Here is a 57,671-nt window from a genome sequence, read left to right on the forward strand (position 1 = left end):
TGGAGACACGCCTTGCCCGCACTGACGCGCTTTCTCGGCGACACGCCGCTCCGGGTGCTCCTGAAGCTGCTGGTGCTGTCGTTCCTCGTCGGCCTTGTCATGAACGCTTTCGGCTGGTCGCCGATGGATGTGCTCTACGGCATCCGCAATGTCTTCGTCGATCTCTGGAACCTGGGCTTCCGCGCTATTGACCGTTTCCTCGGCTACATCCTGCTGGGTGCGGCGATCGTCATTCCAGCCTTCATCCTGCTCAGGATCGCCAACTACCGGAAATAGAGCAGACGCCGAACCGAAGGCCGTCAGGCGAAGCCTGAGGCCGTTTCGAACAGGATGGCGTGGCGCGCGGCCAGAGCCGCCACGTCAGTCGAATAGCCGCCGCCGATAACGCCGCAGACCGGGATGCCGAGCGCGCGGAAATGACGGATCACCATGTCGTCGCGCGCACGCAGCCCGTCGTTCGACAGCGACAACCTGCCGAGCCGGTCCTCGGCATGAACGTCGACCCCGGCATTGTAGAAAACAATGTCCCAGCGCGCCCTGGCGGTGAGTTCCGGCAGGATGCCGCCCAGCCTTTCGAGATAGGCCGCATCGCCGATGCCGTCGGGCAGAGCGATATCGAGGTCGGAAGCGATCTTGCGCGTCGGATAGTTACGATCGCCATGCATGGAAAAGGTGAAAACGCGCCGTTCAGCGCCCAAAATGTCGGCCGTGCCGTCACCCTGATGCACGTCGAGATCGACGATCAGGATATTGCCGGCGACGGCTTCGGCAAGCAGCACCAGTGAAGCCACCGCAACATCGTTGAAGGTGCAGAAGCCGGCGCCTTGCGCGCGCCGCGCATGATGGCTGCCGCCGGCGGTATTGCAGGCGATACCGTTCAGCAACGCCAGCCGCGCCGCCAGCACTGTGCCACCCGTTGCGAGCTGCGCCCTGAGCGAGACGCGTGGGCCTACCGGAAAGCCGATCTCGCGTTCGATTTTTTCTGGCACTTCGCAGGCCAGCACCTGGTCGACATAGCCGGCGGCATGGGCAAGCTCCAGCCATGATGCCGGCGCCGGTTCGGGCACATTGAGCGCGGCGGGGCTGGCCAGTCCGCGCGCGCCCAAGGCTTCCATCAGCAGCTTGTATTTGCTCATCGGGAAGCGATGGTTGACGGCAAAACCGGCGTCGTAGTCGGGATGATGAACGATCTGCAGGGGCATGAGCGGCAGCTGCGCCAGGCGGGTTTCGATTGGCCGTGGTTGGATGAGTGGTGCGAGGCGTCCGGAAACTGGGCCACATCGGCTGTTGGATCAAGCGCAATGGGGGAGCGGATCCTGGATCAGGTGTCGGAACGACCAACGGCAGGTCCTTCGTCGGGTTAGAGCGGCTTGGACGCCCATCGCTCGAGGCAGGTATCGCGCAACTCGCGCAGTGATTTGAGCCGTTGCATGTCCGCGAACCGGGCCATACCGGCAAGAATGCGGCCCGGCAGTGCCGGCCCGGCATAGATCATGCCGGTATAGAGCTGGACGAGATCGGCGCCGGCGCGGATCTTTTCAAGTGCCGTCTCGGCGGAATCGACGCCGCCGACGCCGATGATGGCCGGGTCCGGGCCAAGCAGTTTGCGCATCTTTGCCAGCACGATGGTCGAGCGCTCGAATAGCGGTTTTCCCGAAAGCCCGCCGGTCTCGCCGGCAAGGCCGGCGCTGCGCAGCCGCGGCCGCGCGATGGTGGTGTTGGAGACGATGACGCCGTCTATTGCTTTCTCGGTGACCTCGGCGGCGATGTCCTCCAGCTCGGCCTCGACCAGGTCCGGCGCGATCTTCAGAAAGATGGGCGGCTGCGCGGCCGCTGCCGCACGTGCGGCCATGACGCGCGACAGCAGCTCGCCAAGCTGTTCACGCGCCTGCATGTTGCGCAGGCCCGGCGTGTTCGGCGAGGAGATGTTGACCGTCAGATAGCTGGCGTGTGGCGCAAACCTGGCAACGCCGCGTTCATAGTCACCGACGCGGTCGGTGCTGTCCTTGTTGGCGCCGACATTGACGCCGACGATGCCGGCGCGACCCTTGCGGGCGGCAAGCCGTTGTTCGGCGGCCGCGTGACCCCCGTTGTTGAAGCCCAGCCGGTTGATCACCGCTTCGTCGGATGTCAGCCGGAAAATGCGCGGCTTCGGGTTGCCGGCCTGCGGCAGCGGCGTGATCGTGCCGACCTCGGCAAAGCCGAAGCCAAGGCCAAGCAGCGCATCGGGAACCTCGGCGTTCTTGTCGTAGCCGGCGGCCATGCCGAGCGGATTGGGGAAATCGATGTCGCAGACGCTGACTTTCAGCCTGTCGTCGCGCACGGGTCTCCCGCCTATCGGCAGCCCGCATTTCAGAGCCGCGATCGACAGGCCGTGGGCGGCTTCCGGATCGAATGCGAACAGGAACCTCTGGCCGAGCCGGTCGAGCACGCTCATTCGGCCTCCAGCGTCGGGAATTGGTGCCGGCCATCGGTGCCGAGCGGCAATGGTTGCACCCAGACGACGGCGTTGAGGTCGAGCGGGCCGTAAAGATGCGGGAACAGCGCACCACCGCGCGAGACCTCGTATTTCAGCGCATCACCCAGTCTGGCGCCATCGACGGCGACCAGCAGCAGCCCGGTCTGGCCGGCAAAGTGTTTTGCCGCGGTTTCCTTGGCCTGGCCGGCGGTGGAAAAATGAATGAAGCCGTCGGCGACATCGATCGGCGCGCCGGTGAAGCGGCGATTTCTTTTGGCCTCGCGCCACAGCGGTTCAGGCACTATCTTGTAGATAAGCTGAGACATGGTTGCGCTATAGTCCGAACCAATCGTACGGGGAAGAGGCAAGCAGGTTCCGGAAAAGTGTCACACGGTTTTCCGACAGGAACCTGCGTCAAGGTAAAGGCTAGGGTTCTTCCCCATTTCCGGCGCAAACATGCGATAAGATTGCGCTTACTGGCCTATGGAGGACAAACAATATGCGTCCGCAGCACGTCTTGATCCCTGCAGCCCTCGTCTCGCTCGTCGCGGCATCGGCCTTTTCCGAGGAAGCCGACCGCTACCGGTTGGAAAAGTCGGCTACCGGCTATGTCCGCATGGACACGCAGACCGGTGCGATGTCGATCTGCGAGGAGCGTTCCGGCCAGCTCGTCTGCAAGATGGCGGCCGATGAACGCGCCGCCTTCCAGGACGAGATCGACCGGCTGCAAAATTCGGTGAAGGCGCTCGACCAGCGCGTCGTCAAGCTCGAGAACTCGCTTGCCGCCCGCTTTGAGTCGACATTGCCCAGCGAGGAGGATTTCAACAAGACGATGAGCTACATGGAGCGCTTCCTGCGCGGCTTCATGGGCATCGTCAAGGACATGGAAAAGGACAGCGGCGAGGATGGCGCCAAGCCCAATTCGCAAAAAACCTGAGCACCGTTCACCGGGGAAGGCCCGGCGCACCGGCTTGCCGCTTGAAAACGGCTGATATCGCCGCATAATCGTTCGACTGATCCCGCAAGAAGCAGACAATCATCAATGGGATTCGGGGAGGGCCATGTGCCGTCAGGCTATACTTTCGTCATCGCTGACGATCATCCGCTTTTTCGCGGTGCGCTGAGAGAGGCGCTTGCCGGCATCGGCGACGTCGCCGGCATTCACGAGGCCGGCGATTTCGAAAGCGCCAAGGCGCTGGTCGTGGCCAATGAGGACGTCGATCTGGTGCTGCTCGACCTGTCCATGCCAGGCGCTAGCGGCCTTTCCGGTCTGATCTCGCTGCGCGGCATCCATCCGACGGTGCCGCTGGTAGTGGTGTCGGCACATGACGACCCGGTGACCATCCGGCGCGCGCTCGACCTTGGCGCTTCGGGTTTCATCTCCAAATCGGCCAGCATGGAGGAGATCCGCAGCGCTGTGCAGTCGGTGCTTGCCGGCGACATCGCTGCGCCCACCGGCATCGATCTCGGCGTCGAGCGCGATCCCGAGATATCCGATCTGATCAAGCGGCTGCAGACGCTGACGCCGCAGCAGACGCGCGTGCTCGGCATGCTGGCGGAAGGTCTGCTCAACAAGCAGATCGCCTACGAGCTCGGTGTCTCCGAAGCGACGATCAAGGCGCATGTCTCGGCCATTCTGCAGAAGCTTGGCGTCGACAGCCGCACCCAGGCGGTGATCCTGCTGTCCAAGATCGGCAGCGACCCGCTGGCGGCGGCCGGCTGACCCTCCGGCTTTACTCGGCCGCCGACGCCAGCGGCCTGACCCTCGCCATCATCGAGCGCAGCACCGCTGGTTTGAGCGGCTTGTTGATCACCGGCACGTCGAGCCTGCCGGCGCTGGCGCGCACCTCGCTCGAGCGGTCGGCGGTGACCAGCACCGCCGGCATGTCATGGCCATGGATAGCGCGCAGTTTGGCGATGGCGTCAAGGCCGGTCTCGCCGTCGAGATGATAGTCGGCAAGCACGATGTCGGGCCGACGCATGCCGGACCCCTCGAGATCCCTCGAGCCGGCAAACGTGTCGACGCTGCAGCCCCAGCCTTCGAGCAGCAGCCGCATGCCGTCGAGGATGCGGGCGTCGTTGTCGATGCAGAGCACGCGGAGCCCGGCAAGCGAAGCAGCCGTGCGGACCGGCGCCTTGGCCTCGATCTCGCGCCGCGGCTCCTGCACTGCCGCGACCGGCAGGACGACGGAAAAGCGTGTGCCCTTGCTCGGGCTTGAAAATATCTGGAGTTCGAGGCGCAAGACGCGAGCGATGCGGTCGACGATCGAAAGGCCGAGCCCCAGGCCTTCGGCTTCGCGGGCGCCCTCATCGAGCCGGGTGAATTCGTGAAAGACCGTGTTCAGCTTGTCGGCGGCAATGCCGATGCCGGTGTCGATCACCTGTATCTCGGCCAGTTCGCCGCGCCGCCGCACGCCGACCAGGATGCGGCCATGGCGGGTGTATTTGATGGCATTGGATACGAGGTTCTGGATCAGGCGGCGCAACAGATTGCGGTCAGTCGTCACGCTGAGCGACGATGGCATGATCGTCAGGCTGAGTTTCTTCTCGGCGGCAAGCGGCTGAAAGTCGTTGCCGATCTGGCGCAGCAGTCCGTCCAGGCTGAAGGCCGTGTCGTCCGGTTTCATCGCGCCGGCGTCGAGACGGGAAATGTCGAGGACTGCGCCGAGAATGGTCTCGACCGATTCCAGCGAGGATTCGATGTTGATCGCGGCCTTGCCCGCAGGTCCCTTGCCGGCCTTTTCGATCAGCGACGAGCAATAGAGACGAGCAGCGTTCAGCGGTTGCAGGATGTCATGGCCGGCGGCAGCGAGGAAGCGGGTCTTGCCGAGATTGGCCTCCTCCGCCAGCATCTGCGCCTGTGCCAGCTCCTCGTTGACGCGGGTCAGTTCGACGGTGCGGTTCTTGACGCGCTGTTCGAGCGTTTCATTGGCGCGCTTCAGCGCCAGGTCCTGCTCAACGCGCCCGGAAATGTCGGCATAGGTGGCAACGATGCCGCCATCCGGCATCGGGTTGGAGCGCAATTCCAGGATGCGGCCGCTGGTCTTCAGCTCCATCTGCCAGGGGCTGACGAAGCTGGTGAGGCGGTTGAGCATCGCCACCCGTTGGTCGGCCGGAATGTCGCCGCGCTCGGCAAGGTGGCGCAGGATGCGGTCGAGCGAGACGCCGACCTGGCCCATCTCGTCGGGCAGGTCGAACAGCGCCCGATATTGGCGGTTCCAGCAGATCAGCCGGAAATCCCTGTCGAAGACGGTGATGCCCTGTTCCATCTGGTCGAGCGCGATCTGCAGCAGGTCGCGGTTGTGCTGCAACGCTTCGGTGGCGTCGTCGAGCAGGCGAAAGGCGTCCTTCGCCTCTCGATCATTGCGGCGCAGCAGCAGCGACAGGATGAGCCGCGCCGAAGAGGAGCCGACGGCACTTGCCAGAAGCTGCTCGGAGAAACGGATGACGTCCATGCTGGCCTGCTCGTTGCCGTGCAGCGAAGCGCCGTTGCTCTTTTCGAACGACTGAAACGACCGTTCAGTGCGTTCGACGCCGAGATAGCGCGCGATGGTGTCCTTGAGGTCGTTGACGGTGACGGTGGTGCGGAAGCGGCGCAGGCTCGGCATCGGGCTCGCCTCGCGCGGCACGAAAATCGACGCCTGGATGCGCTCCAGCGGCACCGACGCGCGCGACAGCGAGCCTAGCACGAAGAACAGCGTGTTGACCGACAGGCTCCACAGGACACCGTGGTTCAGCGGCTCGGCGACGGTGCCGAACAGCGCTTGCGGCCGCAACGCTTCGAAACCGAACAGGCCGTGGACGACGATGCCGGTATCGGACGCGGCGAGCGAAGGAAGCAGCAGCGTATAGCTCCAGACGACGATGCCGGCGACCATGCCGAGCGCCGCCCCCCTACCGTTGGCGCCGCGCCAGATCAGCCCGCCGATCAAGGCCGGCGCGAACTGCGCGATCGCGGCGAACGACATCAGGCCGATCGAGGAGAGCCGCGCGCTGTTGGTGCTCTCGCGATAGTAGAGGAAGGCGACGAACAGCATGATGAAGATCGCCGCCCGTCGCACGTTGAGGATGAGCGCTGACCAGTCCTCGTTCTCCGATGTCGTGGTCTTGAGCAGGCGACGCACGAACAGTGGAATGACGAGATCGTTGGAGATCATGATCGACAGCGCGACGCTTTCGACGATCACCATCGCGGTGGCCGCTGACAGGCCGCCGATGAAGGCGGCCATGGCCAACACATCGTGACCGCTGAGCAGCGGCAGCGACAGGACATAGAGGTCGCTGCTGGTCCTGGTGCCGACCAGCGCCAGGCCGGCGAGCGCGATCGGCAGCACGAAAAGGTTGATCGCCACCAGATAGAGCGGAAACACCCATGTCGCGGTGCGCAGTTCGGCCTCGCTGCGGTTCTCGACGATGGTGACATAGAACTGGCGCGGCAGCATGATGATGGCGAAACCGCTCAAACACGTCAGCACCAGCCAGGTTGCGAGCGAGGTGCTGTAGCTCATCGCTTGCTGAACTTGCGAATTCTCGGCGAGCTTGTCGACCATATCGCCCGGGCCGCCGAAGATCAGGAACGTCACCATCAGGCCGATCGCTAGGAAGGCCGCGAGCTTGACGACCGTTTCCACCGCGACGGCCAGCACCAGCCCGTCCTGGTGCTCGGTGGCGTCGGCGTGGCGCGTGCCGAACAGCACCGCAAACAGCGCGAGCAGCATGGCGACGACCAGTGAGATGTCGCTGACGAACGGATCGAACGAAGGCGGCGAGCCGGTATAATGCTCGACCATCAGGCTGACCGAGCCGGAAATCGCCTTTAACTGCAGCGCCATGTAAGGCACCGCGCCGACCGTCGCGATCAGCGTGGCAATCGCTGCTACGGCGAAACTCTTGCCGTAGCGGGCGCCGAGGAAGTCGGCGATCGAGGTGATCTTCTCTGTCTTGGCCAGCCTGACGATGCGCCGAAGCAGCGGAAAGCCGAACACGAACACCAGCACCGGGCCGATATAGATGCCGAGGAATTCAAGGCCGCGCTCGGAGGAAAGGCCGACCGAACCGAAGAACGTCCAGGAGGTGCAGTAGATCGCCAGGCTGAGCGCATAGATGAAGGGCCGGGCCCGGTCAGACCCGGATGTCGTTGAGCGCCGGTCGCCGAGGCTGGCGATGGCGAACAGCAACGTCACATAGGCAATCGCAATGATGACGACGAACCAGCCCTGCACGGCCTGACAATCCTCCCTTGCCGGTTTTGCATCCGGCCTGCTGAGACGCAATCACAGCTTGGCGATCAAGTCCATCGCGGCTTTCGGCGCAGATGGCTGCGGCTTCGGAATCTTGGCCGGCGGAAACGGTCTTTTGTCCATGCTGCAACTGCAGGCTTTTGCTATTGTGCCAGTGAAGCCAACGATCGGGCGAGGGCGGCGGCCTGGCCCGTCAGAACAAGGAGGGTCGAATGCTGAAAGAATTCCAGGAATTCATTTCCCGGGGTAACGTCATGGACCTGGCCGTCGCCGTCATTATCGGCGCTGCCTTCAGCAAGATCGTCGATTCACTGGTCAATGACATCATCATGCCGATAATCGGGGCGATTTTCGGCGGACTCGACTTCAACAATTATTTCCTGCCCTTGTCCTCAGCCGTCAACGCCACATCGCTGGCGGATGCCAAGAAGCAGGGCGCAGTCTTCGCCTATGGCAGTTTCATCACCGCCGCGCTGAATTTCATTATCCTCGCTTTCATCATCTTCCTGATGGTCAAGGCCGTGAACAATCTGCGCAAGCGTCTGGAGCGTGAGAAGCCAGCTGCGCCTGCGGCCGCTCCGCCGGCCGATGTTGCGCTGCTCACTGAAATTCGCGATCTCCTCGCCAGGAAATAGCCCGAAGACAGATTCCCTGGACCAAAACCCCGGCCGTTTGCGGCCGGGGTTTTCTGTTTTCGCCTGTCGCGAAACGCGCTAGCAGTCCAGAAGACGAAAACGGATCTATCCATGACCCTGATCGAGAATTTGCGCGCCGAGGCCCGGGCCGCGCCGGAAAGCGGCATTGTCGCCGTCATGAACCGCGGCCGCGACCGCGATGGCATGATCCCGCTCTGGGCCGGCGAGGGCGACCTGCCGACGCCCGCCTTCATCACCGATGCCGCTGCCCGGGCGGTAGCCGGCGGCGAGACCTTCTATACCTGGCAGAAAGGCATCCCCGAGCTGAGGCAGGCGCTCGCCCGCTATTACGTCAGGCATTTCGGCAAGCGCTTCGCCGAGGAAGAATTTATCGTCACCGGCTCGGGCATGCATGCCATCCAGCTGGCGATCGATGCCGTCGCAGGGAAGGGGGACGAACTCGTCTATCTGTCGCCGGCCTGGCCGAATTTCGCCGCAGCCGCCGGTGTGGCGGGCGCTATTCCGGTCGCTGTCACGCTCGACCAGTCCGGCAATGGCTGGTCCTGCGACGTCGGCAAGATCGAGGCGGCGATCACGCCAAGGACAAAGGCGCTGTTCGTCAACACACCCTCCAACCCGACCGGCTGGACCGCCGACAGGGAGACGCTGCAGGCGATCCTCGATCTTGCCCGTGGAAGGGGCCTGTGGATCATCGCCGACGAGATCTATTCGCTGTTCCACTACGGCGATGGTCGCGCGCCGTCCTTTATCGATATCATGGCCGACGAGGATCGCATCCTGTTCGTCAACAGTTTTTCCAAGAACTGGGCGATGACCGGCTGGCGGGTCGGCTGGATCAAGACCCATCCTTCGCTGCAGCAGGTGTTCGAGAACCTGGTCCAGTATTCGACCTCCGGCGTTGCCCAGTTCATGCAGCGCGGCGCGGTCGTCGCCCTCGATGAGGGCGATGCCTTCATCGTCGAGCAGGTGGAGCGGGCAAGGGCGGCGCGTGACCTGGTCTGCGGCATCCTGGCTGCGACCGGCAGGGCACGCTTCACCGTGCCGCAGGGAGCGTTCTATCTGTTCTTCGCGGTCGACGGCGTTACCGATTCACGCGCCGCCGCCTTCGACATCGTCGACCGCGCCAATGTCGGCCTGGCGCCCGGAACCGCCTTCGGCCCCGGCGGCGAAGCCTTTCTCAGGCTATGCTTCCACCGCCGCCTCGACCAGCTCGAGGAAGCCGCACACCGGCTGGCGAAGTGGATGAAGAGTGTGTGAGAGTCAGATCCGCCCGAGTGTGCGCAAGCGAAGCGACGTCGCGTAGGCCCTAGGAACCATACCGTGACCTTCGAATGCCGCGGCGTGGAAGAACAACGCGGCACCAAGAGCGGAGACCGCCATCATGCCCTCGGCTGAAGATCACCCGCCGGACTTCGGCACCAGCAGCGGAATGACGCGGTCGCTTTCCCTCACGGCCGGCCGGCCCGCAGAACCGTAAGAGATACCCAAAGCATCCCAAGTCTCGACCAGAGCGTCCTGCAGTCCCGCGATCAGTTGATCCGAATGGAACGGCGTCGGCGTGATCCGCAGCCGTTCGGTGCCGCGCGGCACGGTCGGGTAGTTGATCGGCTGGATATAGATACCGTGGACGCCGAGCAGGCGGTCGCTGGCCATCTTGCACAGCTCGGGATCGCCGACGAGCAGCGGCACGATGTGGGTAGCGGACTCCATCACCGGCAGGCCGGCGGCGGTAAGGACCTGCTTGGTCCGCGTCGCCTGGCGCTGCTGCGCGGCTCGTTCGGCCTGTGAGCGCTTGAGATGGCGGATCGACGTGGTCGCCGCGGCGGCAATGGCCGGCGGCAGCGCCGTGGTGAAGATGAAGCCCGGCGCATAGGAGCGCACGGCATCGATCACCGCACTTGTGCCGGTGATATAGCCGCCGAGCGTGCCGAACGCCTTGGCCAGCGTGCCTTCGATGATGTCGATACGGTCGGCCAGCCCTTCGCGCTCGGTGATGCCGCCGCCGCGCGGTCCGTACATGCCGACGGCATGCACCTCGTCGATATAGGTCATGGCGTTGTAGCGCTCGGCAAGTTCGACGATCTGTTTGATCGGCGCGATATCGCCATCCATCGAATAGACGCTCTCGAAGACGATCAACTTGGCGCGCTCGCGGCCCGCCGCCTGTAGCAGGCTTTCGAGATGCGCAACGTCGTTGTGGCGGAAGATCTTCTTCTCGGCGCCCGAACGCCGCACGCCCTCGATCATCGAGGCGTGGTTCAACTCGTCCGAGACGATCAGGCAGTTGGGCAGCAGCCGCGCAATGGTCGAGATCGAAGCTTCGTTGGAGACGAAGCCGGAGGTAAAGACCAGCGCGGCTTCCTTGTCGTGCAGGTCGGCCAGTTCCAGTTCGAGCTCGACCAGCGGATTGCTGGTGCCGGAGATGTTGCGGGTGCCACCGGCGCCAGATCCCATCTTGCCGGCGGCGTTCTGCATCGCGGCGATGACGTCGGGATGCTGGCCCATGCCGAGATAGTCGTTGGAGCACCAGACGGTGATTTCCTGGGCGCGGCCGTTGGCGCGCCAGATGGCGCGTGGGAAGTTCCCCACGATGCGCTCGAGGTCGGCGAAGATGCGATAGCGACGCTCGGCGTGAAGCTGGTCGATCGCGTCTTCGAAGAACCGCTGATAGTTCATTTCGGCTTCCCAATTTTTGCGTGGGATCATAATCATTGCCCTATTCGCCGTCTACTTGGCCTTTTTGGTCAAAATGCCACGCCCCAAGCCTGTTCCTAACGGCCACGGATCATGGCCTATTCCCTTGATGTGGATCAATTTTGTTTCAGGACGATGCCATGCGCCGATGAGACTGGTTACCGCAGGCACTGATGGAAATGGACTAATGGCCCAGTGGCAGGCTTTCCAGTAAGGCGGGTGTGGAGACAGCTTCCGATTAATCTTGAGCAGCGAGGACACGGATGACGGTTTTGGTGACAGGCGGCGCTGGCTATATCGGCAGCCATATGGTCTGGGAACTGCTGGACGCGGCCGAGAGCGTTGTCGTCCTCGACCGGCTTTCGACCGGCTTCGAATGGGCGGTGGCGCCGGAGGCAAAGCTTGTCGTCGGCGATGTCGCCGACAAGGAGCTGGTCGGCGGGGTCATCCGCGACAATCATGTCGATGCGATCATCCATTTTGCCGGCTCCATCGTGGTTCCCGAATCGGTCGCCGACCCGCTCGGCTATTACGAGAACAACACCTGCAAGACGCGCACGCTGATCGAGACCGCGGTGCGCGAAGGCGTGCCCAATTTCATCTTTTCCTCGACCGCCGCCGTCTATGGCGGCGCCGGGCTGGAGCCGGTGCGCGAGGATGCGCGCCTTGCACCGGAATCGCCCTATGGCCTGTCCAAGCTGATGAGCGAATGGATGCTGCGCGACGCCGCAATCGCCCACGGCTTGCGCTATACGGCGTTGCGCTACTTCAACGTCGCCGGCGCCGATCCGAGGGGCCGCACCGGCCAGTCGACGCCGGGCGCCACGCATCTGATCAAGGTCGCCTGCGAGACGGCGCTCGGCAAGCGGCCCTTCATGGAGGTGTTCGGCACCGACTATCCGACGCCCGACGGCACTTGCATGCGCGACTACATCCATGTCAGCGATCTGGCGGCGGCGCATCGGCTGGCGCTGGAACGGCTGCGCGCCGGGGGACCAAGCCTCGTCGCCAATTGCGGCTACAGCCACGGCTATTCGGTGCTCGAAGTTATCGACAGCGTGCGCCGCGTCTTTGGCCATGATTTCGACGTGCGGATCGGCGAGCGCCGTGCGGGCGACGCGGCGGCGGTGGTCGCCAATTCGGAGCTGGCGCGCCGCGAGCTCGGTTGGACCCCGCAACGCGATGACCTCGACCGGATCGTCGCCGACGCGCTGGCTTGGGAGCGTATCCTGACCGGCAAGAATTCGGCGCGGAGCTGAAGTCCCGGTTTTTCCTCCGTGGGCTCGTAGATCGAGCGTGGAAGCGCTATTGAAGGAGCTGCGCGGCTGAAACGTGGAGGCGTTTCGGCCGCGTCTGATCCTTTGGGGGCGGCATGAAGATATTGGTCCTTGGCGCTGGCGTCGTCGGCACGGCGGCGGCCTACTATCTGGCGAGCGACGGCCACGAGGTGACCGTGATCGAACGCCATCCGATGGCGGCGCGAGGCACCAGCCAATCGAATGCGGGCCTGGTGTCGCCCGGCGACGCCACCGCCTGGGCCTCGCCCGCTGCGCTGAGGACGTTTTTGCGCGCGCTCTACAACCACGATCTCGGCATCAAGGTGCGGCTGCGCTTCGATCCTTATTTCTTCGCCTGGAGTCTGCGCTTCCTGCGCCAATGCACGCATGCGCGACTGCGCGCCAACACCGACATCAAGCTGCGCCTGGCGCTTTATTCGCGCGACTGCATCAATGCCATCTCGGCCGACATCGGCATTCACTATGACGAGCGCAAGAAGGGCATTCTCTATTTCTTCCGCTCGCAGCAGAGTTTTGATACCGGCACCGACAATTACCGCTATCTCGCCGAGCACGGTCTGCCGATCGAGATCGTCGGCCGCGACCGGCTGGTCGAGATCGAGCCCGGCCTTGCCGGGGCCAGGGACAGAATAGCCGGCGGCGTCTATTCGCCGATGGACCAGACCGGCGACTCCAGCCAGTTCACCCGAAACCTCGCTGCCTATGCCGCCGAGAGACTCGGCGTCCAATTCCTCTACGCCACGACGGTCGAAGGCCTCGACGTCGAAGGTGATCGGGTGCGCGCGGTGATGACCTCGGCCGGCCCGATAACAGGCGACGCCGTGGTCATCTCGATGGGGCCGGAGAGCGGGCTGCTCGGCCGCCGCTACGGCGTCGACCTGCCGGTGTATCCGGTCAAGGGCTATACCGCGACCGTGCCGCTGGAGGACGAGAGCAAGGGCCCGACCATGGGCGGCGCCGACGAGGATCAGCTTATCGGCTATTCCAGGCTCGGCAACCGGCTGCGGCTTGCTTCGACCGCCGAGTTCACCGGCTTCGACCGCAGCCACAAGCCGAGCGATTTCGCCGCCATGTTCAGGACCGGCAAGGAGCTTTTCCCGGGCGCCTTCGACGAGAACAAGGCCGAGCTCTGGGCCGGTCTGCGGCCGATGATGCCGAACTCGGTCCCGGTCATCGGCCGGGCGCGCTACAGCAATCTCTATCTCGACACCGGCCACGGCCATGTCGGCTGGACCATGGCCTGCGGCTCGGGAAAATTCCTTGCCGATGTGGTCGCGGGCCGCAAGCCGGAGATCGACCCGCAAGGGCTGGTCTATGTCAATTGAGGGAGAATTAATCGTCGTGTCGGCACCGGGAAGATGCGTCTAATACCGTGCACAAATTCTGAGTAGAAAAATGTCGGGACCGCAAGTCGCCATCGATCTTGGCCGCATCGAGCGCAACGCGCGCAACATAGTCGACCGCTGCGCCCTGTCCGGCATCAAGGTATTCGGCGTCACCAAGGGCACTTGCGGCATGCCGCAGGTGGCGCGTGCCATGCTGCGCGGCGGCGTCGCCGGCATCGCCGAATCGCGGTTCGAAAACATCCGCCGGCTGCGCGACAGCGGCATCACCGCCCCGATCATGCTGCTGCGCAGTCCGCCGATGGCACGCATCGAGGAGGTGGTGCGCACAGTCGACATCAGCCTGCAATCCGAGCTCGCCACCATCCGCGAAATATCGCGCATCGCCGAGCGCATGGGCCGCGTCCACGACATCATGCTGATGATCGATCTTGGCGACCTCAGGGAAGGCATCTGGCCGAACGACCTCATCCCGACGATCGAGCAGATACTGGCGCTCAGCGGCGTGCGCATCGCCGGAATCGGCACCAATCTCGGCTGCTTCGGCGCCATCATGCCGACGCAGGAAAATCTCGGGCAGCTCGTCGCCCACGCCTACAAGACCGAGCGCCTGTCCGGCGCAACGCTCGACTGGATCTCTGGCGGCGCGTCATCGTCGCTGACGCTGCTGCTCGAAGGCAGGCTGCCCGCCGGCATCAACAATCTGCGGGTTGGCGAGGCGATCCTGCAGGGTGGCGTCGAAACTTTTCGCGAGACGCCGTGGCCCGAGCTCGAACCCGATGCCTGCCGGCTGACCAGCGACATCATCGAGGTCAAGCTGAAGCCTTCGCGGCCGATCGGCCAATCCGGCTACGACGCTTTCGGCAACCAGCCGGTGTTTGCCGACGATGGCGACAGGTTGCGCGCCATCGCCAATATCGGCCGCGAGGATGTGTTGATCGAAGGTTTGACGCCGATTGCCAAGGGGGTGCGGGTGCTCGGCGCCTCCAGCGACCATCTGCTTCTCGACGTGACCGATGCCGAGCCGCCACCCGCCGTCGGCGATCGTGTCGCCTTCCGCATGAGCTATGGCGCCATGCTGCTGGCGATGACCTCGGAATATGTCGAAAAGGCGCCAATGCACGATGTCGAGGATTTCTCCGGCCGCAAGATGGTGTCGATATCTGCCGAACCGGCGGCGGCCGGCATCCTGGCCAGGGAGGCGACCGGCGCCCGGCTGGAGGCGATGAATTTCGATGTCGTCGAATTGGCCGATATCGAGCGGCCGCCGTCCGGCCTGGTCCGGCTCACCGCCGGCAGCGACCGGCGCATCGCCCACAAGGCGCTGACGGGGACAGCGCGGGCGACGCACTCGTTTGGCCTGATCTGGATCGATTCCATCGCCGCGCTGATGCCCGAGGACGAGGACGGCATCGACCTGCCGGAACGTTCGGTGCTGGCGCGGGCGCTGGGTCTCGATCACAAGCCCGGCGCGCTGCAGCCACAACTGTCGCCGGAAAACGTCGTCATTGTCGGTTTGCGCCATGCCGATCCGGCCGAGGCCCGGGTGCTGAAGGATTCGCGCGTCTGCGCCTTCACCATGACCGACATCGACGCCATGGGCATGCGCGATGTGATGCACGAGGCGATCCGCATCGCCACCTCCGGCACGCAAGGCTTCCATGTCAGCTATTCGCCTGATGTGACCGAATTCGCCGGCTGGGCGGCGGGCTCCGGCGGCATCACGGTGCGCGAAACGCATCAGGCTATGGAGGCGATCGCGCTGTCCGGCGGGCTGTTGTCGATGGACGTTTCCGGCCTGACATCAGGGTTGGAACCGCGGATTGCGACAGACACCGTCAACTTCGTCATGTCGGCCTTTGGCAAGCGGATTTTGTGATCAGCCCTGTGCGTCGACCGCCGCGCGCCATGAACGTGCATAATCCGCCCAGGCTGGGTCGGCCGGCGGTTCGATCTTTTCGCCCCCGCCCTGGGCCGTTCCATGATCGGACGCCAGCAGGGCGGCGCCGATGCTGGTGCCGGTTGCGGCTTCCGACGCGATGACGGCACGTGCGGTGGCTGCAGCGAGCATGCGCGTGAAAAGCCGGTTGCGGGCGAACGGGCCCTCGACGATCGTCGGGCCGTCGGCGTCGATCAGGTCGAGGCAGGTCGCGGTCATCAGCGCCAGGTAGAAAGAGATGGCGGCAAAGCGCTGGCCGCCGTTGATGCCGTCGGCGTCGAGCCATGCTGCTCTGTGGTGCGGGAACGGCCCCGAACCCTGTTGGGTCGAAGGCAGCAGGGACGTCTTCCGCGCGAGCACTGTGGCTATGTCCGCTTCGGTCCAGTCATCCGATTGGCCTTCCGTCAGCAGCGAAAACTCACGGCCGCCCATGAAACGCGCCGACGGCACCGGATTACTGAGCGCGTTGACGTTGACGAGCGTGTCGCGGGCCGGGTCGAGCGCGATCTTGTTGCCGCCAACCGCCATCGTCACCACCCAGGTGCCGGTCGAGACGACCGAGAACGGCGGCGTATCGGACAGGAGATGCGGCAGCAGCGAGGCGTTGGAATCGTGCAAGCCGCAAAACACCGGCGTTTGCGGATCAAGCCCGGTCCGTATCGCAAGCGCGGGCAGGATCGGGCCAAGGCGATCTTTCGCCGGCCGCACCGGCGCCATCAGATGACGCCATTGCATCTTGTCGACCAGCGACGAAAAATCGGCCTTCCACGGGTTCCACAGATCGGTGTGGCAGCCAAGCGAAGTCACTTCGTTGGCGGCGACGCCGGTCAGGCGCAAGGCCCAGTATTGCGGGTACATCAGTATCGCGGCGGCCTTGGCGAACTCCGCCGGAAAGCGCTTCTGCTGCCAGAACAGCTGCGCGCCGAGATTGAGGCCGACCGGCAGGCGCGGCGTGCCCGTCTCGGCGAAGGCCGGACGGTTCGTGCCATAGTCCTCGGCAAGGGTGTCGGGCCCGGCAAATTCATAGTCGAGCACCGGCAGCGCCAACTCGCCGGCAGTGTCCACCAGCGCGCCCGTCGCGCCATGGGTGGTGATCGATATCGCGTCGATGCGCTGTTCGCGATTGATCTCGGCGAGGCTGTCGAGGATGAACGACCACAGAAGCTCGACATCGTGGTGCGGGTAGGGACCGTCAAGGACAGGCGCGTTCGCCATGCGGCGCAGCGCAACTTCGCGCAGATCGGCGAGATCGACCAGCGCCACCTTGGCGTTGGTCTTGCCGATATCGATGACGGCGACGTGGCGGGTCATTCCATATGGAACATTGTTTCCAGCGGCACCGCCACCGGCTCGTTATCAGGCCTGGTCTCCATGATGTTGGCCATTTCAGCCCACCAGCGCTGCATCACCTTGTGGCTTCGGCAGGTCGTCCATGCCGTGGCCGTCGCGCCGCCACAGCACGCCGAACAAGGTGTTGGTCTCATCGTCGAGATGGATCGAATAGTCGGAAACGCCGGCCTGCTTCAGCAGTGCGACCAGCGACGGCCAGATGTCGTCATGACGCCTTTTGTATTCGGCCTTCATGCCGGGATTGAGCTTCATCTTGAACGCGTATTTCTCGGCCATCAGGTAAAACGCTCCCGCCGCACCCGGCGCCAGACGATGGGCAGCGCGATGACGATGATCAGCAGCAGGCCGATGAAGATCGACATGACGATACCGGGCACATTGAGCAGCCCCAGGCCGAAAGTCACCAGCCCCATGATGAAGGCAGCGAGCACCACGCCCAAAATGCTGCCGGCGCCGCCCAGGATGCTGACGCCACCCAGCACCACCATGGTGATGATTTCCAATTCATAGCCTTGCGCGATCGATGGCCGGGTCGAGCCGAGCCGCGAGGTGATCAGCACCGAGGTGATGCCCGCCATCAGCCCGGTCAGGCAGAACAGGATGAACTTGATGCGGCCGACACGCACGCCGGAAAACTGTGCCGCGACCGGGTTGTTGCCGATGGCGAAGACGCGGCGGCCGAAGCTGGTCCGGTGCAGAAGGAACCAGTAGATGACCGCCGCGACGAGGAACAGCGTCAGCTCGAACGACACCACCCACCAGACATAACCCTGGCCGAAGAAGGCGAAGCTGGAGGGATAGCCTTTGTAGGCCTGGTCGCCGAGGACGATGAAGGCGATGCCGCGAAACAGGCTCATCGTGCCGATGGTGACGACGATCGACGGCAGGCCGAGCCTGGTGACGAGCAGCCCGTTGAAGGCGCCGCAGCCGAGCCCGACCAGGATGCCGATCGCCACCAGCACCGGCGTGCCGGCGCCGGCCTGCACCGCCATGCCCATCATCGTCGAGGCCAGCGCAATGATGGCGGCGACCGACAGGTCGATCTCTCCGGAAATGATCAGCAGCGCCATGGCGAGCGCGATCAGCGCCTTCTCGGTGAAGTTGAAGGTCAGGTCCGACAGCGACCACGCGTCGAGGAAATAGGGCGAGGCGAAGCTGTTGACGGCAAAGATGGCGACCGCCACCGCGACCAGCAGGGCCTCCCACGAGAAGATCGCCGAGTTGAGCGGCGTGTCGAGCCGGTCGGGAATGTGGCGCGGGGCTGGGGTGTCGGTCATGCCGCTTCCGCCTTCTTGAGAATAATGCGGCCTTGCCGGCGTTCGCCGCGCGCGTTGAGCACCACGGCCAGGATGATGGCGCTGCCCGAAATCGCCATCTGCCAGAACGGCGAGATGTTGATGACCGGCAGCGCGTTGGAGATGATGCCGAGGAACAGCGCACCAAGCACTGCGCCGCCGACCGAGCCGATGCCGCCGGCGATCGAGATGCCGCCGATGACGCAGGCGGCGATGATGTTGAGCTCGTAGCCATTGGCGACCTCGACCGAGGCGATGACATAGCGTGAGATCCAGAGATAGCCGCACAGACCGGCGGCCATCCCCGAGATGCAGAAGACAATGAACTTGGTGCGGCCGACATCGATGCCGGCGTAGATCGATGCTGTCGGATTGACGCCGATGGCATAGATCGAGCGGCCGAGCGCGGTGCGCGTCATCAACAGGAAGAACAAGGCGATGACCAGTATGGCGATCCACGACAGCACTGGAATGCCGAGAAAGGCCGCGCGCTGCAGGCCGATGAAATCAGGGCTCATCTGATCGGCATTGACCCAGGCGCCGCCTGAAATGACGAAGGTAGCGCCGCGATAGATGGTGAGCGTGCCGAGCGTCACCACGATCGAGGGAATGTTCAGCCGCCATACCAGCAGGCCGTTGATCGCGCCGAGCACCAGGCCGACCAGAAGTGCGATGACGATCAGCAGCGGGATCGGGATTGCCGGATGCGCGGCGTTCAGCATCGCCACCACCATGCCGGTGAAGCACAGGTTCGACGCCATCGACAGGTCGATCGAGCGGGTCAGGATCACCACCATCTGCCCCAGCGCCAGGATCATCAGGATCGAGGTGTCGTTGAACACCTGGCGCAGATTGCCGAAGGCAGCAAAGCCCGGAAAGCGCATCGAGATCAGCCCGATCAGCACGACGATTGCCGCGAGCAGCCAGACTTCGCGATATTTGAGCAAAACCTTCATGCCACAATCCCTGCTGCCGTCTTGACCAGCGTTTCGGCGTCGAGCCCCTTGTTGTCATAGATCGAGGCGATGCGGCCCTCGCGCATGACGATGACCCGGTCGGACATGCCGAGGATCTCGGGCAGTTCGGACGACACCATGATCACCGACAACCCTTGAGCGACCAGCTCGGCCATGAAGCCGTGCACGGCGGCTTTCGAGCCGATGTCGATGCCTTTGGTCGGCTCGTCGAGGATGATCACCTTGGGCGCGGTCGCCAGCCATTTGGCGATGACGATCTTCTGCTGGTTGCCGCCCGACAAAGTGCCGACGTCCTGGCTGAGCGAGGCGGCGCGCAGATCGAGCCGCTCGGTATAGGAACGGGCTAGCGCGAACTCTTCGGCCAGCTGCAACACACCTGACTTGGATGTGCGCTTGAGCGAGGGCAGCGAGAGATTCTGGAAGATCGGCAGGCCGATCACCACGCCTTGCTTGCCGCGTTCTTCCGGCACGTAGACGATGCCGGCGTCGATCGAATCCGCCGCCGATTTCGGCATGATCGCCTTGCCTTCCAGCGTGATGGTGCCGCTGCTGGTGCGGGTGATGCCTGATATCGCCTGCATCACCTCGCTGCGGCCGGCGCCGACAAGGCCGTAGAAGCCGAGGATCTCGCCTCTGTGCAGCTCGAAGCCGATGTCGTCGAACTCGGTCGGGTGCGACAGGCCGGAGACGGCAAGCACCGGCGCGCCGATCTCGGCCTTGCGTTGCGGAAAGATGTGATCGACGGCGCGGCCGACCATCATGCGCACGATCTGGCTCTGTCCGGCATCCCTGATCAGGCCTTCGCCGACCATCTCGCCGTCGCGGAACACCGTGTAACGGTCGGCGATGCGATAGATCTCGTCGAACTTGTGGCTGATGAACAGGATCGCCTTGCCTTCGCTCTTCAGGAACTCGACCAGCAAAAACAGCTCCTCGATCTCCTTCAGCGACAGCGCTGCGGTCGGCTCGTCCATAATGACGATCTGGGCGTCGATCGACATGGCGCGGGCGACTGCGACGAGGTGCTTGTTGGCGATGCCGAGATCCTTCAGCCGCGCATCGGCGTCGATGTGGCCGGCACCCATGGTGTTCAGTACTTCACGGGCATTCTTGCGCATGGTGCGCCAGTCGATGGTGCCGAGGCGCGATCGCGGCGCATGGCCGAGAAAGATGTTCTCGGCCACCGTCAGGTCGTCGAACAGCACGGTTTCTTGGTGGATGGCGGTGATGCCGTGCCCGAAGGCGGCATGCGCGCTGGGCAAGGTCACGGCCTGGCCATCGATGCTGATCGTGCCTGTATCAGGCTGATAGATGCCTGTCATGATCTTGACCAGCGTCGACTTGCCGGCGCCGTTCTCGCCGATCAGCGCGGTCACCTGGCCTGGGTAGAGCGACAGGCTGACATCATGCAGCGCGCGCACGCCGGGAAAACTCTTCGAGATGCCGGCCAGGGTCAGGCGCGGAGCCGCATCCAAAGGCTGCTCAGTGGTCGGGTCGAGTTGGGCTGTCGTGTCCATAGTCGTATCAAGCCCTTAAGCAGGTCCGTTTGAGGACGCGGCGGAACTTGAGCTCCGCCGCGCCGGCTTGAAGGGCTCCAGGATCAATAGATCTTGGAGAACTCTTCGATGTTCGACTTGTCGAACTTGAAGGGCGGAGCCATCGCGGCCGAGTTGGTGTCGTCGAGGGTGACCTTGCCGACACGGCCGATCGACAGCGTCGCACCCGGCTTGGCTTCTTCCTTCTTCACCGCCAGATCATGGGCGAGGTAGACGGCCGAGTAGCCGAGATCGATCGGGTTCCACAGTGCGACAGCCTGGCTGGCGCCGTTGTCGATGAACTTCTTGAACTCCGACGGCAGCGCCAGGCCGGTGACATTGACCTTGCCGATCAGGCCCTGGTCGGTCACCACCTGGGCGGCGGCCACGACGCCGACCGTGGTCGGTGCGATGATCGCCTTGAGGTTCGGATAGGATTTCAGCAGGCCCTTGGCCTCGTCCGTGCTCTTGGCCGAGTCGTCGTCGCCATAGACGGTGGCGACGAGATTGATCTTGGGGAATTTCTCCGGCAGCACCTTCTTGGCCGCTTCGATCCAGGCGTTCTGGTTGGTCGCGGTCGACGAAGCCGACAGTATGGCGACATCGCCGCCTTCCGGCAGATAGTCGGCGGCAAGCTTGATGATGGTCTCGCCGATCAGGTTGGTGTCCGAGGGGTTGAGGTGGAGCTGGCGGCCTTCCGGAGCGACGCCGGAATCCCACGAGATGACGGTGATGCCGCGATCCATCGCCTTCTTCAGCGCCGGCACCAGCGCGTCGGCGTCATTGGCCGAAATGGCGATCGCGTTGACCTTTTGGGCGATCAACGAATTGATCACCTCGATCTGCGCTTCGGCGGTCGCCTTGGTCGGGCCGGTGTAGATGATATCGACGTCGCCGAGTTCCTTGGCCGCCTCTTCGGCGCCCTTGTTGGCTGCATCGAAGAAGCCGTTGCCGAGCGACTTCACCACCAGCGCGATCTTGACGTTCTCGGCATAGGCCGCATTCACGAAGATGGCGGCGGAGAACGCCGCCGTAACCATCAATTTCTTCAGAAAGCTCATCGAATATCCTCCCTTGAGCGTTGCATTCCATCGCCGCTGCGAACCCTCAGGCCTGCAGCGAAGATTCTTCCCTATTGCCTGCCGTTGTGCGGGCGACGACCAGCGTCACACCGGCGGCCTCCAACATCTTGGCCTCGCGATCCTCGATGCCGTCGTCGGTGATGACCGTGGCAATGCGCGACAGGCCGCACAGGATCAGGCTCGAGCGTTTGCGGAATTTTGACGAGTCGACCAGCACCACCAGTTCGTCGGCCTGATCGATCAGTTTCTGCTCGGCCTGGATCAGCAGTGGATCGCCTTCCATCAGGCCGAGTGGCCCGAGCCCTTGCGCGCCCATGAACATGCGGCGCGCATAGAAATTGCGCGTCACGTCATTGTCGAAGGGCGACAGGATGATGTTCTGCTCGCGGTAGATGGTGCCGCCCGACAGCATCACCGTGTTCTTGGAGTGCTTGAGCAGGTGCTCGGCGATCGGAAAGGAATTGGTGAAGATCGGCATGCGGCGGCCGGTCAGGAAATGCACCATCTGGAAGGTGGTGGTGCCGCCATTGATGATGATCGGCTCGCCGTCATTGCACAGTTCCACGGCGTCCCGCGCGATCGCCCGCTTCTGCACAGCGTTGATCGTCTCGTTGACGGAAAAAGGCCGGCCGGCAAGGCCGATGAATTGCGGCGGGGTGATCGCCTCGGCGCCGCCACGCACCCGGCGCAGGCGCTTTTGCACATGCAGTGCGGCGATGTCGCGCCGGATCGTCGCCTCGGACGAGTCTGTCAGGTCGACCATCTCCTGCACCGTCACCACAGGCTTTTCCTGGACGGCGGACAAAATGATCCTGTGGCGCTCTTTCTCGTGCATGGTTCCTCCCTGCCTCAGCATCTAGGCACCCAAAACGCGCAGTGTCAATCATTTCCGATCATATAATTCCATTGTGCAGTGCAGTATGATCAATCTTGATCGTTTGTGATTGACAATGCCGCTCCTTCCGTGGACATTCGACCGAAGCTGACCCGCTATGCGGTCGCAATTGACCGCACCGTTTGCGCGTCTCACGTCACGGGAGGATTACCTATGCTTGACAAGCGCTCCGGCACGCGCCTCACCAATCTTTGGGATGAGGCGACAGCCCGGGGAATGAGCGAGCCGGAACGTCTCGTCTATCGCTCGAATGTTCTTGGCTTCGACAAGCGCGTCACCAACTATGGCGGCGGCAACACCTCTTCCAAGGTATGGCAAAAGGATCCACTCACCGGCGAAAGCGTGGAAGTGCTGTGGGTGAAGGGCTCGGGCGGCGACAGCGCCTCGATCAAGCTCGACGGTTTCGCCACCCTCTACATGGACAAGTTGCGCGCGCTTAAGGGTCTCTATCGCGGCCTCGAGCATGAGGACGAGATGGTCGCCTATCTGCCCCATTGCACCTTCAATCTTAACCCACGCGCGGCCTCGATCGACACGCCGCTGCACGCCTTCGTGCCGAAGCCGCATGTCGACCACATGCATCCCGACGCCATCATCGCGATTGCCGCCGCCAAGGATTCGCAGGCGCTGACCAGGGAGATCTTCGGCGACGCGATCGGCTGGCTGCCATGGAAGCGTCCGGGCTTCGAGCTCGGCCTGTGGCTGGAAAAATTCTGCTCCGAAAACCCTGAGGCCAAGGGCGTTGTGCTGGCAAGCCATGGCCTGTTCACCTGGGGCGACACCCCAAAGGAATGCTACGAGACGACGATCTCGGTGATCAACCAGGCGATCGACTGGTTCGAGCGCAAGTCTGAAGGCAAGCCGATCTTCGGCGGCGAAGTCGTCAAATCGCTCGACGCGCCGGCGCGTCGCGCCGTGGCCGCAAGGCTGATGCCGAGGATCCGCGGCCTGATTTCGGAGAATAGTCACAAGCTCGGCCATTTCGACGATTCGCCGGCCGTGCTCGAATTCGTCAATTCGAAGGATTTGCGCCCGCTGGCGGCGCTCGGCACCTCCTGCCCGGATCATTTCCTGCGCACCAAGATCCGGCCGCTGGTCATCGAATTCGATCCCAAAAATCCCGATGTCGACGCCGTCATCGCCCGTCTCGCCGACGATTTGGCGGAGTATCGCGTTGGCTACCAGGCCTATTATGACAGGTGCAAGCATGCGGATTCGCCGCCGGTGCGTGATCCGAACGCCGTGGTCTATCTGATGCCCGGCGTCGGCATGTTCACCTTCGCCGGCGACAAGGCGACGGCGCGCATTTCGGGCGAATTCTACGTCAATGCCATCAATGTCATGCGCGGTGCCTCGACAGTGTCGACCTATGTCGGCCTGCCCGAGCAGGAAGCCTTCGACATCGAATACTGGCTGCTCGAAGAGGCGAAGCTGCAGCGCCTGCCCAAGCCGAAAGCGCTTGCCGGCCAGATCGCGCTGGTCACCGGCGGCGCCGGCGGCATCGGCCGGGCGACGGCCAACCGGCTGCTGCGCGAGGGCGCCTGCGTCGTGCTGGCCGACATCGACGAGACCGCCCTTGCCAGCGCCAGTGACGAATTGGCCAAGGCCTATGGCAAGGATTTCGTGCGGCCGGTGGTGATCGACGTCACGTCAGAGGACCAGGTGATCTCCGGTTTCGCCGAGACGGCGGTCGAGTTCGGCGGCATCGACATCCTGGTGTCGAATGCCGGCCTGGCAACCTCGGCGCCGATCGAGGAGACGACGCTGGCGCTGTGGAACAAGAACATGGACATCTTGTCGACCGGCTATTTCCTCGCGTCGCGCGAAGCATTCCGGCTGTTTCGGGCGCAGAAGATCGGCGGCAATGTCGTCTTCGTTGCCTCCAAGAACGGGCTTGCCGCATCGCCCAATGCCGCCGCCTATTGCACGGCCAAGGCCGCCGAAATCCATCTGGCGCGCTGCCTGGCCCTGGAAGGCGCGGAGGCCCAGATCAGGGTCAATGTCGTCAATCCCGACGCCGTGCTGCGCGGCTCGAAGATCTGGACCGGCGAGTGGAAGGAACAGCGCGCCGCCGCCTACAAGATGTCGACTGACGACCTTGAGGAACACTACCGCTCACGCTCGATGCTGAAGCGTTCGGTGTTCCCCGAAGACATCGCCGAGGCGATCTATTTCTTCGCCTCCGACATGTCGGCCAAGTCGACCGGCAATATCGTCAATGTCGACGCCGGCAACGCCCAGAGTTTTACGCGCTAGGCGATCATTTTTTGAGGGTGGCGCTGCCCCTCACCCTCACCCTCTCCCCGCGAACAACGGGGAGAGGGGGTCGCCAATGCCGGACACGCTTGTCCTTCTCCCCGTCGCTATACGGGGAGAAGGTGCCGGCAGGCGGATGAGGGGCAGCGCCAACCGAACGCATTTGGGAGGAAGCACCATGTCCGAAACCATCATCTCAGCCGACATCGTCGACAAGGACAATCTCGCGCGCGCGGCCGAGCTCAAGCGCGATTACGATGCGCTCGGCGAACGCCTCGACCGCCGCGGCATCGCCGTCGACGCCATCCGCGACAAGGTCGAAAAATTCGCCGTGGCGATCCCGTCCTGGGGCGTCGGCACCGGTGGCACCCGCTTTGCCCGCTTTCCCGGCGCCGGCGAGCCGCGCGATATCTTCGACAAGATCGAGGACTGCGCCGTCATCCGGCAGTTGACGCAGGCGACACCCACGGTCTCGCTGCACATTCCGTGGGACACGGCCGACCCGAACCGGCTGAAACAGGCGGCCTCGCGCTTCGGCCTCGGCTTCGACGCCATGAACTCCAACACGTTCTCCGACGCCAGTGACCAAAAACTGTCCTACAAGTTCGGTTCGCTGTCGCATGCCGACGCCGGCACCCGCCGGCAGGCGGTCGAGCACAATCTCGAATGCATCGAGATCGGCAAGACGCTGGGCTCGAAGGCACTGACGGTGTGGATCGGCGACGGCTCGAATTTCCCCGGCCAGGTCAATTTCGCAAAGGCGTTCGAGCGCTATCTCGACGCAATGAAGGAGATCTACGCCAAGCTGCCGGACGACTGGAAGCTGTTCACCGAGCACAAGATGTACGAGCCGGCCTTCTATTCGACGGTCGTGCAGGATTGGGGCACCAACTACATCATCGCCAAAGAGCTCGGCGACAAGGCCTTCTGCCTGGTCGACCTCGGGCATCATGCGCCCAACGTCAACATCGAGATAATCGTGTCGCGGCTGATCCAGTTCAAGAAACTCGGCGGCTTCCATTTCAACGATTCGAAATATGGCGATGACGATCTCGATGCCGGCTCGATCGATCCCTACCGGCTGTTCCTCGTCTTTAACGAGCTGGTCGATGCCGAGCTTGCCGGTGCCGAAGGTTTTGATCCGGCTCACATGCTCGACCAGAGCCACAATGTCACCGACCCGATCGAAAGCCTGATGTTGTCGGCGGTCGAGGTGCAGCGCGCCTATGCGCAGGCGCTGCTGGTCGATCGCCAGGCGCTGGAAGGCTATCAGGATGCCAACGACGCGCTGATGGCGACGCAGACGCTGAAAGCCGCCTATCGCACCGATGTCGAGCCGATCCTCGCCATGGCGCGGCTGAACACGGGCGGCGCCATCGATCCGGTCGCCACCTATCGCGCCGCCGGCTACCGAGCCAAAATCGCGGCGGAACGGCCGCCGATTGCGGGTGGCAGCGGCGGGATTGTTTGATACCGGCCTGAAACGAAAAAACCCGCCTGAGGCGGGTCGCGGTGCGATGCGAGAGAGGCGTCGGCTAATTTCGACAGCCTTCGCTTGTCATCAGCCTACCTACGCTGCGACGCAACTGCCAAATCTCCGCCATCTGCGATTAGCTACAAGCCAACACGCCTTCGTCATCCTAGGGCGGAGCAGGAGCGAAGCGACGTTGCGGAGACCTTAGGATCCATGCCGTTACACCAGCCGAAGATCGCAACGGTGGTTACGAACCGAACCGGCGTAGGCGCGCAAGCCCGGCGAAATCTTCTTGATTGTCAGTAGACTCGCCCGCTCCAAACGGCTTTTCTAGGCGCATCCCACGCCTCGGAGAACGGCCATGCACCGCCGCACCCTAATCGCACTCAGTCTTTCCCTCACCTTGACCTTTGCGCCGCTGGCGGCCGCATTAGCCGCCTCGCCGCAGCCGGCGAAGGGCGAGCATGGCATGGTGGTGACCGCCCAGCATCTGGCGTCTGAAGTCGGCGTCGAGGTGCTGAAGAAGGGCGGCAACGCCGTCGATGCCGCAGTCGCCGTCGGCTACGCACTGGCTGTGGTCTATCCAAACGCCGGCAATATCGGCGGTGGCGGCTTCATGACCATCCGCTTCAAGGACGGCCGCTCGACGTTCCTCGATTTCCGCGAGCGCGCGCCGCTCGCCTCGACGAAAACCATGTATCTCGACAAGGACGGCAAGCCGGTGAAAGGCGCCAGCCTCGACGGTTACCTCGCTGTCGGCGTGCCGGGCTCGGTGGCAGGCTTCGAGACCGCACGGGAAAAATACGGCACGCTGACGCGGCAGGACTTGATGGCGCCGGCCATCCGCTATGCCAGGGATGGTTTTGTGCTGGAGCAGGGCGATGTCGCCTCGCTCGAAGGCGGCGCCGCGCGGCTGGCCAAGGACCCGGCCGCGGCCGCCATCTTCCTGAAGCCTGACGGCAAGCCCTATGCCGTCGGCGAGCGCCTTGTCCAGGCCGATCTCGCCGCCTCGCTCTCGGCCATCTCGGAACGAGGTCGTGATGCCTTCTACAAAGGACCGATCGCCGACGGCATCGTCAAGGCGAGCGCGCAGAAGGGCGGCATTCTGGCCAAGGCGGATTTCGAGACCTACGCGGTCCGCGAGCTCGAGCCGGTGACCTGCAATTACCGAGGCTATGAGATCACCTCCTCGCCGCCGCCGAGCTCGGGCGGCGTCATCATTTGCGAGATACTCAACGTGCTGGAATTCTACCCGCTGTCCTATCTCGGCGCGGGTTCTGCCGAAACCGTCAAAGTCATGGTCGAGGCGATGCGTCACGCCTATGTCGACCGCAATTCGGCGCTCGGCGATCCCGACTTCGTCGACAATCCGGTCGAAAAGCTGCTCGACAAGAACTATGCGAAGGAAATCCGCGAAAAGATCGATCCGTTCCGGGCCGGCGTGTCGCAGGATCTGATGCCGAAGGGTTTTGGCGAGAGCCAGGAGACGACGCATTATTCGATCGTCGACAATGACGGCAACGCCGTCGCGGTGACCTATACGCTGAACGGCTCGTTCGGCGCCGCTGTCGTCGCCGACGGCACCGGCATCCTGCTCAACAACGAGATGGACGATTTCACCCAGAAACCGGGCGTGCCCAATCTCTACGGCCTCGTTCAGGGCGAGGCCAATGCGATCGCCCCGAGGAAGACGCCGCTGTCGTCGATGAGCCCGACCATCGTCGCCAAGGACGGCAAGCCGTTCATGGTCATCGGCAGCCCCGGCGGCTCGCGCATCATCACCATCACGCTGGCAGCGATCGTCAATGTCGTCGATCACGGCATGAACATCCAGGAGGCGATCGACGCGCCGCGCATCCACCACCAATGGCTGCCCGACACGGTCTATGTCGAACCGTTCGGCCTGTCGCCCGATACCGAAAAACTGCTTGCCGGGAAGGGCTACCGCCTCGACGTCACCGATGCGACCTGGGGTCAGGCGGCCGGTATCCTGGTCGGCGGCAAGAGCCTGACCGAGATCGAAAAGGGCGGCGGCGCCCGCTACAATGGCGCCATCGACAGCCGCACCGCGTCCGGCGAGGCGATCGGATATTAATTTCTTTCGGTCAGATGACCAGCGTTATGGTGGACGCAATCAGCATCACCGCCGCGATGCCTACGAACAAGGCATAAATACGCGGCCGATCGAGCAGCAGCGCATTTCCCGATATCCACGCCGCGGTGGCGCCGCCAAGCGCGTACAGGAAGCCGTTACGGTGCCCCAGGGCAAGGTTTGCGGCCATCAAGCCGCCAATGATGAGGGCGCCGAACACGATGATCACGGCGACCGCGTATTTCTCGAAATCGTTGCTGGCCACACCCGGACCCATCACGTTCAACGTCGTCAGGTCGTCCGGGTCGAAGGGGCTGGCCGACCCATATTCGTCTTGACCGGCAGGCTCGTGCATCATTCATTCTCCTTGAAGCGGCAACAAATCATCAAGCCTTGCCGAGTGCAACCGGATCGCGACGCGTTCAATGCCATCGGCACGGTCTTGAACACTTTCTGGCCGCAGCTTGCTACCGTCTTTTTGGATTTAATGCATGTCGCGCAAAAGTGTGCAGCGGTTTTGCGGTAACGACATGCAAAAAAACAACAACCTGAAGCGCGTCGCCGGTCAAACGCGACGCGCTTCAGGTCGGATCGTGCTGCCGTTCCAGGCTATCTGTCGCACTGGAATCGCCAGTCAGGGCGTTTTGTCATGAAGGGCCACCGCTCTGGAAGCGGATTAAGAACCGCTGTCCTGGCTTCGGCCTGACTGCGCCTGAAGTTGCCGGTGGCCAAGATTGGGCCGGCGGCGAAGATTGGGTTGGTGGTGAAGAGTGGCCGGCGCCACTTTGGGGGGCGTTGGGGTAGATTGCCTGATGGGCGCCGGCCAAGCGGAAATCAGGTCCGCCGCGAGCAAACATAGCAAGGAATGGCGCGGTATGGCAGTGGTGTGATCGCGGAAGATGGTTCGCGCTTTCCCGGTGCGGTGTCCCATTATCGGTCAACCCGTCTGGCACCTGAATTGCACAGTAAGCAATGCCGGGGCAACGGCCCGGAAGTCGTTCCCGAATATCGAGCCTCGCCGCTTCGCAAATGGAGCGGCGGGCCTTTTTGGCTAGAGCATCGGCCCCGAACGTGGCTACCGGTTGCGGCAGCGTTTCGCAGCCCGCCGAGATTTGTCAGGCGGCGGGAGCCGGCGGCAGTTCGAACAGATGGGCGCCATTCTTCTGGCCCCGCTCGACATAGCCGATTATCCGGAACCATTTTGCGACGTCCGGTCTCTGGAGCCAGCTGCGCGAGTGAATGGGGAGGTTGCCTGCAAGCGCCTGGATATGGCGAATGTGCCGCTTGCAGAAGCGAACGGTCGCGGCGCTGAAGAAATCTTCCTGCGCGGCGAACAGCGTATCGGCAGCGTCGCTATTCTCGTGCCAGGCGATGAGCGCTACGGTTTTTTCGCCCTGCACGAGCGCATGAGCACGGCCTTCCTTCAAGTTCATCATCAGATTGTCGTAGGCGATCTTGCTGTCCTTGCCGGCCGCGACGTACTCGTCCGATATCCGCTTGGACAGATCACGGAAAACACTTTCCAGATCTCCAACCGTTGCTGCGCGTGCTCTCATTTCGCCTCCTGGAGCCCCAACGGGCAGTTTGCCCTAAGGATAGGGGATCACCAAGCAAATCAAATCCGTCATTCGCCCAATGCGAGCAAACAGTTTCGCCAGTGCCGGCCCTGTCGGGGCGCCGGAAAAAATGATTTGAGGTCGCCGAGAACCGCTACGCAACCTCCCGCAACACGGCGACCTGAATTTCCCCAACCGATTTCAGTCAAGCGGGCGTCATGCGCAACTTGCTGAAATTGCATTGGAAAAATGGTGCCCAGAGGCGGAGTCCAAGCGATGGAAAACTCGCTCTGTTTCCAAATGGTTAGAGGTCCGCTATAGCAGGACTAGCCAACAAAAATACCAACAAAATATTTCTGTGGATTGGTTCGGTTCCAGCTATCGCTCTATTCGCTCAATGCCATCGCGTCCCAACCTTATCTCAAAAGCCCATGCTGTCGCTACTCGAGTTTGGTCCAGATAGGACCTCTCGATCGCATTGCATGGTGCGTGAGCTAATCGCAGTTCCGCTCCCTCCGATTCCCGACCTCTGATCGCTCGACCATTGAAGATGGCGGAGAGATCGTCTTTCGATTCCCTTCCCATCCCATTGGAAATAACTGCATCCTGCTCGCAAAACTACAGTCAGTATGCGATGTGCCCGTTTCCTCAGCGAGCCGAGATCGGGCAGCAGGTGCTCGTGGAAATGCTTCACATTCCATCCAAGGTAGCGATAGCGATAAAGTTCCAGCATCTCTTCAATCGCTTCGGCAGGCACCCGACGGGTCGAAATCTTGCCCAAACGCCGCTCGAGCAACCCAACTTCCTCAGCCTCTTGTAACGGTCGCGGGCGAAATTGCCGCCCCGACATGCCAAGCAACTCGCCTGCCTCCATCATCGAAAGATCGCCGCCATTCCAGCGGCTCAAAACCTCTACAAACTCCTGCATTCTCCGGTCATTTAGCCATGCTGTCCGTTTCATCCCCACCTCCGTGCGCTGGCGAAAACCGGACGACTCACGTGCGACCTAATCTGGACAAGTACGCACGCGCTGATGCGCTGCCTTCGCCAGTTCCTTCGATCGTTTCTTGAGCAGCGAATTCGCCTCCTCTCGGAAGTCATCCCCTAGACGGTCGAGCAAAGCATGGATCGAACGCGGATCCTTGAGGTCTGCGAGGTGGGCTGGGTCGCCGCGCCGAATTAGGGCGTGTAGCCAAGCCCATTGCCTCGGCCTCGGTTGGTCAAACAAAGTGGCAATCAGTTCCGCGGGCTCGGCATCGGCCTGTCGCTGTCGCAAGGCGACGAGCGCCGCCTTCTCGACCGCTTCTGAGTCGTCGCCGGCCAAGGTTCCAGAAACTCCACCGACTCCTCGATAGGCAGCCATCCCGCAAGTTCAGCGGCGATGAGGCGGCCCGTACTGTCTGTGCTCTCGCTCATGCTGGTGAGCGTTTCGATCAGGCGTTGCCGCGGTGCGGCACGGCGCAGTAAGCGGCCAATTTGATGGCGAACGGGGACCGGCGCTGCGGCATAGTCTGCGAGCAAGACGTCCGCTCCCCCTTCGGCGTTGATCGCGCGCCGGTTGTTGGTCCTTCCCTATCCCTCTCCACCCGTTGGCCGGCGGATCGATCGAGCCATATACCGGCGATGACCGCGATCAGGCCGAAGGCGCCATTTCGTGCAATGCGGCGCCGGCTTGAAGGGTCCGCCCGTCCCAATTTCAACGCGGAAGCCAATACTATCGCTTCTGATAGAGCGGCTGACGAACACTTTGATCTCCGCGCGCTTTCTCATAGCTGTCCAGCAATGCCTGCGATCCCGCAGTAGCACTGATTGCGTGATTAATGAGCAGCAATCGATATTCAAGATTCGGGTGAGACTGCCCATGATCCCAGAATATTCGGGGATCTCCAAGGGACCGGCATCCGAAACAGCCGAGCGTTGCCTCGCTTGAGACCACGAAGGAGAGGCTGCTCAGGAACATAATCGCCTCGGTAGTGCCGAAATAGAGGTCGTAGTTATCGATCGGCGAGTCGCCATTTCCGAGTCGGCCAAATTCCCGTTTCAGGATTGTCGCAACGTAGTCGTCGGCTTGGCGCTCCCGCGCTTTCGCCTCGGTCTCGTCGTTGTTTGGCACGGCATCGGCTGTGGCCGGAAGGAACGCACCGTAGTGCTTGTTCGCGATATGCCCCAGCTCATGCAGGAGCAGGAACACGAGCATCGAAATCTGCTTGTCCTGCATGAGCCCATTGTCTTTCGACAGCACCGCGAAGTTCCGTTCGAAATGAACGCCGCTGATCACAATCGCCCTGCAGCCTTCGGGTACTTCCGCGACGACTGGCCTGGCTTGGTCCGGCCTGATGTGATGGACGGGGATGCCATCGCTATCCGCGTTATCTTCCGTCGTGTTTGAGAAAAAGAGCTCTAGTTGTGGATCGCGCACGGCCGCGTTGACAATGTCGATCGCCCGTTCGATTTGGGCATCTGTCAGCTTCGTGCTCCGCAGGGCAAAATCACAGGCGGCGACGGCGTTGCCGAGGCTCAGAATTAGCCCCAACGACGCGAATGACAGCAGTCGTATGGGCATTTCATGCCTTGCACCGGTTCGCGAACCGAAGAAGGTCATCAAGGTATTGGCGCGCCGCCTGCGCGTCGGTTTCATCTCTGACCGAACTGAGCGTTTTCGCGGCCTCTTGTTCAATGTTGTCTACGCAGGCGAAACGGCTGTCGGCGACGCCATTCAGATAAGTTGCACCAGATGTCGAGACGGCAGCACCTGCGCCGTGCAAACCGATAGCAAGGGTCAGGAGGGTGCTGGCCCTGGGTCCCCATTGGATTGCCTTCTGCAGGCCAGCGAGAACGGTGGTTCCGGCTCCGAATACGACGACCAGCATCAACAACCATTGTGCCCAGGATTTGGTCGCAATAGTCGCCTCGTTAATGCTGGTCGCGATGGCATTGGCTTCGCTGATAGCCTTGTTGATTTCATCCGGTGGCAGCGGGAGAGCGCCGTCGAAGCCCGATCCAATTCGCGTGAAATCGCCGACGATACGAAGGGCCTCCGGCGTCAGGGCGAAGGTGACAAGGAGGCCTATAGCGAGAATGGCGATGCCTATCGCAATGAGTGTCTGCCCCATGCCCCCTCCACGTCGATCAACCAACATACACCGCTTGCCCTCAGGCGATGAGAGCCGAATTCTTCACGACTGCGTTCCGCTCACAGCAGCCGCAACTTCGGAGCCGCCAAAATCATCGTCTCGACGCACCACGATCGAGGTTTTCACCAAATAGTGGTCGGAAAGATACTTATCATGCGCCAAGGGGCTTGCCGATCTCAGAATATACTGGCGACTAAACCGGAATGTCTTCCTCTCGACTCCGCGCGGGATAAAGATGCGGTCGAACGGCGCATCATTGCCGATCGCGTACGTCGGGATGTCGTCTTCGTTTAGGTCTTCATAGCCGTTGTCGATAAATGCCTGGATCGCCCTTTCGTCACGCCTCTTGCAGTTCGTGTCACCGAGGACGATGATATCGCGCTCGGCGAACGCCTCGCTAATAGCGCCGAGCTGAGCCATCAATTCGCGCGCCTCATGGTATCGTGTCTGCATCACGACGTGGCGTTGCCCGACGTTCGACTTCATGTGAAGCGGGATCACCACAAAGTCCGTCAGCTGTATGGCTGCGTCTTCACCCGGTCGCGCCGCAAACTTCATCGCATGCGGATGCCTGTCCCAAAGGGAGAACCTGTCTCCGTTGTCGTCCATTGCCTGGTTCGACACGTTGACTCGCAGCGTCTCGCCGACTTTTGTCACTCGGGAGGTGTTCCAAGCGATGCCGCAAAGCTGGCTTCGATCGCTCGGATCACGATTCGGGAAGATTTCGTACTCCCAATGATTGCCGGTGTGCTCCTCAACGAGATCCAAGGACGATCTAAGAAACTTGTTTCCAAGGTGGCCGCCCGGTGCAAAGTCATCTGTGATATAGAGTTCCTGCAGCGCTAGAATGCTGACGCCGGAGAGTTCGATGTGCTCGGCGATGGCGTACTGGTTGTTAGGTGAATCGTCCACTCGTCCGAAATGTTCGATGTTCCAGCTGCCGATGTGTATGTACCTTGGTTTCATGCGACCCTCCCTTTGCCAAACGATGGTTCATGTCATGCGGGAATTGCCAAAGCACTGTTGCTGCGGCGCCGCGCGTATCGAAATCGATGATCGAGCGCTCACGCCGCGTCGATCTCGACGTCCACATACGTCTTGCCGCTGAGAATGCACTCGAGGTCCGTTCGAAGCGGCTGCGGCTCCAGGAGCCATCGCTCCTCCCGTTCTGCGTAATGCGGCAGGTTGGCGGCGTCGGCCGCGCCAAGGCTATCCAGGTACCTTCGAGCGTTGCCGACGCGCTTGCCCAACTCGAGGAGAAGCTCACAGCGCGGGATGCTTGGATACGAATTCCCTCGTGCCGTTGATACAAGCGCTTTCGCCGTTGGCTGCTCTCCATCGGCGGGAAGGGGAAGGATCGCATTCAGAATCCTGGCAGGTTCGCTTTCGTCATTTCCGCGGCTGGACCAGGGCGTAGCGTTCTCACTGCCATGATGGCCGATTTTGAGAAAATCGATCGGCGCGGCCAGAAGTTCGGACCGCTTGTTCCACATTGTGTTCCAGGAGCCGTTCGCCTGCGTGGCGCTGAACCTATTGGTCCATTCTGCATCGCCGACGAACAGGAGGCGCCGTCCCTTCCATTCGATCAGCAGAACGACACTGGTGTTGTTGATGACTTTGTCGTTCTCCTGCGTGAACGCGAACAGGCCCGACATCATCCGCGATCGCAGACGCCGGAAATCGGAACCGCTTATGCTGTCCGGCCGAGCCCGGGGCTCATCACTGAGCGGTCGCAGAGCCCCGGTCGTCTCATTGAAGGCGTGAACGATCTCCGTCCCCTCATCACCGAGATAGTAGCGGTCGATATTCTCTTCGGGACCGAGAACCTTGAGAGTGGCGCCCTGCAGGGTCTCGATCGCCAACTCATCTTCGGTCATGTCGGCATGGACGTATTTGGGCTCGATCGCGTTTCGGGTTGGAAGCGTGGTTCGCAACGCCTCCATCGCGCTGTCATTGCCGAGCTCATAGAGGGCAACGAGGCCCTGGAGCTCAGGGCTCAGGGACAGATTTCTTGCCGCAAGATTGCGCATGGCCCGCGTCGCAAGTCGGTTGAGGGCAAAGGCGTGTTCGGCTTGAGGATGCTGCGCGTTCATCGCCGCGCTCATCCAGATGTTTTCGACTCTGATGCCGTCGAAATCCTCGGGGTTGAATCCCTTGATGTGGTCGGCATGTTCATGTGTCACGACCAGGAGGTCAAGGCGGACCTGGCCACCGCCGGCATCTGGCAGGACCTCTTTCAGGTCTGCGATCGCATGCTTGAGCAGCGCCGCCCGGCCCTTTGAGCCGCAGTCTATGAGGATGTGGAAATCGTCGACCGCGCCGTCCTTCTGACGCGCCTTGGGAATGCGGCAATAGATGCAATCGCCGAGCTCGACATCGTAGGCGCGGATTAGGAGCTTATCTGCCACTGCACATCTCCCATTTCATCGTCACGATCGTCGTGAAGGCCGATATGCGGGGCCAGATGGAAACGCACCGTGCCGTCGATCACGCGCGAGCTGAGAGGGGCTATGCTCTTCTTAAGCAGCCCAGCCTCGCCGCCAATCGGATTGTTGATTCTGCCCGCCGCAATCCGGCGCGCCAACGCCGAGAGGAAGGCCGCTCTGCGTTCTCGTCCTTCCTCAAGCTCATCATCGGCATCCTGGCCTGTACCAAGCTGTGGACCTGTGCCTGGCTTCCGGGCCCAGTGCAGGACGTTACCGTTTTCATCAAGCGCAATCGTGCCGCCACACAGCAGACTTGTGGTCTGGCCCTCATAGGCGCCGAATTCAGCATCGTTTAGCTCGACATCCTCGCGCCAGACATATTGGACGAGGACCTGCTTCGGCTGTCGGCGCCCGTCGATGGTGAACTTCTGCGCGGTCGTGACCTCAGGAAGAACAATGTCTGCCGTGTACGGAATGAGCAGCGACTTACGGTTGTCGTCGAGAAAGCGATAGGCGTACGCCCGCGAGTTCGCGATGGTTTCGACATCGTGAAATATCTCGACGGGGAGACGCCGGAACGTGACCCTGGCTCGGCTTAGTCCTTCCCGCTCCGCCTCCTCGATCAACCCTCGCTTTATGAACGCGTCGAGCATCATCGCTCGTTGGCAGTCCGGATCGCTCGGATTGGCTATCTCCTCAGCTCGAAGGACGGCGAGCGCATAATCCCTGAAAGTGACGTCCACGGGCGGCAGAAGATCGAGCGGTTGTACCGCAACATTCTGCATCCGCCGCACGGTGTATGAAAACGCCTCAGCGACCGTGAATTTCTTTTCATCGATATAATATCGCGACAGCCGTCGAAGAATGTCGAATATGGTTCCGGTCAGCACTTCCGACATGAAGTGTTGCGACTGGCTGTCTTTCACCGAAGCGAAGGTCTGCGTATTCAGAGCGCTACGCAGGTAAGGCCGGTCCTGCACTTGTTTGCCGAATTCGTCGGCGATGCTGGACAACGCGCTCTCGCTGTCGAGGTCGCCTTCTGTTTTGGCGACGAGCTGGGCTCGGAACGCGTTATTGCGGAAGGCGATCAAGATTGCGGCCATGTCGCCCATGAACTCGTGAAATCCCGCGGTCTCGGGCAGCACGGACTCGTTATAGTAGGGACGTAGACCATCGAGCACAGCATGGCCGAACTCGTGGTTGATGATGTCAGCCGAAAGGCAGGTAAAAACGCGGCCGGCAGGTCGATCAAAGTAGTAGAACTGGAGCGACTTGCTCTCCCGATCGTAGTAGGCGTTTTCGCCGTATCCGGCGTGGGGAACAACGATCAGCCGGTTGCCCTCGAAACCCCAGCGGATTGGCCGTCCCAATCCAAACCCATTCTCAAAGAAATCGAGTCCGTTCTGCAATGTCGCCCAGACGTTGACTTGGTGAAACTGAGGTGTGTTCCGCTTGTTGCGGTTCACCTGATCGCCATCCTGGTCGAGAAAAACGCTTCGTCGAGGATCCCATTTCGCCGGCACGGCAAGGGACTCGGTGCCGCCGTCATAATCGACCACCACAAATCGAGCACTGGTTGGACCATCGCCGAGCCCCGGCTCCCAAGGCACCAGAAATCCATCCGCGAAATCGAAGCTTTGGTCGGACGCGGTGATGGCCGGATCCTGAAAATAGACATCGAACGGGATGCGTAGGTTCAGTTCTGCTTGGACATCCCGCTGCAGGTATCGTCGTGCCGCGTACAGCTGCCTTCGAGCCGCCGGCGAAATGGATAATTCTTGCGTCGCTGTTGGCATGTCCCCTCCCGCGCCGGAATTCTCCTGGCCAACTCACAAACGCTTTACAACGGCGTCTACTCAGTCACCCGGTAGGCAGCTGCTGGTCGAGAAAGCCCTGTTGAGAAGTTCCGCCAATCGAAGGCCCGCAGTTCCCAGCTGCTGGTCGATCAGAGGAAGATTCTCATTCCGATAAGCATCATCCAGCACGATGTTATTCGGCACGTTGGCGATCAGTCTGACTGCGATGCGGTGGCTCTCGTTGGCCCAGTCGGTCGTTCTACCGGCAGAAATAGCAGCGACGTCAGCCGTCCTGAGCCAACCGGTTTCGAGGCGCTCGACATAGCTACCCCATGACCAGGCGGTCTTGTCGATCAGAGCAGTGTCCCAAGCTGAGTGCACGTTTGTGTTGAACGGGAGATCTCCGTTCACCCCCTCCTGGGTGGTTATCGTTACATCGATGCCGTTTCCGCCGCGTTCGTCCTTGATGGCGTGCAAGGGTTGGTGGAGATCTCCGATGAGGTGAACCAAAAACTTCAGCGCCCGCTGCCGCTGTTCCATCGGCGCAGTGGCACAGCTCACGAGCGCGAGTTCCCGGTCGATCGCTGCGATGATGCAATCACCCAGCGCGGGATCGGGTGTGCAGTCGCGAGTCGCGTCATAGGCTGTGGCTCCGGATGATATTTCGACGAAATGCCACCGGGTCGTTTTACGATCTCGAGCGCGTTCGTCATCGGCCCAACTACCGATGGATGCGAGTGAAGTACCCGGCCCCAGGATGGATTCGACGCCGACGGCGGCCGCGTCGTTCAAGCGATGCTGCGCGATCTCCGCAACAATGGAATGACCAGACGTGCCCCAAGCATACGCACTATGAGTTACCGCAAGCACACCCAATGCTGTCAGCATAAATGTCCGCATTATGCGCGTCCCCTCAACATCTACATTACGACATCCTTTTTGTGACAGATGCAAGACGACGGCATGGGGACGACGGACGAGGTGAAGGAATCTTAAGATTGGTTGCTGAAGCTGCGATCCAGCCATGGCGCAATAGCGAGCTAGACCCGTGCCGATGATAGTGGCTCATGGCAGACTTACCTAAATTCACACTCTCCTACGATCGCAAGAAGCAGGATCGGGCCCTGAAACAGGATGGCTCAGACCGCGCCAAGAGGCGCTTTGAGGTACAACGGAGACATGAAGAACACGTACCGGTGACGCCCTGGCCGCCGCGCGAGCTTTGCGAGGTCTGCTTCAATCTTCCCGTTGTTGCGCGGCGTCACCGCGGCGAAAGTCTCTGCGCCAACATCACCCGGCTTCACGTTCATGATATCGCGGTCGAGCGTTGTATGGGCACCGGGCGCGAGGCACAAGCCCCGATATTTGGGTGCAGCTTCAGCAACTGCCTCGCGGCGGAAATCGCGACTGCGAATGTCCAGGTTTGATTGATCTGCTCAATGAAATTGAGCGCGCGATCCTCGATCGGATGAAAGGCGATAGGCTCGAACTTGATCCGCCGCGGCATGTCGAGCGGGTCTCCGGTTTGAGCGGATATGCAGTCGCGCGTTCGCGCGGCCGACGCACGCATGAGCGACATCAGTTCGTCCGCTTCTTCTGGGCAGCTGACGGTCAACGCAGTCGCCATGGCGATCCGACGAACTTCCAATCTCAATTCCCCATCATGCGTCCGCACCAGAACCGATAGCTGCTGGTGCGCCGGTCGTCGACGACGTGCCCGTGGATCCCCCGAGCTTCCACGGCAGCGAGAGTGTCACCGATCCCCACGATCCTTTCCCGGCTCTCGACCGTCGTGGCCAGGGCGGCTCTCAGGCCTTCAAACGCCAGGATCTCGTCATGGAAATTGTGGGCCGATCCGTGATGGGGCAGGGTCAATACACCGACGTTGGATGAGTACGGCTGATAGAAGTTCAGCCAAGGGTCGCGCCGTGGCTTCTGCTTCAATGCGGAATCCCCTGTTCCCAGCCAGCCCACCGGTTCAACGAAGCCGACGTATCGATGCGGATAGTCCTCATACGGCCATCCGTATCGATGCCAGCGACGATCGCCGCTACCCGAGCCAGGGCTTTGGCAGTATGGTCCGGAATAGAGCGACATCGACAGGCCGTTGTGACCGCGTCCGAAGTGCTCGCCGTAGAGATGGAGGAGCTCCTTGGTTTTCTGAGGCGAGCAAAGAAAATTCATCAGCTTCGCTGCGAGCTTTTCCTGGTTGCCGCCTCTGATCCTCAGTGCCTTTGTGACCACTCGCTGGAAGCGGGAACGAACGGCCTTGTCGACCGGATGCACATAGGGGAGCAGGATCCAGTCGCCGACCTGCCAATGTGCATATTCGTGATAGCGCCATTCCAGCCGTATGGATGAGCCCGCTCCCGCAAAAACGGCGCCTTCGCTGGCTTCCCGCCTCACTTCGTTCGCGGCTGTCAGACCTTCCGGGACTTGTCCTCTTGGCTTACGCAGGCGATGGGCAAGCCGGACGCCGGGGTTTTTCCTTTCCGGCAATGCCATCGGCTCCCGACGGTCGTCACCGCCGCCGTCGTCGATCGGACCATCGGGCTCCAACGGCGCACCCGGCCGCGGGGCATCACCATCATCAGCCTCGAGAAAGATGACGTACCTCGCACCGCGGTTCAGCCACCAGCCCGCCGGATTGGCGAAATACTCGCGCGCCGACGTTGAAACGGCGCCGGACTCCGTGTCCGCCAGAATGAAGATCAGACGCTCGATGACGTCGAGATACGGCACGACGACGGTCTCTGCTGGCGCGATGGCTTGCAAGCGTTCAATGCCATTGATGTGATCGGAGTGGAGGTGGGATACGAAGAGAATGTCCGTGCGTCCCTCGCAACTCAGGCGGTGCGCGTTCAATGCGCTCTTGAACGCATTGCCGTGCTCGGACCCGCAATCATAAACGTAGTGGAAGCTGTTGATCTCCGTGCAGCCGACCGGCTCTGCCCCAGTTCTTGGTGGCTCGAAGATCTGGATGCGTCCCGTGTGGAACCCACCATGTCCCACGGCATGTTGCACGCGACTCACGCAAGCTTGCAGCACGATGAAATTACCCCCCAAATAATTCCCTCACGAGGCTTATAGCAGCATTCCTCGCCATTTCTTCGCTAGCGATGCGAATAATGGCGCGAGTCCGGTCCAATCTGCATAGATTCTTCATGGTGAAAAGTCGCACATATAGGGGAAAATTGGGCAGAGTTCGCTCATGGGTTGAGTGCCAGGTGCGGAGCAGTGTCGTGCGCTTGCCAGGCAGTGCTGGTAGCCGGCGCTCCCAGCGGCGAATCTCATCAGAATCGGGATCAAAACTGGGAATAAGGGGTACTGGCGAGGATCCAGGATGCGCACCGGGTCCCCGCTATGACTTCTACCAAGAATATTGTGGAACGAGCCGAGGCTCCGGAAGCACCGCGGGACGGGCGGATGTATTATCGTTGATAGAGGAGCGGCTCATGATAAAAAACATTGTCATATTTTCTGACGGCACCGGTCAGGAGGGCGGCATCCGGGTCGAGCAGCGCTTGAGCAACATCTACAAGATGTATCGCATTTGCAGGGTCAGCCCAGAAACAACCATCGATCCTCGCGAGCAGGTTGCGTTCTATGATCCTGGACTCGGAACCGAGACAACAGCGACGGGCTTCACCAGCGTAGTGCGCTGGGTGCAAAAGACGTTGGCTTCTGTGTCCGGCCGCGGGATAACCACCAACATCGTCGATTGCTACGAATTTCTGATCAATCACTACGAACCTGGCGACAGGATTTTCTTGTTAGGCTTCAGCAGGGGAGCCTACACGGTACGGAGCGTGGCGAACCTGCTGATGCTTTGCGGGATTCCCAGGCGCGATGGGGATCAACCATTACGCCGCTTCAGGAAGGCCGTCCGTGATATCGCGAGCAGTGCAGTTCACAACGTACTGGAGCACGGGGCAGGGCACCCGCGCGCCAAGTTTGAGGACGAAAGGCTGGAGCTCGCACGCAGGTTTCGTGCTCGATACGGCACCGATCATGAATCCGGTGAAACCCACCGCTCAAATGTGTCGCCATACTTTATCGGCGTGTTTGACACCGTAGCGGCTCTTGGCGTCAAAGGTCCGATGGCGATCGGCATCAAGATATTCTTGGCTGCCGGCGCTGCTCTGCTCGCAGCGGCACTCGCGTTTGTGCCTGCGCTTGTGGTGGCCGGAGTTCTTTCCCTTTTCGGCTTCGCATTCTGGTGCTCGGTGCTGGCATTGGTCGGGCTGGCAGCGGTCGCTGGCAGTGTTCTGATTACTTGGCAACAGCGCAGATCGATCAGAAAAGTCATCCGCGACTTCCCGAAGCCCGGCGACAAATCCTCTCATCTTGCCGAGTGGAAAGGGGAACATTTCGACCGCCTGCTCAGCCGATTTGTGGCATATGCGCGTTCCGCGAACGCCATCGATGAAACGAGAGAAGACTTCGCTCGCGTGGGTTGGGGCCCAACAAGGGAGATGCCGGAAGAGCGGAACGGCGTCCCTACCTTCAAACAGTTGTGGTTCGCCGGCAATCACTCCGATATTGGCGGCAGTTACCCGGAAAGTGAATCGCGACTCGCGGACATTGCCTTGCAATGGATGATCGAAGAGGCGCTGGAAGTGCCCGGCGGTCTTAAGAGCGGACCAGTGATTGTCGACGGCAAACGTCTGCCGCAGACTTCAGAGAACGGGACGCCCCTCCACCTCTTCCCGAGAGCCGACGGCCTACAGCATTGCGAGGTCGCGGGCATGCAGGATGCCCTGGAGGCTCGCATTCCCCGCTGGCTGAGCCGGTTCACCAGCGGCCTTGGATGGAAGACCAAGATCAGGGAAATCAATCCCGAGGCTCCCGTCCATCCTACCGTAGAAGAGCGGTTCCAACTCATGCAAGTTCCGCAATGCGCTGGGTCCGGACCCTACCGCCCTGAGGCCTTGCGGAATCATGAGAAGTTTCGCGCCTACTATGAATAAAATATTCGAAGTGCATGAAAAATATTTCGCGTGCACGCCCACTGCGACAGCCACTTCTCGCGTCTAAAACGCTGTTGCAGGGCGTCGATCTTGACTGGACGAGACCACGGGATATCTTCTCCGCGCTTCTAGAAAAAGCGGCGCCGGGCACCCCGCTTAGCCGCATGATAACCGACGACAGGCTGGCCAAGTACGTCGAAGATAAAAAGAAACAGCACCAGCTCAACCTGGCGCTGCCGACATAGCTCCTCAAACAAGACACGGGCTGCCAACTACGATGGCATTCGGCCCTGGACACATGTGGAGAAGATCATGCGGTTTGCATTGATAGACAGCGTGCGGTCCGAAGCATCGCCAGGGTCAATTGGTTACCGTCCTGGATGCTCGGAGCCGATGATTGCGAAGTGTGGGAGGCGAAAGATCTGGCATTGGGCGAATCGCGGTAGGAGAACCTGCGATCCATGGTGGGAACCTGAGACCGTATGGCATCGTATGTGGAAGGGCCATTTTGCTTCGGGCTGGCAGGAAGCGATTCAGCGTGACGACGCAGGAGAGAAACATATAGCGGATGTGAGAACCGAGAGTGGCCTGGTCATCCAGCACTCACATCTCCCTGAAAGGAACGGTCGGCGCGCGAGGCCTTTTATCAGAATATGGTTGGGTTGTGGATGGACGCGCCTGAAAGAGATCACCCATGATTTCTGAAAGGACGGACACTTCTTAGACCGACGTGGTTGAGGGGCGTTTTTGTTGCTCAGTGTCCTCAGGAGTGCTTTCCGGCCGGGTGGCTTAACTGCACAATGCCGGTCTTCTTAGATTTTGAGGCTGTCGAGCAGTCGGGTACATAGCTCGCCACCCTTTGGTGCTTGCTCCCGGGGCGGGTCGAAGGACAGGCGGTCATCGCGGCAGTTTCGCAGCCCGCCTTTTTTCGGGCAGCCCGGGAGAGGCCCAAATCATTCCTAGCTGAACGATCGTGGAAACGATTGTACCGGCTTGAGGCGTTAACGAATGATCGCTGAACTAAACGCCAGAGGGCGGTTCTACGGACTTCCTCTAGGCCAGAATGGAGGGTCTCAACGCTTCCCGTCGCCGTCGGAGACCGAGGTATTAACCCGCAACTTTCGCACGGTCGTTGCTCAGGATTGCGTAGGAGGGAGTGTACCGCAGTGGTTGTGGTTCTGTTCGCCATGCGTTCGTCCATGTCCAGAAAGTCGCATAAAAGGGCAGTGCGGAACTCAATGGCGACCTGTGCCGGGATCGCTCCATCACAACGTCTGACCCTTTCACGACTCTTCTTTCACGGTCGCCCAACGGCAGACCGCGACTCTAGGCAGGTCTTGGCGCTACGCTCGGGGAATAGCAGCTTTGCGCAGCATTCCGGCCCTTTATCCAGGTTGCACGAGTTCTTAAAAGCGGACAGTCGGGTCAGTAGCCGAGACGTCAGCATTGGGTGCGGACGAGCGGACGCGGCTGCACCAACATCGCTCAAATGATAGCCTTCTTGCAATGGCTGAGCTCAGACCACAAAGTCGGTACGTATTATCTAGAGGTCTCTAATGAGTGCTCGCCTATCGACAGCCATCCGGATCGTCGAAGCCGCAAAGGCCATTTTACGAAAAACTCAGAGCTTTCCAACCAAGGGGTTCGGAGATCATGAAGACCTGAGCGAACGCGAACATATCGGTGTTGAGCCGATGCTCCTGGCACTTTCGATGGAGTTGGCACTCAAAGCGTGGTTCGTTTTCGACCACGACGATCCAAAAGCTACCAAATCGCACAACCTGATGAAGCTGTTTGACGACCTAAAGCCCGAAAGCCAGAAGAAACTTGACGCGGAGTTCAAGAGATCAGTGGCTCCCTACCATCCCAACGGTCTCTACATCGACTACAGCATCCGTCACATTCTGTATCAGCACAAAGATGCCTTCATCGACTGGCGGTATCTCCATGAGGCCAATAAATCGATGATGTTCGATCAGGGTGCTTTTGAGGCAACGCTTGAAATGGTGCTCCGGGAGTTCGAGAAGAGATATCGCATTGAGCAAGTTATGCCGGTGTCGATTTGAGCGGACCTCGCAACGCGATCGCCGCAATCGCCGTCATGGATACGAAAACGCGGGTCGATCTCTCCCGAGTTAAGATCAATCAGCGCCCTTTTTCTGATCTCAGAGCAGAATGCTCTGATTGTGTATTCGCCGTTGTTGGCGGGGCAGATTCCGGTATCGAGCGCGGGCCACGCCTTCAATTCTTTTCAGCGCCATGCACGGCTACGAGATCGTCCAGCTCTGTGCCCTTTGGGACAAACCGGATGGCAGCCTCCGCCCATAACAACCTCGGCGACTGATCAACGGTGCGGCGTAGATGCCAATAAGGATACCGATCATCATCCCGAGCAGGAGGCTTCGACCGCTCACGGATCAATAGCCGTTGTCTCGGAGAAACGGTCGATGGCTGCCTTTATGATCACCGTCCTCTTGATGTCGTTGTCGAAGGCGGCCTTTAGCAGTCGCAGCTTCGTGTCGTAGTCCAGCGGGCAATTGACGGCTTCTCGCGCGCGCGCGTTTGAGGTCACGCAAGCGATAGCGTCCCTCCTCCTGAGCCAGAGCACGTTCGATCGCCTTGCTATTGCGCTCTTCACCGCTCGGGTTTCGGCAGACTGCGCTGCGGCCGTTCTCTTGTCGCATCCGCTTCTGAAACCGGCGCCGCTGTTGGTTCCCTTGCAGCCGTCCCAGCCTCTGCCTTTTCCGACAAAGAGGCTGGTTTCATTGCGGCTTTGGATACCGTCTGCATTCGGGTCTGTACGGCCACGGTTGAACATCCTCCTTGGGTCGACATTGGCGCCTGAGACCCTGAGACGTCGCGCAGACCTTCGTCTAGGAACGATCGTATTGAGTCGGTATAGGTGGCGAACTGTCAGCGCACGTTCGAACCCATTGGCCCTTGAAGTTAATGGAATGGCACGCATGCTCCCGCCCTTACTTGACCTGGATGTCGCCGATGAAAGCACCATCCATGTCTAAACTGACCGGATACGACGAGGAGCGGCTGATCTTGTACATTCGGCTACTGGACGCCGCAGCAGAAGACGTGGATGGCGCGATGTGGCCGAAATCGCGCTCAAAATTGATCCCGAAAAAGAGCCCGAGCGCGCGTACGGAGCGTGGGAAAGCCATCTGGCGCGCGCCCTATGGATGACGACGAACGGCTACAAGTACCTTTTTGCAGGTGGCGCACCCCATTGAGTGGACCTGCGCTGCACGCCTGCGAGGAGTCCGGGTAAACTGTTTGCTGCGAAAAGGCGGAGTTCTTCCGCCTTTCAAACGCCGCGTGCCAAAACGAAGGTGCGGACAATCAGGCCGCGGCCTTTTTGCGGCTCCTTTTTGCAGGTGCAGGCTGTTCGGGTTCGTTAGGCTTTCTACCGAGGCCAATAGTCTTGGCCAAAGCCGAACGCGCGGCGGCATATCGGGGCGACCATCGGATAGTCTGCCGGCAGGCCCCACTTGGCGCGGTATTCGTCGGGCGTCAGACTATGGTGGGTAGAGAGATGCCGCTTCAGAGACTTGAACTTTTTTCCGTCCTCCAGGCTGATGATGTAGTCGGGCGTGACCGACTTCTTGATGGGAACTGCAGGCTTGAGGGCTTCAGGCTTCTCTGGGGAGCCGCCGACTGTGCCCTTCAGCGCGGCATGCACCTGCCCCGATCAGGGCCGGAAGCTCGCCTAGCGGGACTGGATTCTTCAAGACCTAGGCCGATACGATGTCAGCGGTGAGCTCGATGAGGGCATCAGTATTGTTCTCGGCTTCTTCCGTCACGGAATGCTCCTGATCGAATGAAAGCAGTGGGCGAAGTTCCGCTTCATAATAAAGGCAGTCCCGGAAAGCAATGAAAGTCACGGAAGTGCTCTCTCAACACCGCCTCAGACGTTCCGGCAGAACCATCGATTGGGCCGCTAACGCGGTCCGGCTAATAAATGAACAGCCATTTTTTAGCAGAAGGGTTTCGGTTTCGGCGCGGTAGGAGCATCGAAGAATAACTTCCGCTACGCACCTTTAATGCCCTGATCCTGCCACTCTCCATAGGCAAGTGCGCCAAGGAGAAAACTTCAACGCGACCTGTACACGAAAAGAGAGGCTCGGCCCAATGAGCAGGGTGGCGCGCGCGGACGCGGCTTCAGTTTCGTCGGCGACGTTTGCTCCACTGGAGAACCCGACCTTTCGCGCGATCTGGGTTGCCGCACAGGTGTCCAGCTTGGGCTGGCTGATGCAGACCATTGCGATCAGTTGGCTGATGGCAACCATCTCGACTTCGGACGTGATGGTCGCCCTGGTGCAGACTTCCACGACGTTGCCGGTATTCATTCTGTCGATCTTCGCCGGCGCCATTTGCCGACAATTTCAGCCGCCGGACTGTGATGGCGCTCGGCTGGTGCGTGATAGCGTTGTCGTCGACGATGCTGACTGCTTTAGTGGGGCTGGGATTTTACAATCCATAGACGATCCTCGCATTCAGCTGTTTGGCCGGCTGCGGCGCTGCGTTTACTGATCCGTACTCGGATTGGTGCGACCAGCAGAGAGTTCCCTGAGACTCTGGGCGTTGACGTCCAAGAACGCCGAGCTGCGTGAGACGTCGAAGCCCAGAGCTGCCCTATCAAGGCCGGCCGGGACGGAGACCAGCACCCGGCAGCCGGGCAGCGCGCCAAAAGGACCCCGCGCGTCATATGAACTGGATCCCTCATAGTGCGTCGCAACATTTTGATGCTGCACTGCGGAACTTTGCGGTAAAGCGGGAGTTCTCTGTGCATCTAGCAAGCGAGGGCTCGATGAGGCGCTACAAGATTCTGCCGTCGGAATCAGGGCTGTGGTCTGTGATCGATAGCCTGACAGGGCTTCCCGCCGAGAGATACGGTCGGCCGCTCACCGGGCTGACCCAGTACGAGGCCGAAGAGGCTGCCTTTAACCTTAGCGAGAGCACGCCGCCATGGATGGCCTTGGTCAGACGGCGCAGACGTTAATCAAGGCTGCCGATTTTACGGATGGTCGGACGCGATGCGCCTCGCACTCCATCACACCCGTTCGCGTAACCTCTCACCTCTTCCTTCTGGATGCGTGCGTCATGGCAGGGGGCGCATGTGCTCTCCAGTTCGCCGTACCATAAGAGCCGGACCGTCGCGGTGCGCCACCAGATGGTTGGCGACCGTGGCCGGAACCGTCGCCGGAACCGTCGCCCGTTCTCTTGCCGATGAAGTGCGGGGTGCCCGACACCGAAATGGGCTGAAATCGCGATTTGCGAGCGACGCAAATCTGAAATGACGCAGCTGTTCAGTATATCTTCCCTGCGGGACTTCGTCGCAAATATTACAAATGTTGCGACATTATCTAACGCTTTTGTCGTCAATGTCATCAAAGCGTAACATGTACGAGATACCTAGACATCTAGAGCGCCTAGGAGCTGTTTCGGCTTCTTCCTTTCAGGCGGAGGAGAGTTGGTGTTTTTCATCTCGCGAACCTTGCGCAGCGCGTTCACCTTGTGGGCGATCCTCACCATCGTATTTTTTGCGACACGCACGACCGGAGATCCCACATCCTTCCTCATTCCACCCGACCTTCCCGAGGAGCAACGGATTGAGCTGCGAGAAAAGCTCGGACTGGATGATGATGTGGCCACGCAATATGTCCGGTACGGCACCGCTTTGCTGCGCGGAGATTTCGGGCAGAGTTTCTTCTCGAATCGGCCTGTGGTCGAGCTGTTTATGGAGCGCGTTCCCAATACGCTTCTCTTAACCATTCCGGCTTTCTTCCTGTCGGTCGTCATCGGCATGGCCGCCGGCCTCTGGGCCGCATTGCATCACAACATGGTGATTGATCGCTTCCTCACAACCGGAACTATCGTGGGGCAAGCCATCCCCAACTTCGTTGTCGGCATTGTCGCTATCTTGATTTTCAGCTTCTCCCTGAAGCTTCTGCCGAGCGGCGGAATGGGTAGCTGGAAACATCTTGTTCTGCCCGCAGTCACACTTGCTCTGGCGACCTCAGCCAACATTGCAAGGCTCGTTCGCAGCAGCATGTTGGAGGTCCTGTCCCAGGACTACATGCGCTATGCGCGCAGCAAAGGGCTTAGCCCATTCCGTGTGGTGGTGAAACATGGCCTCCGAAACGCGATCCTCCCGGTGTTGACCATTCTGGGCCTGCAACTAGGTGGCCTAATCGCCGGCGCCGTGGTGACGGAATCGGTGTTTGCCTGGCCTGGAGCAGGACGCCTAGTGATCGATGCAGTCATGCAACGCGATTTCGCCATGCTGCAATTCGGAATTCTCGTGTTTTCGGCGGCAATCATCGTCACCAATCTTCTTGTGGACGTTGGCTACGGCTTGCTGGATCCGCGGGTGCGTGGGAGGTGATGATGAGCATCGAGACCGGCGCGCCGGGATTGAGCCCTTCCCAAACCCAGGAGGGTATCGTCGCCACCGAGACCGCACGGCGTCGCCGATCCCCGGCGCTGGCGATCGTCTCGTGCCTGATCCTTGCGGTGATAGCATTGCTGGCCGCGATCGCGCCGGTGATTGCGCCGCACGATATTGCCGACCAGAGCCTCCTACACCGACTTCGCCCACCGGCGTTCGCCGGGGGAACGACCGAATACCTGCTTGGAACGGATCATCTTGGCCGAGATCTGTTTTCCCGGCTACTGTTCGCAACCCAGACCACCTTGCTTATCGCTGGTGCCGGAGTTCTTGTTGGTGTTATCACCGGCACGCTCAGTGGACTGATCTCGGGAAGCATGGGAGGATGGATCGACCATTGCTTCATGGCTGGGGTCGATGCGCAAGCCTCGGTGCCGGTCACTTTGGTGGCATTGACTGCGGTCGCCGTCGTCGGACCTAGTCCGCTTGTCCTCATGCTTGTCGTCGGGTTCGCGGACTACTACAAATATGCTCGGGTGGTCCGGGGCCAGGTGCATGCCCTGCGCGGACGCAGCTTCGTAGAAGCGGCTCGATCCTCCGGCGCTTCCCCCTGGCGCATCGCGATGCGTCATGTGCTTCCCAACACGTTGTCGCCCGTCATCGTCTTGGCGAGCCTGAGCTTCGCCGAGATCGTCGTGCTGGAGTCGTCGCTCTCGTTCCTTGGAGTGGGTATTCAGCCGCCAAATGTTTCTCTTGGTTCGTTGCTAGGCGAGTCGAGGAACTACCTGATCACCACACCATGGCTGGCGGTATTTCCCTGTGTCGTGATCGTCGCAATCACGCTGGCAGCTTCGATGGTCGGCGATTGGTTGCGCGACAGGTTCGATCCCCGAAACCGCAGCTAAATTCGCGCCACTCCCAAATCTTCCCGCAGGAAAACCTCACAACGCCAACCTTAGGAGACACTATGCGAAACCTACTCATAGCGGTCGCTATGCTACTGCCGACCTTCGCGGTCGCGCAGGAAGATACGAGACCGGCCCTCACTGTCGGCGTCAATGCCGTCCGCGCTAACTTCGATCCCGCACTGGCTCTGGGGAATGTCGACTTCCCAATGACCTACAATATGTTCGACACGCTCGTTGCGCGAGACTTTTCCCAAAGCAAGGACCGGACAGCTTATGAACTTGTTCCCGGCCTTGCACAAAGCTGGAAGCGAATTGACGATCGCACAATGGAATTTTCGCTGCGACCAGGTGTGCGATTTCACAACGGTCAGCCTTTTACCAGTGCTGACGTAAAGTTTACCCTCGATCGGATCCTGGATCCCGCTTCTGACTATGTCAGCGCCAGAAACCTACTCAAGGTCATCGAACGCGTCGACATCGTCGATGATGTGACGGTTCGCATTACCACGACAGCCCCGAGCCCAATACTGCTACAGCTGCTTGCCTATCATTCGAGCGACATCGTGCCGAAAGCCTATTTCGAGTCGGTGGGAGAGAGCGGCTTCGGCCAAAAGCCGGTCGGGACGGGTCCGTTCGCTTTCGTCAAGCTCCAGCCCGACGAGAGCATGCAGCTGAAGGCCAACGACGCCTACTTTGGCGGTCGGCCGACGATTTCGATCTTGACCTTCAAGGCCATCCCGGAGGTCTCTGCGAGAATTACTGCGCTCGCGAACGGTGAGGTCGATATCATCAACAGCTTGCCGCCAGATCAAGTGGAAGCGGTAAAGAACCTGGGCTGCTGCGAAGTCCGCAGCGTCTTGATGAACCACCACTTCCTTCTCTACAACACCTTCAACCCAGTGATGGCAGACAAGAAACTGCGTCAGGCACTCAATCTCGCCATCGATCGCAAGTTGCTGGTGGACGCCCTGTGGGATGGCAAAGCCACGCTGCCGCACTCGGCTCAATATGAGGCCTGGGGACGGGAACTCTACAATCCCAATCGGCCAACGCCTGCCTTCGATCCTGACCGCGCGCGTCAGCTCCTCACTGAATCTTCCTACAAGGGACAGCCGATTTATTACATGACGCATCCCGTCTACTACACGAATGGCGTTGCTGTCGCCGAAGCTGTCGTTCAGATGTGGAAAGCGATCGGCATCAACGCCAGCGTCCGTGTCGACGAGGGCTGGACCAAGCTCAAAAAGGAGGATCCTGCCCTCACCGTAAGAAACGGTTCTGACTGGGTGGTACCGACCGACCCTGCGGTCACGCTTTACATGACTTGGGCGAAGCGGTTTTGGAAAGACGAGCAACGCTTCGACGAACTCGCCAACGAAGGCGAAACCACACTCGACGGCAACCGTCGCTACGACATCTATCAAAAGATGATCGATATTTTCGAAGACGAAGCGCCCGGTACTTATTTGTATCGTGCGCCGGAGTTCTACGGGGTCCGCACCAACATCCAGTGGCTTCCGAACACCGATTACACCATGGATTTCAGGCCGGATAACATTCACTTCAAGTGAATGCCACTGTTTCGCCCAGCTACCAGGACGGTTTATGATGAACCATACCGAACTCCTGCGCGTCGAGAATTTGCGCACGTATTTCTATGCCCGCGATCGCACTGTCAGAGCAGTCGAAGGGGTCTCGTTCTCGGTTCGACACGGGAGCACGGTCTGCCTTGTCGGAGAATCCGGCTCAGGCAAATCGGCAACCGCGTTTTCCATCCTGAACCTCATTCCGAAGTCGCAGGGGCGGATCGTTGCTGGGAAGGTCCTCTATCAAGGGGAGGACCTTCTCCATATCCCCGCACGTCGACTGCGCCGCATTCTTGGCAACGACATTGCCATGATTTTTCAGGATCCTGCGGCGGCGCTCAATCCGGTCTACACGATCGGCAACCAATTGATGGAGGTTCTGCGGACCCATCAACGATGCAGCCTTCGGGAAGCCCGACGCCAGGCCAGAGAGCTGCTCGATCGCGTTGGTATCGCCGATGCCGAGCGGCGCCTCGATGACTATCCTCATCAGCTTTCCGGCGGTATGCGCCAGCGAGCAATGATCGCGATCGCGCTGTCATGTCGGCCGAAATTGCTTATCGCCGACGAGCCGACGACGGCTCTCGATGCCACGGTTCAATCGCAAATCCTCGCTCTTCTTCACGAACTACAGCAGGAAGCCGGCATGGCCATGCTGTTCATCACGCATGATCTTAGTGTCGTTGCCGAAATCGCTGACCGGGTCGTTGTGATGTACGCCGGCCGGGTTGTCGAGGAGGGCGATGTCATGCAGATCTTCGACACGCCACGGATGCCTTATACACGCGGGCTGCTGAAGGCCCGACCACAATTACAGCCCGGCCATGCATTTCCCCGGCGGCTTTCTGCCATTCCGGGCAGCCCTCCAGAACTTGCTCATCTGGCAACCGGCTGTTCCTTTCGTCCGCGCTGCAGCCATGCGGCGGCGGACTGCGCACTCCACATGCCGAAACTCGACATGGCCGACGGACACAGCGTTCGGTGTTGGCGTTGGCGTGAAGTCACCGCCGCGGATGCGCAGCCGGAGGCTGTAGCATGAATGCGTCCTTTGCCCATTTCGACACGCCCGACGGCGGTGCGATCCCGGCGTTCAGCGCTCCGTCTTTGCTCGAGGTCGAGGATCTTCGCGTCCATCTGCCACTCCGCACCATGTCGCGATTCCGTTCCAAGAGGTTCATCAAAGCCGTCGACGGGGCATCGTTTTCGATATTTCCTGGTGAGATCGTCGCTCTTGTCGGCGAATCCGGTTCAGGCAAGACAACATTGGGACGCAGCTTGCTGCGGCTGACCCAGCCGAGTTCTGGTCGGGTTCGCTTCAAAGGAGTCGATCTGACGACCCTGACGCCAAAGGAGATGCGTTCTTTTCGGCGACATATGCAGATGGTGTTCCAGGATCCCTATAGCAGCCTCAACCCACGCATGAGCGTCGGGGAAATCGTCGGTGAACCGCTGTCGATCCATCATGCTCATCTGACGCCGCGAGCACGGATCGAGCGCGTGGCCGAACTCCTGTCCCAGGTCGGAATATCCCGGACGCATGGCCCCCGTTATCCGCACAGCTTCAGCGGCGGCCAGCGCCAGCGCATTGCCATCGCCAGGGCATTGTCGACCGAGCCGGACTTCATCGTCGCCGATGAGCCTATTTCGGCTCTCGATGTTTCGGTTCAGGCGCAGATCGTTAATCTGCTCCTGGATCTGAAGGACAAGTTGTCCCTGACGATGCTTTTCATCTCGCATGATCTGCGCACGGTCAGCCACATCGCTGACCGGGTGATCGTCATGTATCTCGGTCGGATCATAGAGATCGCCCCTTCGGCAATGTTCTGGGATGCGCCTGCGCATCCGTATACCGAAGCCTTGCTGGCCGCACTGCCGGCCGAACATCCAAGCCTTCGACGACGAAACCGGGTGGTCCTGAAAGGTGAAGTGCCGAGTGCCTTTTCACCGCCATCCGGCTGCGTCTTTAGAACCAGGTGCCCGATGGCAAGCCCGGAGTGTGCGACGGTTTCACCGCAATTACGGCAGGTTGTGCCCGGTCACTGGACGGCCTGCATCAAACAAAAACCTTTCGAATTGAAAGGATGACAGTGAAATGAAGCGTCGTAAACTCCTGTTGATCATGATCGACGGCGTGAGTTCGGACTATCTTGAGAACCATCGGGTGCGTCTCCCAACTTTGTCTTTGCTCGCCGACAGCGGATACCGCGTTCGCCGAATGCGTTCGGCTGTGCCGGGGACCTCCATGCCCGGTCGGGCTTCGATCCTCACAGGCGTCGAAGCAGACAGGCACGGGGTTTTTGGCAATCGCGTTCTGAGCGACGGAGCATTCATCGCGGCCGAGGTGGAGCATCTTCTTGTGCCGACAATTGCAACCCTTGCTTCACGCGCGGGTTTGGACGTGGCCTGCATCGGGCATGCTCTCGTTGATCCGGAAGATACCTCCGTCTACGTTCCGCCTAGTTGGATGCGCGGGCCCGGCTTCACCAAGGTTCCGAGCGACGGCAGTGCCCCCTATCTTCTGACAGTGAAGGATCCACGCGGTCGCCTGGCGAGGGTTCCCCTGCCCTCCTTCGTTCAGCAATCCGCAAAACCGGATAGCATCTCTCGGGTCACAACGACGCTCATCGACGACCAATTGACCATCTCCGCCACCGCAAGGCTGATCGGCTCACAAGAGCCGCCGGATCTGGTCATCACCGAGATTAATGTCACAGACATTTTCCAGCACGAGTTCGGTTACGAGAGCGAAGAGGCCCATTTCTCAGTCGCTTTTGCCGACTCTCTCGTCGGTTTTTGCCTGGAAACCTTGCGGCGGTCCGAGCGGCTTGACGAATATGTGATTGCAATTGCCAGCGATCACGGCCACGGCAATATCGACACCTCGATCCTGCCCGATCTGGTTATTCCCGGAAAGACATGGAGCTCCGAAGGCGCCACGTTGCATGTCCTGGTCGAGAACGCCGCCGATCGTGCGGAGGTTACGCAAAGGCTGGCCACCGTCGGGGCGGAACCTTGGAGCGATGCACATTTGCCGGTAGGGCTGCGCGAGCGCGTCGCGACCTTCGTGGCTCCGCCGCTGCATGATTTCGAAGAAGTGCCAGCGGGGCATCCTACAGACCAACCGTTCGGTCGCCCGAAATACAAATCCACCCATGGATTTCGACCAGGTATGAGTGCGGACGACCGTATCTGCATCATCTCCGGGGCCGGCCTGCCAAGTGCCGTGGCGGAAGAGGCTGAAGCAACACGCCTCGCGCCGACGCTTGCATCCATCCTTGGGCTACCCACTGAGACATTTCCCGATCTGCCGCTTTTCGAGTAAACAGGTTTTGTGCCCATTTGGGGAATGCAATGGCCGTATCGACAGTTGAAGTGGTGCTTAATGAAACGTTGGGAAGTGGTTCGCTCCGGTATACTCAATGACATCCACGCGGGAGCCTTCGAGAATGGTCGTCTGCCCGGCGATTTTGTCCTGGCGGAACGATTTGGCGTCAATCGACATACCGTGCGCAATGCAATCAAGGCCCTGGAGTCTGAAGGGGCTCTGCGGGTGCAACACGGTGTCGGTACGTTCGTTGCCGACGACTTCATTTCGCATACCTTGGACAGTGATCCGAGATTCACGTTCAAGCTTCTTGGCCAGAACAAGTCGGTGAAGCGGGAGATATTGTCGATCAACGAGATCTCTGTCGAACCGGAATTTGCATCGCATTTGAAGATCGCGCCCTCAGCGCTCGTTATTGCCGTAAGGTCGAGTTCGTTCATCAACGATTGGCCCTTGGCGACCGGAACCGCATATTATCCCGTCGAGCGCGTTCCTGGTCTCGCCACCGCGTTCGAGGGGCTGAACTCTCCGACAGCGGCCCTGAAGCGTTGTGGCATCCCGCAATACAAGCGAAAATGGACGCGGATAACGGCCAGAAGGCCTACCCAACAGGAAGCCCTTTTGTTGCGAATATCTTCGTCCAGTCCAGTGCTGTTTGAAACCAATGTCGATGTGACACCAGACGGATTGCCGATCAAATACGCCTTCAGCGTTATCCGAGCCGACAGATATGAATATCTGATAGAAGGCGACGGCTAAACCCAGATTGCCGGCGAATGGAAAGGGAGCTTGTGCGTGGCTTCAACCTTCCAAACGACGGTATCTTCCCTCCTCGGATCAACACTTTTTTACCAGAACAGCGTCTTGTCATTAAAGTGTTGCAAAGTGCTTCTAACTAGATACCTAGATATCTATGTATCAACTTAGGTCTGGTCCGTTATCCACGCCTCAATCGAGCGGCGAATGCAAGTGCGCAATCAAATGGAAAAAAGGCAGCGATGGATGGCGGTTCTGGCGCGAACCATGTGCGAAGACCTTGAGCGCGCATGGAGCGATCTGCCCACCGCACCACAATATGAATGGCTGCGTCGGCCCGAGACCGGCCTCGTCCTGTTGCGTGGACGGGCAGGCGGTACCGGCAGCCCCTTTAACCTCGGTGAGGCCACGATGACCCGATGTGCGCTGAGGCTAGCCGACGGCACGACGGGGTTCGCCTTCGTGCTCGGACGCGACCAACGCCAGGCGGAACTGGCGGCAGTCTTCGATGCGCTTCTTCAAAGGGCGGATGAAGTCGCGGCCGAGAGTCATGAATTGGTCGCTCGATTCGAAGCAATACAAGCGAGCCGCCGTGAGCTGAAGAGCCGCAAGGCGGCTTCCACAAAGGTCGATTTTTTTGCAATGGCGCGAGGCACGAGTCCGGAATGAGCAGCATTATGGACACTTCCGGGATCGAGCCCGGATTCACGCATCCCGTCTTCGATAGCCAAGACACGTTCCGCCGTATCCTGGATGCCTATGCATATGTGGGCCGTCCGCAAACGCTCGGCTCTGAAACTACGGCAGTTGGACCGCTCGCACCGGCGACCGTCTCCGCTTGCCTCACATTGGCAGACTTCGAAACACCGATCTGGCTCGATTACCGATCCAGCGGCGACGAGGTCCGCAATTACCTTCGGTTTCACTGCGCTACACCGTTCGTGGTTGGCGCGGAAGAAGCGGTATTTGGCATCGTGACGGATCCGGTGACGATGCCACGCCTGGCAGAGTTTCATCTCGGAACCGAGTTGGAGCCGCAGACTTCGACAACCATTATTGTCCAGGTCCCCTCCTTTACTGCCGGTTCACCGGTTCGGTGGCGTGGGCCTGGGATCCAGCACGAGGCCTCGGTCGCCATTGAGGGGCTTCCGTCGTGGTTCTGGGGAGAGTGGCAGCTCAATCAGGAGCTTTATCCAATCGGGGTGGATGTCCTCTTTACCTCCGGAAACGCAATCATTGCTCTTCCTCGCAGCATATCGGTGGAGATCTAAATGGCATATGTGGCTGTTAAAGGGGGCGAGCAGGCTATTCTCAACTCGCACCGCTTGATCGCAGAGGATAGGCGCGGCGATCCTGAAGTCCCCGAACTTGCGGTTACTCAGATTGCCGAGCAACTCGGTCTCGCTGTCGATCGGGTGATGTGCGAGGGCTCGGTCTACGACAGAGAGCTTGCAGCGCTCGCATTGAAGCAGGCTCAGGGCGACGCAGTCGAGGCGATCTTCCTACTCCGGGCTTTCCGGACGACCCTGCCGCGCTTTGCGGTGTCGAAAGCGATCAATACGGATCGGATGGCAATCCAGCGACGGATCTCTGCCACCTTCAAGGACGTTCCGGGAGGCCAGGTCCTCGGTTCGACCTACGAATACACGCATCGGCTGCTTGATTTCGACCTCGTCGACAACGCTGAAGTCGAGGAGCTGAAAGCGGAACTTGGTGAGACCCCGCTTGACGCCAATTGTCCGCGTGCTTTCGACAGCATCTCGGATGAAGGCCTGATCGAAGCCGAAGTGCCTGCGCCAGATGAAGCCTCGGTGTTCGATCTAACGCGAGAGCCTCTGGCGCTACCGGCCGGTCGCGATCAGCGTTTGCAGAACCTAGCACGTGGCGATGAAGGATTTGTCGTGGGATTGGCCTATTCCGCCCTGCGCGGCTATGGCGCAGCCCATCCCTATGTCGGCGAAACCCGGGTCGGAGACGTCGCGATCGAGCTCATTCCCGAGGAACTGGGCTTTCCCGTTTCGATAGGAGACATCACCGTCACGGAATGCCAGATGTTGGACTTGTTTGCGGGCTCGGACGACGAACCAGCACGCTTCACGCGGGGATATGGTCTCTCCTTTGGAAAGAGTGAGCGCAAGGCGATGGGAATGGCGATCATCGATCGGTCGTTGCGGTCGCGCGAATATGGCGAGGATGTGAAATACCCCGCACAGGACGAGGAATTTGTGCT

General features: G+C 60.8%; 49 protein-coding genes and 3 pseudogenes (1 of these 52 cut by a window edge). 26 read left to right on the top strand and 26 right to left on the bottom strand.

What is annotated here, in order from left to right; translation table 11 throughout:
• The first annotated feature begins 12 nt into the window (after positions 1-12).
• A complete protein-coding gene (locus AC0L15_RS12350; protein WP_287248557.1) occupies positions 13-276 on the top strand; it encodes a DUF6460 domain-containing protein in 264 nt (87 codons plus the stop codon).
• 23 nt (positions 277-299) lie between these two features.
• On the opposite strand, the gene AC0L15_RS12355 is transcribed toward AC0L15_RS12350, so the two are convergent.
• The 3 genes from AC0L15_RS12355 to AC0L15_RS12365 all read right to left on the bottom strand — a co-directional run bounded on the left by AC0L15_RS12355 (position 300) and on the right by AC0L15_RS12365 (position 2,784).
• Entirely contained in the window at positions 300-1,202 is a 903-nt protein-coding gene (locus AC0L15_RS12355) for a histone deacetylase family protein (RefSeq protein WP_287248558.1), read from the bottom strand.
• 158 nt (positions 1,203-1,360) lie between these two features.
• Positions 1,361-2,437 carry a quinone-dependent dihydroorotate dehydrogenase gene (locus AC0L15_RS12360; RefSeq protein WP_287248560.1) on the bottom strand — a complete coding sequence of 359 codons (1,077 nt, stop codon included), beginning with the start codon at positions 2,435-2,437 and terminating at the stop codon, positions 1,361-1,363.
• Positions 2,434-2,784: a DUF952 domain-containing protein gene (locus AC0L15_RS12365; protein ID WP_287248563.1), complete on the bottom strand. Its 351-nt coding sequence runs from the start codon at positions 2,782-2,784 to the stop codon at positions 2,434-2,436. Before AC0L15_RS12365 ends, AC0L15_RS12360 begins: the two co-directional genes overlap by 4 nt.
• A gap of 173 nt (positions 2,785-2,957) precedes the next feature.
• Between AC0L15_RS12365 and AC0L15_RS12370 the strand changes: the two genes are divergently transcribed.
• Together AC0L15_RS12370 and AC0L15_RS12375 are read left to right on the top strand one after the other, a co-directional pair.
• On the top strand, positions 2,958-3,395 hold the full coding sequence (locus AC0L15_RS12370) for a hypothetical protein (protein WP_128169125.1): 438 nt from the start codon (positions 2,958-2,960) through the stop codon (positions 3,393-3,395).
• A gap of 126 nt (positions 3,396-3,521) precedes the next feature.
• The gene (locus AC0L15_RS12375) at positions 3,522-4,181 is read left to right on the top strand and encodes a response regulator transcription factor (protein ID WP_023803301.1); all 660 of its coding nucleotides are present in this window, start codon (positions 3,522-3,524) and stop codon (positions 4,179-4,181) included.
• 10 nt (positions 4,182-4,191) lie between these two features.
• Here the strand turns inward: AC0L15_RS12375 and AC0L15_RS12380 are convergent, their stop codons facing one another.
• Positions 4,192-7,680 carry a hybrid sensor histidine kinase/response regulator gene (locus AC0L15_RS12380; protein WP_287248565.1) on the bottom strand — a complete coding sequence of 1,163 codons (3,489 nt, stop codon included), beginning with the start codon at positions 7,678-7,680 and terminating at the stop codon, positions 4,192-4,194.
• A gap of 230 nt (positions 7,681-7,910) precedes the next feature.
• Here AC0L15_RS12380 and mscL point away from each other — a divergent pair, with 230 nt between their 5' ends.
• On the top strand, positions 7,911-8,333 hold the full coding sequence (mscL, locus tag AC0L15_RS12385; RefSeq protein WP_287364425.1) for a large conductance mechanosensitive channel protein MscL: 423 nt from the start codon (positions 7,911-7,913) through the stop codon (positions 8,331-8,333).
• 111 nt (positions 8,334-8,444) lie between these two features.
• Positions 8,445-9,611, top strand: a complete 1,167-nt coding sequence (locus AC0L15_RS12390; RefSeq protein ID WP_287248569.1) for a pyridoxal phosphate-dependent aminotransferase — start codon at positions 8,445-8,447, stop codon at positions 9,609-9,611.
• A 141-nt stretch (positions 9,612-9,752) separates the two neighbouring features.
• Here AC0L15_RS12390 and hemA read toward each other — a convergent pair whose 3' ends face one another.
• Positions 9,753-11,030 (bottom strand): 5-aminolevulinate synthase, encoded by a 1,278-nt coding sequence (hemA, locus tag AC0L15_RS12395; RefSeq protein ID WP_287241637.1) that lies wholly within the window; start codon positions 11,028-11,030, stop codon positions 9,753-9,755.
• A 281-nt stretch (positions 11,031-11,311) separates the two neighbouring features.
• Here hemA and galE point away from each other — a divergent pair, with 281 nt between their 5' ends.
• From galE to AC0L15_RS12410, 3 genes are all read left to right on the top strand, one after another.
• Positions 11,312-12,307, top strand: a complete 996-nt coding sequence (gene galE / locus AC0L15_RS12400; RefSeq protein ID WP_287241639.1) for a UDP-glucose 4-epimerase GalE — start codon at positions 11,312-11,314, stop codon at positions 12,305-12,307.
• Positions 12,308-12,420: 113 nt separating this feature from the next.
• The gene (locus tag AC0L15_RS12405; RefSeq protein WP_287248571.1) at positions 12,421-13,671 is read left to right on the top strand and encodes a D-amino acid dehydrogenase; all 1,251 of its coding nucleotides are present in this window, start codon (positions 12,421-12,423) and stop codon (positions 13,669-13,671) included.
• Between the two features lie 70 nt (positions 13,672-13,741).
• Positions 13,742-15,568 (top strand): alanine racemase, encoded by a 1,827-nt coding sequence (locus AC0L15_RS12410; RefSeq protein ID WP_287248573.1) that lies wholly within the window; start codon positions 13,742-13,744, stop codon positions 15,566-15,568.
• Here the strand turns inward: AC0L15_RS12410 and AC0L15_RS12415 are convergent, their stop codons facing one another.
• From AC0L15_RS12415 to AC0L15_RS12445, 7 genes and pseudogenes are all read right to left on the bottom strand, one after another.
• Entirely contained in the window at positions 15,569-16,939 is a 1,371-nt protein-coding gene (locus tag AC0L15_RS12415; RefSeq protein WP_287248575.1) for an FGGY-family carbohydrate kinase, read from the bottom strand. It lies immediately after the preceding gene.
• Positions 16,936-17,254: pseudogene (rhaM, locus tag AC0L15_RS12420) on the bottom strand (L-rhamnose mutarotase). The gene AC0L15_RS12415 and the pseudogene rhaM overlap by 4 nt, the downstream one beginning before the upstream one ends.
• Entirely contained in the window at positions 17,254-18,255 is a 1,002-nt protein-coding gene (locus AC0L15_RS12425; protein WP_473496394.1) for an ABC transporter permease, read from the bottom strand. Before AC0L15_RS12425 ends, rhaM begins: the two are co-directional and overlap by 1 nt.
• Positions 18,252-19,229: an ABC transporter permease gene (locus AC0L15_RS12430; RefSeq protein WP_023803289.1), complete on the bottom strand. Its 978-nt coding sequence runs from the start codon at positions 19,227-19,229 to the stop codon at positions 18,252-18,254. Before AC0L15_RS12430 ends, AC0L15_RS12425 begins: the two co-directional genes overlap by 4 nt.
• Complete coding sequence (locus AC0L15_RS12435; RefSeq protein ID WP_473496395.1) at positions 19,226-20,767, bottom strand: sugar ABC transporter ATP-binding protein; 1,542 nt, start codon at positions 20,765-20,767, stop codon at positions 19,226-19,228. The genes AC0L15_RS12430 and AC0L15_RS12435 overlap by 4 nt, the downstream gene beginning before the upstream one ends.
• An 83-nt stretch (positions 20,768-20,850) precedes the next feature.
• Positions 20,851-21,846: a rhamnose ABC transporter substrate-binding protein gene (gene rhaS, locus AC0L15_RS12440; protein WP_023803287.1), complete on the bottom strand. Its 996-nt coding sequence runs from the start codon at positions 21,844-21,846 to the stop codon at positions 20,851-20,853.
• A gap of 46 nt (positions 21,847-21,892) precedes the next feature.
• A complete protein-coding gene (locus AC0L15_RS12445; protein ID WP_287248582.1) occupies positions 21,893-22,702 on the bottom strand; it encodes a DeoR/GlpR family DNA-binding transcription regulator in 810 nt (269 codons plus the stop codon).
• A 213-nt stretch (positions 22,703-22,915) separates the two neighbouring features.
• Here AC0L15_RS12445 and AC0L15_RS12450 point away from each other — a divergent pair, with 213 nt between their 5' ends.
• The 3 genes from AC0L15_RS12450 (at position 22,916) to ggt (ending at position 28,587) form a co-directional block, all read left to right on the top strand.
• Positions 22,916-25,018: a bifunctional rhamnulose-1-phosphate aldolase/short-chain dehydrogenase gene (locus AC0L15_RS12450; RefSeq protein ID WP_287248584.1), complete on the top strand. Its 2,103-nt coding sequence runs from the start codon at positions 22,916-22,918 to the stop codon at positions 25,016-25,018.
• A 178-nt stretch (positions 25,019-25,196) separates the two neighbouring features.
• The gene (gene rhaI, locus AC0L15_RS12455) at positions 25,197-26,489 is read left to right on the top strand and encodes an L-rhamnose catabolism isomerase (RefSeq protein WP_473496396.1); all 1,293 of its coding nucleotides are present in this window, start codon (positions 25,197-25,199) and stop codon (positions 26,487-26,489) included.
• Positions 26,490-26,853: 364 nt separating this feature from the next.
• A complete protein-coding gene (ggt, locus tag AC0L15_RS12460; protein ID WP_287250679.1) occupies positions 26,854-28,587 on the top strand; it encodes a gamma-glutamyltransferase in 1,734 nt (577 codons plus the stop codon).
• A 10-nt stretch (positions 28,588-28,597) separates the two neighbouring features.
• Here the strand turns inward: ggt and AC0L15_RS12465 are convergent, their stop codons facing one another.
• The 12 genes from AC0L15_RS12465 to AC0L15_RS12520 form a co-directional block, all read right to left on the bottom strand.
• Positions 28,598-28,942: a hypothetical protein gene (locus AC0L15_RS12465; RefSeq protein ID WP_036263803.1), complete on the bottom strand. Its 345-nt coding sequence runs from the start codon at positions 28,940-28,942 to the stop codon at positions 28,598-28,600.
• A gap of 757 nt (positions 28,943-29,699) precedes the next feature.
• Positions 29,700-30,140, bottom strand: coding sequence for a hypothetical protein (locus tag AC0L15_RS12470; protein ID WP_023803281.1), 441 nt, complete (start codon positions 30,138-30,140; stop codon positions 29,700-29,702).
• Between the two features lie 421 nt (positions 30,141-30,561).
• Positions 30,562-31,101: a hypothetical protein gene (locus tag AC0L15_RS12475; RefSeq protein WP_473496397.1), complete on the bottom strand. Its 540-nt coding sequence runs from the start codon at positions 31,099-31,101 to the stop codon at positions 30,562-30,564.
• Positions 31,102-31,146: 45 nt separating this feature from the next.
• A complete protein-coding gene (locus AC0L15_RS12480; protein WP_473496398.1) occupies positions 31,147-31,464 on the bottom strand; it encodes a hypothetical protein in 318 nt (105 codons plus the stop codon).
• Positions 31,465-31,854: 390 nt separating this feature from the next.
• Positions 31,855-32,745, bottom strand: a complete 891-nt coding sequence (locus tag AC0L15_RS12485; protein ID WP_473496399.1) for a hypothetical protein — start codon at positions 32,743-32,745, stop codon at positions 31,855-31,857.
• On the bottom strand, positions 32,705-33,253 hold the full coding sequence (locus tag AC0L15_RS12490) for a hypothetical protein (RefSeq protein ID WP_473496400.1): 549 nt from the start codon (positions 33,251-33,253) through the stop codon (positions 32,705-32,707). Before AC0L15_RS12490 ends, AC0L15_RS12485 begins: the two co-directional genes overlap by 41 nt.
• Positions 33,254-33,316: 63 nt before the next feature.
• Positions 33,317-34,240: an endonuclease/exonuclease/phosphatase family protein gene (locus AC0L15_RS12495; RefSeq protein WP_473496401.1), complete on the bottom strand. Its 924-nt coding sequence runs from the start codon at positions 34,238-34,240 to the stop codon at positions 33,317-33,319.
• Positions 34,241-34,338: 98 nt separating this feature from the next.
• Positions 34,339-35,682 carry an MBL fold metallo-hydrolase gene (locus AC0L15_RS12500; protein ID WP_473496402.1) on the bottom strand — a complete coding sequence of 448 codons (1,344 nt, stop codon included), beginning with the start codon at positions 35,680-35,682 and terminating at the stop codon, positions 34,339-34,341.
• Positions 35,664-37,496, bottom strand: coding sequence for a gluzincin family metallopeptidase (locus AC0L15_RS12505; protein WP_473496403.1), 1,833 nt, complete (start codon positions 37,494-37,496; stop codon positions 35,664-35,666). Before AC0L15_RS12505 ends, AC0L15_RS12500 begins: the two co-directional genes overlap by 19 nt.
• Positions 37,497-37,556: 60 nt before the next feature.
• Entirely contained in the window at positions 37,557-38,384 is an 828-nt protein-coding gene (locus AC0L15_RS12510; RefSeq protein WP_473496404.1) for a S1/P1 nuclease, read from the bottom strand.
• Between the two features lie 418 nt (positions 38,385-38,802).
• Complete coding sequence (locus AC0L15_RS12515; protein ID WP_473496405.1) at positions 38,803-39,144, bottom strand: hypothetical protein; 342 nt, start codon at positions 39,142-39,144, stop codon at positions 38,803-38,805.
• Positions 39,145-39,146: 2 nt separating this feature from the next.
• On the bottom strand, positions 39,147-40,562 hold the full coding sequence (locus tag AC0L15_RS12520) for a hypothetical protein (protein WP_473496406.1): 1,416 nt from the start codon (positions 40,560-40,562) through the stop codon (positions 39,147-39,149).
• A 389-nt stretch (positions 40,563-40,951) separates the two neighbouring features.
• Here AC0L15_RS12520 and AC0L15_RS12525 point away from each other — a divergent pair, with 389 nt between their 5' ends.
• The 3 genes from AC0L15_RS12525 to AC0L15_RS12535 all read left to right on the top strand — a co-directional run bounded on the left by AC0L15_RS12525 (position 40,952) and on the right by AC0L15_RS12535 (position 44,532).
• Complete coding sequence (locus AC0L15_RS12525) at positions 40,952-42,466, top strand: DUF2235 domain-containing protein (protein WP_473496407.1); 1,515 nt, start codon at positions 40,952-40,954, stop codon at positions 42,464-42,466.
• A 14-nt stretch (positions 42,467-42,480) separates the two neighbouring features.
• Positions 42,481-42,711 carry a hypothetical protein gene (locus tag AC0L15_RS12530; protein WP_473496408.1) on the top strand — a complete coding sequence of 77 codons (231 nt, stop codon included), beginning with the start codon at positions 42,481-42,483 and terminating at the stop codon, positions 42,709-42,711.
• Between the two features lie 1,311 nt (positions 42,712-44,022).
• A complete protein-coding gene (locus AC0L15_RS12535; RefSeq protein WP_473496409.1) occupies positions 44,023-44,532 on the top strand; it encodes a hypothetical protein in 510 nt (169 codons plus the stop codon).
• Positions 44,533-44,876: 344 nt separating this feature from the next.
• On the opposite strand, the gene AC0L15_RS12540 is transcribed toward AC0L15_RS12535, so the two are convergent.
• Complete coding sequence (locus AC0L15_RS12540; protein ID WP_473496410.1) at positions 44,877-45,284, bottom strand: hypothetical protein; 408 nt, start codon at positions 45,282-45,284, stop codon at positions 44,877-44,879.
• Positions 45,285-45,567: 283 nt separating this feature from the next.
• Between AC0L15_RS12540 and AC0L15_RS12545 the strand changes: the two genes are divergently transcribed.
• Positions 45,568-45,708, top strand: a complete 141-nt coding sequence (locus AC0L15_RS12545; protein WP_473496411.1) for a hypothetical protein — start codon at positions 45,568-45,570, stop codon at positions 45,706-45,708.
• Between the two features lie 109 nt (positions 45,709-45,817).
• On the opposite strand, the pseudogene AC0L15_RS12550 reads toward AC0L15_RS12545, so the two are convergent.
• Positions 45,818-46,206, bottom strand: a pseudogene (locus AC0L15_RS12550) (Ros/MucR family transcriptional regulator).
• Between the two features lie 400 nt (positions 46,207-46,606).
• On the opposite strand from AC0L15_RS12550, the pseudogene AC0L15_RS12555 reads away from it, so the two are divergent.
• The 11 genes and pseudogenes from AC0L15_RS12555 to AC0L15_RS12605 form a co-directional block, all read left to right on the top strand.
• Positions 46,607-46,955: pseudogene (locus tag AC0L15_RS12555) on the top strand (MFS transporter); the annotation flags it as partial.
• A gap of 996 nt (positions 46,956-47,951) precedes the next feature.
• Positions 47,952-48,863: an ABC transporter permease gene (locus AC0L15_RS12560; protein WP_473496412.1), complete on the top strand. Its 912-nt coding sequence runs from the start codon at positions 47,952-47,954 to the stop codon at positions 48,861-48,863.
• A 2-nt stretch (positions 48,864-48,865) separates the two neighbouring features.
• The gene (locus AC0L15_RS12565; RefSeq protein WP_473496413.1) at positions 48,866-49,771 is read left to right on the top strand and encodes an ABC transporter permease; all 906 of its coding nucleotides are present in this window, start codon (positions 48,866-48,868) and stop codon (positions 49,769-49,771) included.
• A 62-nt stretch (positions 49,772-49,833) separates the two neighbouring features.
• The gene (locus AC0L15_RS12570; RefSeq protein ID WP_473496414.1) at positions 49,834-51,345 is read left to right on the top strand and encodes an ABC transporter substrate-binding protein; all 1,512 of its coding nucleotides are present in this window, start codon (positions 49,834-49,836) and stop codon (positions 51,343-51,345) included.
• Between the two features lie 37 nt (positions 51,346-51,382).
• The gene (locus AC0L15_RS12575; RefSeq protein WP_473496415.1) at positions 51,383-52,399 is read left to right on the top strand and encodes an ABC transporter ATP-binding protein; all 1,017 of its coding nucleotides are present in this window, start codon (positions 51,383-51,385) and stop codon (positions 52,397-52,399) included.
• 110 nt (positions 52,400-52,509) lie between these two features.
• Positions 52,510-53,445: an ABC transporter ATP-binding protein gene (locus tag AC0L15_RS12580; RefSeq protein WP_473496446.1), complete on the top strand. Its 936-nt coding sequence runs from the start codon at positions 52,510-52,512 to the stop codon at positions 53,443-53,445.
• 7 nt (positions 53,446-53,452) lie between these two features.
• Positions 53,453-54,682 carry an alkaline phosphatase family protein gene (locus AC0L15_RS12585; protein WP_473496416.1) on the top strand — a complete coding sequence of 410 codons (1,230 nt, stop codon included), beginning with the start codon at positions 53,453-53,455 and terminating at the stop codon, positions 54,680-54,682.
• A gap of 60 nt (positions 54,683-54,742) precedes the next feature.
• A complete protein-coding gene (phnF, locus tag AC0L15_RS12590) occupies positions 54,743-55,444 on the top strand; it encodes a phosphonate metabolism transcriptional regulator PhnF (protein WP_473496417.1) in 702 nt (233 codons plus the stop codon).
• A gap of 204 nt (positions 55,445-55,648) precedes the next feature.
• On the top strand, positions 55,649-56,110 hold the full coding sequence (gene phnG / locus AC0L15_RS12595) for a phosphonate C-P lyase system protein PhnG (RefSeq protein WP_473496418.1): 462 nt from the start codon (positions 55,649-55,651) through the stop codon (positions 56,108-56,110).
• Positions 56,107-56,712 (top strand): phosphonate C-P lyase system protein PhnH, encoded by a 606-nt coding sequence (phnH, locus tag AC0L15_RS12600; RefSeq protein WP_473496419.1) that lies wholly within the window; start codon positions 56,107-56,109, stop codon positions 56,710-56,712. The genes phnG and phnH overlap by 4 nt, the downstream gene beginning before the upstream one ends.
• A protein-coding gene (locus AC0L15_RS12605; RefSeq protein ID WP_473496420.1) for a carbon-phosphorus lyase complex subunit crosses the window boundary here: on the top strand, positions 56,713-57,671 show its 5' portion. 148 nt of this gene lie beyond the right edge of the window; the window shows 959 of its 1,107 coding nt (coding positions 1-959); the start codon lies at positions 56,713-56,715; the stop codon falls past the right edge of the window.

The sequence above is a fragment of the Mesorhizobium sp. WSM4846 genome, from assembly GCF_055811415.1.

Coding starts and splice junctions, on each gene's coding strand:
- rhaI (WP_473496396.1), top strand. CDS start 25,197: ATGTCCGAAACCATCATCTCAGCCGACATCGTCGACAAGGACAATCTC.
- AC0L15_RS12510 (WP_473496404.1), bottom strand. CDS start 38,384: ATGCTGACAGCATTGGGTGTGCTTGCGGTAACTCATAGTGCGTATGCT.
- AC0L15_RS12575 (WP_473496415.1), top strand. CDS start 51,383: ATGAACCATACCGAACTCCTGCGCGTCGAGAATTTGCGCACGTATTTC.
- phnF (WP_473496417.1), top strand. CDS start 54,743: ATGAAACGTTGGGAAGTGGTTCGCTCCGGTATACTCAATGACATCCAC.
- AC0L15_RS12355 (WP_287248558.1), bottom strand. CDS start 1,202: ATGCCCCTGCAGATCGTTCATCATCCCGACTACGACGCCGGTTTTGCC.
- ggt (WP_287250679.1), top strand. CDS start 26,854: ATGCACCGCCGCACCCTAATCGCACTCAGTCTTTCCCTCACCTTGACC.
- rhaS (WP_023803287.1), bottom strand. CDS start 21,846: ATGAGCTTTCTGAAGAAATTGATGGTTACGGCGGCGTTCTCCGCCGCC.
- AC0L15_RS12390 (WP_287248569.1), top strand. CDS start 8,445: ATGACCCTGATCGAGAATTTGCGCGCCGAGGCCCGGGCCGCGCCGGAA.
- AC0L15_RS12365 (WP_287248563.1), bottom strand. CDS start 2,784: ATGTCTCAGCTTATCTACAAGATAGTGCCTGAACCGCTGTGGCGCGAG.
- AC0L15_RS12410 (WP_287248573.1), top strand. CDS start 13,742: ATGTCGGGACCGCAAGTCGCCATCGATCTTGGCCGCATCGAGCGCAAC.
- galE (WP_287241639.1), top strand. CDS start 11,312: ATGACGGTTTTGGTGACAGGCGGCGCTGGCTATATCGGCAGCCATATG.
- mscL (WP_287364425.1), top strand. CDS start 7,911: ATGCTGAAAGAATTCCAGGAATTCATTTCCCGGGGTAACGTCATGGAC.
- AC0L15_RS12585 (WP_473496416.1), top strand. CDS start 53,453: ATGAAGCGTCGTAAACTCCTGTTGATCATGATCGACGGCGTGAGTTCG.
- AC0L15_RS12415 (WP_287248575.1), bottom strand. CDS start 16,939: ATGACCCGCCACGTCGCCGTCATCGATATCGGCAAGACCAACGCCAAG.
- AC0L15_RS12445 (WP_287248582.1), bottom strand. CDS start 22,702: ATGCACGAGAAAGAGCGCCACAGGATCATTTTGTCCGCCGTCCAGGAA.
- AC0L15_RS12465 (WP_036263803.1), bottom strand. CDS start 28,942: ATGATGCACGAGCCTGCCGGTCAAGACGAATATGGGTCGGCCAGCCCC.
- AC0L15_RS12570 (WP_473496414.1), top strand. CDS start 49,834: ATGCGAAACCTACTCATAGCGGTCGCTATGCTACTGCCGACCTTCGCG.
- AC0L15_RS12360 (WP_287248560.1), bottom strand. CDS start 2,437: ATGAGCGTGCTCGACCGGCTCGGCCAGAGGTTCCTGTTCGCATTCGAT.
- AC0L15_RS12490 (WP_473496400.1), bottom strand. CDS start 33,253: ATGGGGCAGACACTCATTGCGATAGGCATCGCCATTCTCGCTATAGGC.
- AC0L15_RS12430 (WP_023803289.1), bottom strand. CDS start 19,229: ATGAAGGTTTTGCTCAAATATCGCGAAGTCTGGCTGCTCGCGGCAATC.
- AC0L15_RS12525 (WP_473496407.1), top strand. CDS start 40,952: ATGATAAAAAACATTGTCATATTTTCTGACGGCACCGGTCAGGAGGGC.
- AC0L15_RS12450 (WP_287248584.1), top strand. CDS start 22,916: ATGCTTGACAAGCGCTCCGGCACGCGCCTCACCAATCTTTGGGATGAG.
- AC0L15_RS12580 (WP_473496446.1), top strand. CDS start 52,510: ATGTCGCGATTCCGTTCCAAGAGGTTCATCAAAGCCGTCGACGGGGCA.
- phnH (WP_473496419.1), top strand. CDS start 56,107: ATGAGCAGCATTATGGACACTTCCGGGATCGAGCCCGGATTCACGCAT.
- hemA (WP_287241637.1), bottom strand. CDS start 11,030: ATGAACTATCAGCGGTTCTTCGAAGACGCGATCGACCAGCTTCACGCC.
- AC0L15_RS12540 (WP_473496410.1), bottom strand. CDS start 45,284: ATGTTCAACCGTGGCCGTACAGACCCGAATGCAGACGGTATCCAAAGC.
- AC0L15_RS12505 (WP_473496403.1), bottom strand. CDS start 37,496: ATGCCAACAGCGACGCAAGAATTATCCATTTCGCCGGCGGCTCGAAGG.
- AC0L15_RS12435 (WP_473496395.1), bottom strand. CDS start 20,767: ATGGACACGACAGCCCAACTCGACCCGACCACTGAGCAGCCTTTGGAT.
- AC0L15_RS12535 (WP_473496409.1), top strand. CDS start 44,023: ATGAGTGCTCGCCTATCGACAGCCATCCGGATCGTCGAAGCCGCAAAG.
- AC0L15_RS12425 (WP_473496394.1), bottom strand. CDS start 18,255: ATGACCGACACCCCAGCCCCGCGCCACATTCCCGACCGGCTCGACACG.
- AC0L15_RS12470 (WP_023803281.1), bottom strand. CDS start 30,140: ATGAGAGCACGCGCAGCAACGGTTGGAGATCTGGAAAGTGTTTTCCGT.
- AC0L15_RS12530 (WP_473496408.1), top strand. CDS start 42,481: ATGAAAAATATTTCGCGTGCACGCCCACTGCGACAGCCACTTCTCGCG.
- phnG (WP_473496418.1), top strand. CDS start 55,649: ATGCAAGTGCGCAATCAAATGGAAAAAAGGCAGCGATGGATGGCGGTT.
- AC0L15_RS12370 (WP_128169125.1), top strand. CDS start 2,958: ATGCGTCCGCAGCACGTCTTGATCCCTGCAGCCCTCGTCTCGCTCGTC.
- AC0L15_RS12565 (WP_473496413.1), top strand. CDS start 48,866: ATGAGCATCGAGACCGGCGCGCCGGGATTGAGCCCTTCCCAAACCCAG.
- AC0L15_RS12405 (WP_287248571.1), top strand. CDS start 12,421: ATGAAGATATTGGTCCTTGGCGCTGGCGTCGTCGGCACGGCGGCGGCC.
- AC0L15_RS12495 (WP_473496401.1), bottom strand. CDS start 34,240: ATGAAACCAAGGTACATACACATCGGCAGCTGGAACATCGAACATTTC.
- AC0L15_RS12475 (WP_473496397.1), bottom strand. CDS start 31,101: ATGAAACGGACAGCATGGCTAAATGACCGGAGAATGCAGGAGTTTGTA.